The organism is Rhodococcus mengyinensis (assembly GCF_048381435.1).
Taxonomy (GTDB): Bacteria; Actinomycetota; Actinomycetes; order Mycobacteriales; family Mycobacteriaceae; genus Rhodococcus_F; species Rhodococcus_F opacus_D.
The window spans coordinates 1-56,286 of the sequence record NZ_JBLWIT010000109.1 but is presented as its reverse complement, the minus strand read 5'-3'; the positions used below and the strand labels follow the sequence as shown (position 1 = coordinate 56,286).

Here is a 56,286-nt window from a genome sequence, read left to right as displayed (position 1 = left end):
GCCACCGGCGCCGCAGCACACGACGATCCGTGTGGTCCTGTTCGCCAGAATCCCCGCGACATCGAGAGCGGAGGCGGTGCGGCGACGCTCGTGTTCAGTTGTCTGGGTCATCGGACACCCTGTTCCGTCAGATATTCGGCGAGTTCGTACAGTCCGCCCAGGTCGACACCGTCGGCGAGGGACGGCAGATGCAACCGCGCCCCGTCCACTTCGCTGAGTGCTCCGGCACTCTCCTCCTGCGCTTCGAGGACGGACGCGTGCTCGATCGTCTCGGTGAGCAACCCGGCGAAATCGTCTTCGTCGAGGGTGATCCCGCTCTTCTGCAGTCCGGCCCGGATGGCCTCGGCGTCGATGCGGCCCTTCGCGGCGTCGGCCAGCGTCTCGGCGGGCAGGAACTGCGGGCTGGTGCGGTTGACCACGATGGTGCCCAGTCGCAGATCTGCGCGGGCCAGTTCCTCTGCGGCGTCGGTGGTCTCCTGCACCGGAAGCGCCTCGAGCAGCGTCACGAGGTGGACGACGGTCTCGTCGGAATGCAGCAGGCGCACCACGCCCTCACTCTGCGAACGCACCGGCCCGCCCTTCGCGAGGTCCGCCATCGCCTTCGTCACGTCGAGGAAGTTGCCGATCCGCCCGGTCGGTGGGGCGTCGACGACGACGGCGTCGTACACCCGCTTGCCGGACTTGTCGGTGCGGACGACACATTCCTTGATCTTGCCGGTCAGCAGCACGTCCCGAAGCCCGGGTGCGATGGTGGTGGCGAACTCGATGGCGCCGAACTTGCGCATCGCGCGGCCGGCGAAACCGAGGTTGTAGAACATCTCGAGGTATTCGAGGAACGCGGTCTCGATGTCGATGGCCAGCGCCATGACCTCCCCGCCACCCTCGGCGGCCGCGACTTTCGTCTCCTGCGGCGGCAGCGGGGGCACGTCGAAGAGCTGGGCGATCCCCTGCCGGCCCTCGACTTCCACCAGCAGCACGCGACGCCCACCCTCGGCCAGCGCGAGAGCCAACGCGGCGGCCACCGTGGACTTTCCGGTGCCGCCCTTTCCGGAGACGAAGTGCAGCCGGGCCTGCGCGGCCTTCTCGGGCCACGTCGGGGTGAGCTGGTCTGGGGATGCAACCACGGGTCGAGCCTATAAGTCTGGGAGCCGGGATGTGCGGGGGATAGGCTCACCGGCATGAGTGAATTGACTTCCTGGGAGTACGCCACCGTTCCGCTGCTCACACATGCGACCAAGCAGATCCTCGACCAGTGGGGCACCGACGGCTGGGAACTGGTGACGGTTCTGCCCGGGCCTACCGGTGAGCAGCACGTCGCGTACCTGAAGCGTCCGAAGGGCTGACGGCCGTGGCAGAGACACAGAACTGGTCCGCGCGCCTCGCCGAACTCGGCATCACGCTGCCGTCCGTCGTTCCGCCGGTGGCCGCCTACGTGCCCGCCGTGCGCACCGGCAACTACGTCTACACGTCGGGGCAGCTGCCGATCGTCGAGGGCAAGCTGACGATCGCGGGCAAGCTCGGCGCCGGCGTGTCGGACGAAGACGCCAAGGCCGCGGCCCGGGCCTGCGCACTCAACGCGCTGGCGGCGGTCGACGCGCTCGTCGGCATCGACTCGGTGGTGCGGATCGTGAAGGTCGTCGGATTCGTCGCGTCCGCCGAGGGATTCACCGGTCAGCCCGGTGTGGTGAACGGCGCTTCGGAATTCCTCGGCGAGGTGTTCGGGGACGCGGGTGCCCACGCGCGTTCGGCCGTCGGCGTCGCGGAACTGCCGCTCGGCGCCCCCGTCGAGGTGGAACTGATCGCCGAAGTGCAGCCGGAGTCGTAGTGCCATGACTCTTGCCCATCCGGCCTACGCCCAGGTGCGGGAGGTCACCCCGATCGTCTCGGTGATGCTCGAGAACAATCCCGGCATGATGACGCTCGACGGAACCAACACGTGGATTCTGCGTGCGCCGGGCCGGGACGAGTGTGTGGTGGTCGACCCGGGTGACGCCGACGAGGAGCATCTCGCCCGCGTCGCGGCACTCGGACCGGTCGCACTGACGCTGATCACGCACCGTCATTTCGACCACACCGGGGGAGTGCAGCGGTTCTTCGAACTCACCGGCGCGCCCGTGCGTTCGGTGGACCCCGAATTTCTCCGCGGCGGCGGCGAAACCCTCGTGGACGGCGAGACCATCGACGTCGCGGGGCTCACCCTCACGGTGATCGCCACGCCCGGGCACACGAAGGATTCGGTGTCCTTCACCGTGGAAGGCGAGGGCACCGTCCTCACCGGCGACACGATCCTCGGCCGCGGCACCACGGTGCTCGACGACACGGACGGCGACCTCGGCGACTATCTGTCGTCGCTGCGCCGCCTGCTGGACCTCGGAACCGGACACCGGGTCATGCCCGGCCACGGACCCGAACTGCCCGAACTGAACGTCGTCGCGCAGCAGTACCTCGATCATCGCGAGGAGCGGCTCGACCAGGTGCGGGCCGCGATCGAGGCACTCGGGGGCACACCCACCGTTCGCGAGGTGGTCGAGCACGTCTACTCCGACGTCGACCCCAAGTTGTGGCCGGTGGCGGAGAAGTCCGTCAACGTGCAGCTCGCGTACCTGCGCAGCCACGACTAACCACTGAAACGACTGCGGCCACCCCGTCGATGTGAGGGGGTGGCCGCAGTCGTAGGTGCAGGAACTACCGCGCGCGACGTGCCAGGCGCTCGGAGTCGGAGATCAGCACGCTCTTGCCTTCGAGGCGCAGCCACCCGCGGTGCGCGAAGTCGGCGAGCGCCTTGTTGACGGTCTCACGGGAAGCGCCGACGAGCTGGGCGATCTCTTCCTGCGTGAGGTCGTGCGTGACGCGGAGCGAGCCCGCCTCCTGGGTGCCGAACCGCTGCGCGAGCTGCAGCAACGCCTTGGCGACACGACCGGGGACGTCCGTGAAGATGAGGTCGGCCAGGTTGTTGTTGGTACGACGCAGACGGCGCGCGAGCACCCGCAGGAGCTGTTCGGCGATCTCGGGGCGGTGGTCGATCCACGCCTTGAGCGCTTCGCGGTCCATGCTGACGGCGCGGACCTCGGTGACCGTCGTGGCGGTGGACGTACGCGGGCCCGGGTCGAAGATGGACAGCTCACCGAACATGTCGGACGGGCCCATGATCGTCAGCAGGTTCTCACGGCCGTCCGGCGAGCGGCGACCGATCTTCACCTTGCCCGAAACGATGATGTACAGGCGGTCACCGGGCTCACCTTCGTTGAAGATGACATGTCCGCGGGGGAAGTCGACAGGCTGCAGCTGCTTGGTCAGCGCCGCTACCGCTGAGGGCTCGACTCCTTGGAAGATGCCGGCTCTTGCCAGGACGTCGTCCACGTGCGCTCCTTGGGAATATTGTTCGTCTGTATGCATATTGTGCGCGATTTGCTGCATGTCGACGATGCCCCGGTGATCCGCGGCGTGTCGCTGTGCAACAGGTACGGCTCTGAAGTCTACGTTGAGACGGCTCGGTCTGAGTGACCGATACCACGGAAGTCGCAAAAGTTAACCGGGGGATGCGTCCTGCGGTGTGCTGTTTCGGGGGCTTCCCAGCGCTCAGCTGGCGCGCCGCGAGCCCACTTCGGTGACGGCGGCGTCGTCGGATTCGAAGCCCGACCGACCCTTGCGCCGTCGATGGAAGCGTGCCAATGCGTGGGGAAAACCTTCGTGGGCCAGGGTGGCCACTTCGTCGTGACTTGCCTGGTCGAGGAACTCTTCCACCTCTTGCTGACGAACCGTGAGCCGGCGGAGTCGGAACTCCACCCGCTCCATTGCCAGCGCAAACAGCATCAGCAGCACTGGGAAGAGGACCACAGCGAGACCTTGCATACCGGGAAGTAAACACTGCAAATGTCTCAGAAGCGACACAGCGGCGATTCGGATCGGTCGGGTATCCGTAGAGTTGATCCCGTGCATGCGACCCCCAGCGACGGCTCCGAAGTGCGTGGACGCACCCGTTCGCGGGCCGCGAAGCAGGACGAAACCCGGCTCGGACTCGTCCGGCGCGCCCGGAGAATGAACCGGCGGCTCGCCGAGGCCTTCCCGCACGTCTACTGCGAGCTCGACTTCACCACCCCACTCGACCTCGCCGTCGCGACCATCCTCTCCGCGCAGTGCACTGACGTGCGGGTGAACATGGTGACCCCGGCGCTGTTCGCCCGCTATCCCGACGCCAAGGCGTACGCGGAGGCCGAACGCACCGAACTCGAGGAGTACATCCGGTCCACGGGTTTCTACCGAAACAAGACGAATTCTCTGATCGGGCTCGGGCAGGCTCTGCTCGAACGGTTCGACGGCGAGGTCCCCGGCAACCTGAAGGACCTCGTGACGCTCCCCGGGATCGGCCGGAAGACGGCCAACGTGATCCTCGGCAACGCGTTCGATGTGCCCGGAATCACCGTCGACACCCACTTCGGGAGGCTCGTCCGACGCTGGAAGTGGACCGAGGAGGAAGACCCGGTCAAGGTCGAGCACGCGATCGGCGCCCTGATCGAGCGCAAGGAGTGGACGCTGCTCTCGCACCGGGTGATCTTCCACGGCAGGCGTGTCTGCCATGCCCGCAAGCCCGCCTGCGGGGTGTGTGTACTCGCCAAGGACTGTCCGTCGTACGGGCTCGGTCCGATCGACCCGGACGTCGCCGCAGAACTGGTTCGTGGACCGGAGACGGAGCATCTGCTGCGTCTGGCCGGCAGGTGAGGGTAGATACGAGTGTCTAGCGCAGCGCGGTGGAGTCTGGCCGCCCTCGTGGTCGTGGTGGCTCTCGTCGTCGCGATCTGGCCGCGGGGCGACGACGCGGAGATGCCGTCGTACCAGGATCGGTTCGGTTCGGGTGGTAGCACCCCGACGGCGGTGAGCGCCGATCCCGACGCGCTCGCGGCACTGAGGACGCAGGCGGGGTTGGCATCGTGCCCCGCCGCGACGGCCACGTCCGAGCCGTCGCCGGGTGCGGTCCTGTCCGGCATCACACTGGAATGCGTGGGCGACGGCAGCCAGGTGGATCTGGCCGCCGCGCTCGGTGGTAAACCGGCGCTGCTGAATCTGTGGGCCTATTGGTGCGGCCCCTGCGCCGAGGAGCTGCCCTTTATGCAGCAGTTTTCGGATCGTGCGGGTGACGCGGTTACCGTGCTTACGGTGCACACCGATCCCAACGAGTCCAGCGCGCTGTCTCGGCTCGTCGATTACTCCGTCACCCTGCCCGGTGTGCAGGACGCCGACGGGCGTGTCCGCGCCGCGGTCGGAGCCCCGCCCGTCCTGCCCGTCTCGGTGCTGATCCGGCCGGACGGCACGGTGGCCAAGGTCCTGCCGCAGCCGTTCCGCAGCGTCGACGAGATCGCGGACGCCGTCGAACAGAACCTGGGGGTGGCGGCATGACGAACTCCGTGGACGGTGTCGCCGTTCCGCCCTGGCTGCGCCGCGTCGTGCACCGGACCCCGGCCGACCCGCACAAGATCAACCCCGTCCTCGATCGGCGCGCACCCCGCGGCGCGACCACCCGTGAGGCGGCGGTGCTCGTGCTGTTCGGCGGCCCCGTCGAGGCGGACCCGCTGATGTCGGGAGGCCTGCCCGCCGACGCCGACGTCCTGCTCACCCAGCGTGCGTCCACGATGCGTCAGCACAGCGGCCAGGTGGCATTCCCCGGCGGCGCCAGCGATCCCGGCGACGAGGGCCCCATCGCCACCGCGCTGCGGGAGGCGCAGGAGGAGACGGGACTCGACCCGTCCGGTGTCCGCCCGCTCGCCGTGCTCGAGGAGATCTTCATCCCGCCGTCCGGTTTCGACGTCACCCCCGTCCTCGCGTACTGGGAGAAGCCCAGCGAGGTCGGGGTGGTCGATCCCGCGGAGGCGGAACGTGTCGCCCGGGTGCCCGTGCACACCCTGATCGATCCGCGGAACCGGTTCCAGGTGCGGCACCCGGCCGGCTACCAGGGGCCCGCGTTCGCCGTCGACGGCATGCTCGTGTGGGGTTTCACGGCCGGCATCCTGGCCGCCCTGTTCGCGGTCTCCGGCTGGGAACAGGAGTGGGACCGCCACGACATCCGCGACCTCGACATCGTCCTCGCCGAACTCGACAACGATCTGGACGACGACCATCTGACCCACGGTCACGGCCGGCCGGCGGCCGAGCGATGACGGGCTCGCGCTGGATCGACCTGGCGATCGTGCTGATCGCCTTCGTCGCCGCGACATCCGGCTGGCGGCAGGGCGCGGTGGCGTCGGTGCTCGCGTTCATCGGGGTCGTGCTCGGTGCGGTGGCAGGCATCCTGATCGCCCCGCACGTGCTGGTGCACGTGGACGAGGGCCGCGGTCGCGTGCTGGTCGGTATCGCCCTGATCGTGGTGCTGGTCATTGTCGGCGAAGTCGCGGGCATGGTCCTGGGCCGGGCCGCGCGGGGAAGCATGCACAGTCCGGTCGCGCGGTCCGTCGACAGCGTGATCGGCGCCTGCGTGCAGGCCGTCGCGGTGTTCGTCGCGGCGTGGCTGCTGGCGATCCCGCTCACGTCCTCGTCCCAGCCTCAGCTGGCGGCGGCGGTGCGCGGGTCGAGTGTCCTCGAAACGGTCGACAACATCGCGCCCGCCTGGATGCGGCAACTGCCCACCGAGTTCACCGCCCTGCTCGACACGTCCGGGCTTCCCGACGTCATCGGGCCGTTCGGGCGCACCCCCATCACGACCGTCGACCCGCCGGACGCCAGCGTCCTGCAGAGCCCCGTCGCGTCCTCGCTGCAGTCGAGCGTGCTGCGGATCCGGGGTGTGGCCCCGAGTTGTCAGCGCGCGCTCGAGGGATCCGGTTTCGTCGTTGCCCCCGACCGGGTGATGACCAACGCCCACGTGGTCGCGGGGACGGCGGGCATCGTCGTCGACACCGCGAACGGGCCGATGGACGCGGAGGTCGTGCTGTTCGACCCGTCCGCCGACGTCGCGGTGCTCGAGGTGCCCGGACTGGACGCCCCCGTTCTGAACTTCGCGCCCGAGCCTGCGCAGACCGGCGACAACGCCCTGGTGCTCGGCTACCCGGGCGGCGGGCCGTACACGGCCAGCGCCGCGCGTGTCCGGGAGATCCTGGACCTCAGTGGTCCCGACATCTACCGGGCGGGAACGGTCCAGCGTGAGGTGTACACGGTCCGCGGTTCCATTCGGCAGGGCAACTCGGGCGGGCCGCTCGTCGACAGCGACGGCCGGGTGCTCGGGGTGGTGTTCGGCGCCGCCGTCGACAACAGCGACACCGGGTTCGTGCTCACCGCCGTCGAGGTGTCGCGTCAGCTGCAGGCGGCGTCCGGGGCGTCCGTCGCCGTGGACACCGGGGCGTGCATCCTCTGACGGTCGGTCAGACCGTGCGGGGTGCGACGAGATCCAGCAGGGCGGCGTTGACGCGTTCGGGGGCTTCCCAGTGCGCGTAGTGGCCGACACCGGGGACCGTCTGCATCTGCTGGGTGGGCGCGAAGCGGTGGCTGCGGCGCACGGTGTCCGCGAGCACGTACGGGTCGAGGTCGCCGTGGAGGTGCAGGACCGGGATCCGCAGTTTCTGATCCATCGACGCCATGAACCGGCTGCCGTCCGGCCGGAACTGGCTGCGGAACGCCCACCGCTGATACTCCAGGGTGCAGTGCGCGGTCCCGGGAATCTGGATCGCCGAGCGCATTCGTGACATCACGACGTCGAACTCCGGGTTCTCCGTCCAGGCCGGGCCGGAGCGTTCGCGGATCAACCGTTCGACCTCCGACCCGTTGTCCCGGGTGAGGTGACGTTCGGGACGCCACGGCACCTGGCAGGAGACGAACGAGGGCAGCAGGGCCTTGCGCTGGTAGCGGTCGTGGAGGACGGCCTGCTTGAGCGCGACGGGATGCGGCGAGCTGACCAGTGCGATCGACCGGACGAGGCGAGCGTGGAGCACGGCCGTGGCCCAGCAGACGAGGCCGCCGTCGGCGTGCCCGACGAGGGTTGCCTCGCCGTAGCCCATCGCCCGGATGAGGCCGGCGATGTCGCCGGCCAGCGTCCACCCGTCGTAGCCGCGCGGCGGTTTGTCGGAATCGCCGTAGCCGCGGAGGTCGACGGCGACGGCCCGGTATCCCTCCGCGGCCAGCGCGGTCAGCTGATGGCGCCACGACCACCAGAAGTCCGCGAATCCGTGCAGCAGGACGACGAGGGGCGCATCCGGTGCGGATGCGCCGACCTCGACGATGTGGAAGCGGATTCCGTTGGCATGGATGTCGCGATGAATCCAGGGGCCGTCGAAACGGACGGTAGACGGATCGGGTGGTGCCACAGGAGCGAGTTACCGCGCGTGACGTCCGCTGGACGACGCGAGATGGGCTTCCGCGTCCGAGTACGACGTCGGAAGGACCGTCTTGGCCTGCTTCAGCGAGTCGATGGTCTTCTCGGGTGCGCGGAGTTTGCGTACCCGCAGATAACCGAGCAGCGCTAGGACCGCCGTCACCACGACCATGATCAGGAAGACGATCAGGAACGCCAGCCAGCGCGCGATCCACACGTCGAGGAGTTCGGCGAGGAAGAAGAAGAAGAAAAACGAGCTGAACAGCAGCACGGTGAACGCGAGGATGAAGAACAGGCTGCCCTGCAGGCCCTTCTTGACCTCACCGGTGACCTCGGCCTTGGCGAGCTCGACCTCGGCCCGGAACAGGGTGGACACCTGTGCGGTCGCATGCTTGACCAGCGTGCCGAGGCTCGCCTCGCCGGGTGTCTGAGCGTCTACGTCCGTGAGCGGGATCGACGACACCGTGTTCGGCACCCCGTCTCCCGTGTATCGCGGGCTGTCTCCCTTGCCGTGAGTGATGCTCACTTGTCGACCCCTCCAGGTAGCTCTTGCACTTCCGAGTCATCCTTCCGGGCCGCATGGGCCCGACCGCGTCGCCACAGTAACGCTGATCCGATCAGCGACGCTGTCAACGATGTCACGAGCACCGCGACCTTAGCTATTTCGGCCTCGCTGCCGTCACCGATTCCCGCAAGCGCGAGATCCGCTACGAGAAGGCTAACGGTGAACCCGATCGCACCGAGCACTGAGAGGGCAAACATGTCCCGGAACCCCAGTGCTCGCGGCTTCTTCGCGATACCCAGGCGGATCGCGAGCCAGGAGATGCCGAAGATGCCGACGGTCTTGCCGACGAGGAGCCCCGCGATCACGGACTGCGAGATGGGGTTGGTGAACAGCTGCCCGAGGAGCTCGCTGCTCAGGGCCACGCCGGACGCGAACAGGGCGAACACCGGGACGCAGACGCCCGCCGACAGCGGCTGGATGCGGTGCTCGAGGCGGGAGGCCGGGGATTCACGCTCGCCGGGGTCGCGCCGGACCCGGGTGAGGAGGCCGAGAGCGACACCGGCGAGGGTGGCGTGGATTCCGGCGTCGTGCATGCAGTACCAGGTGAGCAGTGCGAGTGGAACGTAGAGCAGCGGGGTGGTGATGCGCCGGTGCTGGGCAAACGCGTAGACGGCCAGGCACACGACGGCGCCCAGCAGCCACAGCAGGGCGATCGAGCTGGTGAACAGGACCGCGATGAGCACGATCGCGAGGAGGTCGTCGACGACGGCCAGGCTGAGCAGGAACACCCGGGCGCTCGCGGGGATGCGAGACCCGGTCAGCGCCAGCACTCCCAGTGCGAACGCGATGTCGGTGGCGACCGGGATGGCCCAGCCCCGGTCCATGCCGGGAGTGCCGGCGCCGATGGTCGCGGCGATGATCGCGGGCACCACCACACCGCCGCAGGCCGCGATGATCGGGAGGAGGGCGCGTTTGCGGTCGGCGAGTTCGCCCACCACCAGTTCCCTCTTCAGTTCGAGGCCGGCGACGAAGAAGAAGACCGCCAGCAGCCCGTCCTGTGCCCACGTCCCGACCGTCAGGTTCAGGTGGAGCGCCTGCGGGCCGATCTGCCAGTCGCGCAGTGCGAAGTACGAATCGGAGACGGGGGAGTTCGCCCACACGAGGGCGACCGCCGCGGCGACGAGCAGGATCGAACCGCCGACCGTCTCGGTGCGGAGGTAGCGGGAGAGTTCGGAGCGGAGGGGCTGGGTCACCGGGGGCGCTCGCTTTCGATGTGGTCGGGGTACGGCAAATGCTCTGCCGACCAGACTTCCCGGCGCACCGAGAAGAGCTTATCCAATTTGCCAAGCGAAAGACACGAGGTGTTCAATTCCTAAGAAATGGACTCCCGTCCCAATAGTTGAAATAGCATCGTGCAGGAGTAAGTCGAGTGAGCAGTGCCGTCGATACGTCGAAGCCAGAACCGGACGGCGGGGCCACCGTCGCCGGCGTACCCAGAAGCCGGATCGTCGTCGCGAGCATGGTGGGAACATCCATCGAGTTCTACGACTTCTACATCTATGCCACCGCGGCCGTGTCGGTGTTCCCACACCTGTTCTTCCCCAAGGGAAACGGCACCACCGCCCTGCTGGCATCGCTTGCCACGTTCGGTCTCGCCTTCGTCGCCCGGCCACTCGGCTCGATCCTGTTCGGCCACTTCGGCGACCGCATCGGACGCAAGACGACGCTCGTCGGCTCCCTCCTCACCATGGGCATCGCCACCTTCGTGATCGGATTGCTGCCGACGTACCACCAGATCGGCCTCGTCGCGCCCGCCCTGCTGGCGTTGATGCGCTTCTGTCAGGGTCTGGGGCTGGGCGGCGAGTGGAGTGGCGCGGCGTTGCTCGCGACCGAGACCGCACAGAAGGGCAAGCGGGCCTGGGCAGCCATGTGGCCGCAGCTCGGCGCACCCATCGGGTTCTTCCTCGCCAACGGTCTGTTCCTGATCATCACGCTGTTCCTGGACCACGACAACAGCACCCCCGACCTGGACGGCGCATTCCTGACCTGGGGCTGGCGTATCCCATTCCTGCTCAGCGCGATCATGGTGATGATCGGCCTGTACGTGCGGCTGAAGCTCGAGGAGACACCCGTGTTCGCCCGCGCGGTCGCGCGGGGCGAGAAGGTGAAGACCCCGCTGGCCGAGGTGTTCAAGACCAGCTGGCGTCAGCTGATCATCGGCACGTTCGTCATGCTCGCCACGTACACGCTCTTCTACATCATGACCACCTGGGTGCTCAGCTACGGCACCGGCAAGACCCCCGCCCAGGGCGGCACCGGAGCCGGCTTCCACTACACCGACTTCCTCGTCCTCCAGCTGATCGCGGTCCTGTTCTTCGCGGCCGCCGTCCCCGTCTCGGGGTGGCTGGCCGACCGCTTCGGTCGCCGCATCACGCTGCTCACGATCACCGGGTTCATCATGGTCTTCGGGCTCACGTTCGGCGTGATGCTGAACCAGGAGGGCATGGGCAACGCCCGCATGCTCGTATTCCTGGCCATCGGAATGTTGTTGATGGGCATGACCTTCGGACCGATGAGCGCCGTTCTGCCGGAGTTGTTCCCGACCAACGTGCGCTACACGGGTTCGGGGATCGCCTACAACACCGCCAGCATCCTCGGTGCCGCCGTCGCGCCGTTCATCGCCACCTGGCTCGCCACGTCGTACGGCGTCGGCTGGGTTGGCATCTACCTGCTGATCGCCGCCGCACTCACGTTCGTCGCGCTGCTCGTCATGCGTGAGACGCGCGACCAGTCGCTCGACGACGTAGGGGCGTAGTCCCCGTGCGCCTTTCTGGTTGTTCCAACTACCAGAAAGGCGCACGGGCTACGCCTATAGTTCTTGCATGGCGAAAGCCGTGCTGCTGTCCAGGACGGCCCGGATCCGGCTGCCGAAGCAGGATCTGTGGTCGTTCCTCGCCGATACCGATCGGCTCAACCGCAACATCGATCTGTCACCGGTGCACTTCGCTCCGATGCTGGACCGGCGGCGCAAGGGACACTATTCGGCGGTGACCCGTTCGTACGGGCGGCGGGTGCGGTACGAGGAGTTCCCGTTCGAGTGGATCGAGGGCCGCTTCTACCAGGTCCTTCGCCGCTTCTCCCGCGGCCCGCTCGCGGAGGTCTCCACGGGTGTCCGGCTTCACCCGTCCGCCGACGGCACCGAGGTCGAGGTGTTCGCCCGGATCGTCCCGCGGACCTGGTTCGGGTCCGTCGTCGCGCGAACCCTGCTGGCGCGCACGGGCATCCGGAAGACGGTGGCGCTCGCGCGGGCGTTGGAACTCCACATCCGCGACCCGCAGACGCATGCCGTGCCCGCGCTGCCGCCGCCGGAGCAACTCGACGCCGGTCGGCTGGAACTCCGCACGGCACAGCTGTCCCGATCGCACGATGCCCCGAACCTGATCGGGCGCTTGGAATCCCACCTGCGGACCGCGTCCGACCTGGAGGTGACGGGCATGCGACCGTTCGAGCTGGCGGACCGCTGGGCTGTCGATCGGATGCAACTGCTGTACGTCTTCCTCCACGCCGCGGACTGCGGCCTGCTGGACCTGAGCTGGAGCGTGCTGTGCCCGGTCTGCCGGACGGTCCGCGAGGACGCCGGCCGGATTCGACAACTGGCGAGCCGCGTCCACTGCGACACCTGCGACATTGCCTTCGACACCGACCTGGCACGGTCGGTGGAGATCCGCTTCGACGTCAACCCGGCCGTCCGCCGGGCGGAGCGGGCCCGGTACTGCATCGGTGGTCCGGCGAATTCCCCGTCGGCGGTGGCGCAGTTGCGGCTCGAGCCGGGCGAGCAGCGTTCCGAGCGGCTCGAAGTCGACCCGGGATGGTTGCGGCTCCGGTGCTATCAGGTGGGTGCCCCGGTGGCTTGCGAGGTCGGCTCTGCCGGTGGAACGCTGCGGGTCGAGTGCGGGCCCGGCGAACTCCGGGTGCTTGGTTCGCCCGACATCGGCGGGGCGATCCGGCTGGAGGTCGACAACCGGCTCCCCGGCGAGGCGCTGGTGGTGGTCGAGCGGGAGCGGTGGAAGGACGCCGCGGCGACCGGCGCGCTCGTCACGTCGCTCGACGGTTTCCAGGACCTGTTCCCGGATCAGGGGGTGGCGCCCGGCGACGAGATCGGGATAGCGAACCTGGCGGTGCTGTTCACGGATCTGAGCGGTTCGACCGCCCTGTACGAGCGCATCGGGGACGTCCGGGCGTTCGCGTTCGTGCAGAGCCATTTCCGCTACCTGCGTGACGCCGTGGTGCGCGAGAACGGCGGGGTGGTGAAGCAGATGGGCGACGCGGTGATGGCGACGTTCGCCGATGCGAGGGAGGCCTGGTCGGCGGCGGCGTCGATGCAGTCCGGCTGGGACGATTTCCGTCGCGGGCACCTCGGTGACGACGACTCGGTGGCGTTGAAGGTCGGGCTGCATCAGGGGCCCGCCGTGATGATCGACAACGACGGCCGGATCGACTACTTCGGCGCGACCGTCAACTTGGCGGCGCGGGTGCAGGGATGTGCGGCGGGCGGCGACATCGTCCTGTCCCGGGCCGTTCACGACGACCCGGAGGTGGCGCCGTTGCTGGCGGAATCGGACTACCGGTGCGACGTCTTCACGACCGGTCTGAAGGGTATCGGCGAGGAGCAGACGCTGTGGCGGCTTCGCCGCCCGTGAGTGGTTGAGGAGTGCAGGGACTCGTCAACCACTCACGGGGCGCGGAGCGCCCTACTTGCCGCGGATCGCGTCGAAGACCTTGGGGTCGACGAGCGTGGAGGTGTCGCCGAGGTCGCGGCCTTCGGCGATGTCCTTGAGCAGGCGTCGCATGATCTTGCCCGACCTCGTCTTGGGGAGTTCGGGGACGATCGTGATCTGGCGGGGCTTGGCGATCGGGCTGATCTCCCGGGACACTTCGGCCTTGAGTTCGGCGATGAGGGTGTCGCCGGTGTTCTCGACACCCTCGCGGAGGATGACGAACGCGACGATGCCCTGGCCGGTGGTCTCGTCCGCGGCGCCGACGACGGCGGCTTCGGCGACACCGTGGTGCCCGACGAGGGCGGATTCGACCTCGGAGGTGGAGATGCGGTGTCCGGAGACGTTCATGACGTCGTCCACGCGGCCGAGGACCCACAGTGCGCCGTCCTCGTCGTACTTGGCGCCGTCGCCGGCGAAGTACCAGCCCTGTTCGGGGTAGCGGGACCAGTAGGTTTCGCGGTAGCGGTCCATGTCGCCCCAGATGCCGCGGAGCATCGCCGGCCACGGCTTGTCGAGCACGAGGTAGCCGGAGCCGCCGGCGCCGAGTTCGTTGGCGTCGTCGTCGACGATCTTCGCGGAGATGCCGGGCAGCGGTGCCATCGCGGATCCGGGTTTGGTGGCGGTGATTCCGGGGAGCGGGGAGATCATGATCGCGCCGGTCTCGGTCTGCCACCAGGTGTCGACGATCGGGGCCGTGTTTCCGCCGATCACCTCGCGGAACCACTTCCAGGCCTCGGGGTTGATCGGTTCGCCGACCGAGCCGAGGAGCCGGATCGAGGACAGGTCGTGGGCGTCGGGAATGTCGCGGCCCCACTTCATGAAGGTGCGCACCAGGGTGGGTGCGGTGTAGTAGATGCTGACGCGGTATTTCTCGATGATCTGGAAGTGGCGGTGTTCGTCGGGGGAGTTCGGGGTGCCCTCGTAGACCACCTGGGTGACGCCGTTCGAGAGTGGCCCGTAGACGATGTAGCTGTGGCCGGTGACCCAGCCGATGTCGGCGGTGCACCAGTACACGTCCTGCCCGGCCTTGTGGTCGAACACGTTGTGGTGGGTGTACGACGCCTGGGTGAGGTAGCCGCCGGAGGTGTGGATGATGCCCTTGGGCTTTCCGGTGGTGCCGGAGGTGTACAGGATGAACAGCGGGTGCTCGGAGTCGAACGGCTGTGCCTGATGGGTGCCCTCCGCCTTCTCGACGGTCTCGTGCCACCACAGGTCACGACCCTCGGTGGTGTCGACGTCGATGCCGGTGCGCTTGACGACGAGCACGTGCTTGACGGACTCGGCGCCGTCCACCGCTTCGTCGACGGCGGGCTTGAGGGGTGCGGCCTGGCCGCGGCGCCACTGTCCGTCGACGGTGACGACGAGCTTGGCTTCGGCGTCGTCGATGCGCGAGCGCAGGGCGCTGGCGGAGAAGCCGGCGAACACCACCGAATGGGTCAGGCCGAGACGGGCGCAGGCGAGCATGGTGACGATGGCCTCGGGGATCATCGGCATGTAGATCGCGACGCGGTCGCCGGCGACGAGTCCGAGGTCGCTGAAGGTGTTGGCGGCCTTGCTGACTTCGGCGAGCAGGTCGTTGTAGGTCAGGTCGCGGGTGTCGCCCGGTTCGCCCTCGAAGTGGATGGCGACGCGGTCGCCGTTGCCGGCGAGGACGTGGCGGTCGACGCAGTTGTAGGCGACGTTGAGCCGTCCGTTCACGAACCACTTCGCGACGGGCGCGTCGGACCAGTCGAGGACCTCGGAGAAGGGGGCGTGCCAGTGCAGGCGCTCGGCCTGCTTCGCCCAGAATGCGAGACGGTCTTCGTCGGCGGCAGCCTGAAGCTCGGGGCCGGCGTTCGCCGTTGCGGTGAACTCGGGGCTCGGCGGATACACCTGCGGGACGGAATCAGAATGTTCCGACTTCTCCGTCGCTCCGCTCGCCTGTGCTGCACTGGTCATTATGGCCCGGCCTTCTTTCCAGTCTCGAATTCGGCACTTCTAGCACGTGTGAGGGTAGTCACATGGTCTCCCGAGCGCACCGTTGCAGAGGGTTGCATGCCCATATTCTGCGACGATCGGTCGACTGGACGCGACGGACGGCGATCGGGTGCGACGAGTGGAGACCCCTGCGCCCACGATGTTTCGATCAGGTGCCGATTGCACGAGTTTCGCCCGTCGTGGCTACACAGATTGAAACCTTGACTTATCGTCATCCCATCATTCGGGCTGCGCCCGGAGCCGCTGCCCGGAACCACGCAGATCTGGGAGGAACGCTTTGCGCATCACACGTGTGGCAACCGCCGTTGTGGCGGTCGGCCTGGCAGCAGGGATGCTGTCCGCCTGCTCGTCCGGTGATTCGACGAGCGGGGGTGGTAGCGGAATCGTCAACGCCTGGGCAAGTGAACCGCAGAATCCGTTGATTCCCACCAATACGAGCGAGAATCAGGGCGGCCGCGTCGTCGACTCGCTGTTCGCGGGCCTCGTTTCCTACGACTCCGACGGCGGGGTGAACAACGAGGTCGCCGAGTCGATCGAGACGACGGACGGCAAGAACTTCACCGTGAAGCTGAAGGACGGCTGGACGTTCACGGACGGCACGCCGGTCACGGCGGCCTCGTTCGTCGACGCCTGGAATTACGGCGCGCTGTCCACGAATGCGCAGATTCAGGCGTCCTTCTTCGACCCGATCCAGGGCTACGACGAGGTGGCCGCCGAGAACCCGACGGTGCAGACCATGTCGGGACTGAAGGTGGTCGACGACTCCACGTTCACGATCGAACTGAAGCAACCCGAGTCGGCCTTCCCGGACCGCCTCGGGTTCGCCGCGTACTACCCGTTGCCTGCGGTGGCGTACCAGGACATGGCGGCGTTCGGTGAGAATCCCATCGGCAACGGCCCGTACATGATGTCCGGCCCCGGAGCGTGGCAGCACAACGTTCGGATCGACACCGTCGTGAACCCCGACTACAACGGCAACCGTAAGCCGAAGAATGCCGGCGTCGACTTCGTCATGTACAACAGCCTCGACACGGCGTACACGGATCTGCTCGCGGGCAACGTCGACGTCCTCGACCAGGTGCCGCCGAGCGCGGTGACCACGTTCGAGACCGACCTGCCGGGCCGCACCGTGAACCAGCCGTCCGCGACCATCGAGACGTTCACGATCCCGGGCCGGCTGCCGCATTTCAGCGGTGAGGAGGGCACGCTGCGCCGCCAGGCCATCTCGATGGCGATCAACCGCGACCAGATCACCCAGCAGATCTACAACAAGACCCGCACCCCCGCGCTCGACTTCACCAGCCCCGCCATCGAGGGCTGGTCGGATTCGCTCGTCGGCAACGGCAACCTGAAGTACGACCCGGAGGCGGCGAAGCGGCTGTGGGCCCAGGCCGACGCCATCGCCCCGTGGTCGGGCAGTTTCGAGATCGCGTACAACGGCGACGGCGGCCACAAGGAATGGGTCGACGCCACCGCCAACAACATCCGCAACACCCTCGGCATCGACGCGAAGGGCAAGGAGTACCCCACGTTCGCGCAGATCCGCACCGAGGCCACCAACCGCACCATCCCCAGCGCGTTCCGTTCGGGGTGGCAGGGCGACTACCCGCAGCAGTACGGCTTCCTCGCACAGAACTACCAGACCGGCGGCAGCTCCAACGACGGCGACTACTCGAACCCCGAGTTCGACCGGCTGCTGCGTGCCTCCGCGGGTGAGGTCGATCCCGACAAGGCCCAGGAACTGCTGAACCAGGCGCAGGAAGTGCTCCTACGCGACCTGCCTGCCGTCCCGACGTGGTACCGCAACGCCGCCAGCGGCTGGTCGGAGAACGTGTCGAACGTGGTCATCGACTGGAAGGGCATCCCGATGTACTCCGACATCGAGAAGAACTGACGCACCGGAGATTCTTCGAGACGGGTGGGCCGCGAGCTGTCAGTTCGCGGCCCCACCCGGGAGTACGAGCCGAGGCTACGGATTCCTGACGTCACTGCTCCCGACGAATAGGAGGTGATCCGATGCTCTGGTACGTCGGTCGCCGTTTGCTCCAGATGATCCCCGTGTTCCTCGGGGCCACGTTCCTGATCTACGCGATGGTATTCCTGCTGCCCGGAGACCCGATCGCCGCGCTGGCCGGCGACAAGGCACTCAGCCCCGCGGTGGCGGCCCAACTCCGTGAGCGATACCACCTCGACGAGCCGTTCCTGACGCAGTACCTCCTGTATCTGAAGGGCATTTTCACCCTCGACTTCGGTACGTCCTTCTCCGGCCGCCCCGTCAGTGAGGTTCTGGCGCAGGCATTCCCGATCACAATCAAGTTGTCCCTGATGGCACTCGCCATCGAGGGGATCTTCGGAGTCGGCTTCGGCCTGTGGGCCGGACTCCGCAAGGGCGGCATCTTCGACAGTTCCGTCCTCCTCGTGAGCCTGGTGATCATCGCGATCCCGATCTTCGTCATCGGTTTCCTGGCCCAGTTCTTCGTCGGCGTGAAATGGGGGCTGGTGCCGCCGACGGTCGGGGGCAACACCAGTTTCAAGAATCTGCTGCTGCCCGCGTTCGTCCTCGGGTCGGTGTCGTTCGCGTACGTGCTCCGGCTCACCCGGACGTCGGTCGCCGAGAACCTCACCGCCGACTACGTGAGAACCGCGACGGCCAAGGGTCTTTCGCGGCGCCGTGTGGTGCAGGTGCACGTGCTGCGGAACTCGCTGATCCCGGTGGTCACGTTCCTCGGCGCCGACCTCGCCACCCTAATGGGCGGTGCGATCGTCACGGAGGGCATCTTCAACATCAACGGTGTCGGCGGCACGATCTATCAGGCGGTCACCCGCGGTGAGGCGCCGACGGTGGTGTCCTTCGTGACGGTGCTGATCGTCATCTATCTGCTCGCCAACCTGCTCATCGACCTCCTGTACGCCGCGCTCGACCCGAGGATTCGCTATGTCTGAGAAAGTGGAGAACGAGTCGCCCCGGACGGGCGACCGGAAGACCCGGCAGGCGCATTTCGTGGCACCCGAAGAAGTGGCGGCGCCGGGAGAGACTGACGCCGTCCACATCGACCAGCCGCCGACGAGCATGTGGTCGGATGCGTGGCGGGACCTCCGCAAACGTCCGCTGTTCCTGGTCGCCACGGTGATCATCGTGGTGGTGATCGCCGTTGCGGCTTTCCCCGGTCTGTTCACCGGCACCGATCCCAGGTTCTGCGATCTGGCGTTCAGCATGCAGGGGCCGTCGTCGGGGCACTGGTTCGGATTCGACAAGCAGGGCTGCGACATCTATTCCCGCACGATCTACGGGGCGCGGGCGTCGGTGCTGGTGGGTGTCGGGGTCACGTCGATCGTGCTCGTCGTGGGCGTGGTGTTCGGTGCGGTCGCCGGGTACTACGGCGGCTGGGCCGACTCGCTGCTGTCCCGGGTCGCCGATATCTTCTTCGGCATCCCGCTCATCCTCGCCGCGATCGTCCTGATGCAGCTGTTCGCCAACCGCACCATCTGGACGCTGATCGTCGTCCTCGCCCTGTTCGGCTGGCCTCAGATGGCGAGAATCGCTCGCGGCTCGGTTATCTCGGCGAAGAACAACGACTACGTGATGGCGTCGCGGGCGCTCGGGGTGTCGAACATGCGCACCCTCGTCCGGCACGTGCTGCCCAACTCCCTCGCCCCGATCATCGTGATCGCGACCATCTCGCTCGGCATCTACATCGTGGCCGAGGCGACGCTGTCGTTCCTCGGTATCGGTCTGCCGTCCACCGAGATCTCGTGGGGCGGAGACATCAGCACCGCCCAGGTCACGCTGCGTCAGGGGTCGCCGATCCTGTTCTATCCGGCGACCGCGCTGGCGATCACGGTGCTCGGGTTCATCATGATGGGCGACGCTCTGCGGGACGCGCTCGATCCCAAGGCCAGGAAGAGGTGAGCGGGGTGTCCACGAACGAACCAGCCGGACCACAGAATTCGGCCGACGAGGTGCCGCTGCTCGAGATCCGGGACCTGGAAGTGTCGTTCCAGTCGCATTCCGGGCTCGTGCCCGCAGTGCGCGGTGTCAGCCTCACGGTGTATCCGGGGCAGACGGTGGCGATCGTCGGCGAGTCCGGTTCGGGCAAGTCCACGACCGCGCACGCGATCATCAACCTGCTGCCCGGGACGGGAAAGGTGACCGGCGGCCGGATCCTGTTCGAGGGGCAGGACCTCGCGGAGGCGTCCGAGCGCGAGTTCGTCGCGCTGCGCGGTCAGAAGATCGGCCTCGTCCCGCAGGACCCGATGTCCAACCTCAACCCGGTGTGGAAGGTCGGCTTCCAGATCGAGGAGGCGTTGGAAGCCAACGGGATCGCGAAGGGCAAGGCCGCGAAGGCGCGTGCCGCCGAGCTGCTCGAGGAGGCCGGACTCGCCGACGCGGAGGACCGCCTGGGCCAGTATCCGCACGAGTTCTCCGGCGGCATGCGGCAGCGCGCCCTCATCGCCATCGGACTGTCGGCCCGCCCGCAACTGCTGATCGCGGACGAGCCCACGTCGGCACTCGACGTCACGGTCCAACGCCAGATCCTCGACCATCTGGACGGTCTCACCAACGAGCTGGGCACCGCGGTGCTCCTCATCACCCACGACCTCGGCCTGGCCGCCGAGCGGGCCGAGCACCTGATCGTCATGAGCAAGGGGCGGGTGGTCGAGGCAGGGCCGGCGCTGGAGATCCTGCAGCGGCCGCGCCACCCGTACACCCGGAAGCTGGTGGCCGCGGCGCCGTCGCTGGCGTCGCAACGCCGGAGTTCTTCGCTGGCCCGGGCGGACATCCGGGAGCACGCCCTCGAGGTGGTCGGCGAGGCCGAACAGCACGGCGAGATCGGCGTCGAGTTCGGCAAGGCCACCGACGACGTGGTCGTCGCCACCGGGCTGACCAAGGTGTTCAAGATCCGGCACGGGCTACGGAAGTCCACCGACTTCACCGCGGTCGACGACGTCTCGTTCGCGGTCCGACGTGGAACGACCACGGCCATCGTCGGCGAGTCGGGGTCGGGCAAGTCGACGGTCGCGCAGATGGTCCTCGGACTTCTCACGCCGACGTCGGGGAATGTCGTGTTCGACGGCAAGGACGTCGCGACGCTGGACCGCCGGGAGACGCTTGCGTTCCGCCGCCGGGTGCAGCCGATCTTCCAGAATCCGTACGGCACGCTCGACCCGATGTACTCGATCTTCCGCACCGTCGAGGAGCCCCTCCGCACCCACAAGGTGGGGACGAAGGCGGAGCGGGAAGCGCGGGTACGCGACCTGCTGGACAAGGTGGCCCTGCCGGCTTCGGTGATGCGGAGGTTCCCGAACGAGCTGTCCGGTGGCCAGCGGCAGCGGGTGGCGATCGCCCGGGCGCTGGCGCTGCAGCCGGAGATGGTGGTGTGCGACGAGGCGGTGTCGGCGCTCGACGTGCTGGTCCAGGACCAGATCCTGACCCTGCTGAACGACCTGCAGGCGGAGCTGGGGCTGACGTACCTGTTCATCACCCACGACCTGGCGGTGGTGCGGCAGATCGCCGACGACGTGCTCGTCATGTCCACCGGCGCGATCGTGGAGAAAGCGACCACGGACGAGGTCTTCACATCACCGAAGGAGGAGTACACACGGAAGCTGCTGGACGCGATTCCCGGCGGATCGATCCGGCTCGGCGCCTGACCCGGGACGGCGCCGGGTAGCGTTCCGGTACGTGAGCGACCCGTTGCAGCCCCTCGTCGACCTTCCCGGCGTCCGCGAAGCCGCGGACCGTGCGCGCGACGCGCTCGGTGCGGTTCACCGCCACAAGACCAACCGGCGCGGCTGGCCGACTACGGCGGCCGAGGCGGCGGTCCGGGCGGCCCGCGCCTCGGCGTCGCTGGACGGCGGCAGCACCGAGTTGCCCGCGCCCGGCGAGGCAGGCGACCCGATTCTGTCGGGGGCGCTGCGGGTCGGGCAGGCCCTCGACGGTGACGCCCTCACACTTCTGCAGTCCACCTGGCAGCGGGCACCGCTGCAGGCCCTCGCGCGGCTTCATCTGCTGGCCGCGGCCGACCTCGTGGAGGATCAGGAATTGCTCGGCAGGCCGCGTGCCGGGTCCGGCGTCGCGGAGCGGCTCGACGGTCTCGCCCAGCTCGTGACGGGGGGAACGGCTGCGCCCGCGCCGGTTCTGGCGGCCGTGGTGCACGGGGAATTGTTGACGCTGAAGCCGTTCGGGGTCGGCGACGGTATCGTCGCGCGCGCCGCGTCACGCCTGGTTTCCGTGGCGAGCGGGCTCGATCCCCACAATCTCGGGGTCCCGGAGGTCAGCTGGTTGCGCCGGCAGCAGGCGTACCGCAACGGGGCGGCCGCGTTCGCGTCGGGCGAGCCGGAGGGTGTCGGCAGCTGGGTCGTCCTCTGCTGTGGCGCTCTGGAGGCCGGAGCCCGGGAGGCCACGTCGATCGCGGAGGCCGCGACGAATTAGTCGAAATACCCTGCGCTGCAACAAGTTCCCGAACATGTGAAACGGGCGGCGCTGCCGACTGGTGTCGACTTCGCCGCCCGTTAGCACGGACAACCGGTTACCAAGCGTGCAAGGTGGGTTGTGTGGGTGGCCTCGGCGAGAGTCCGAATATCGTCGGGTCGTCCTTGCAACCTGTGCAGGGTCCTTGCCGGTGAAGACTCGAGTCTCGCAGGCCCACAACGCTTCTGCCCTTATAGTGGCTTATGCTTCGCGTGGGTACCTAGTGCCCGTGCTGGGAATCCTGGTCGGGAGATCGATCCTTCTCTTCTGGGTCGACCTTGGCCTTCCGTTCTTCCGTAACTCCTTTGTACCCCGTGACCCCCCTCACAGCAAGTATCAAATTCGGTTTGTGACCGTGTCGCGGGTTGCGGCGGTCAGCGCTTGCGGCGCAACACTCCATACGTGAATGCGCCCGCGACCAGGGCCCCGACGCTCACCGCCGCCGTGGTCACGACGGTGGTCGCGGACGGCGCCTGGAGTCGTGCCCGGAGGGAGACCGGATTGGAGAAAGTCAATATGGGCCAACCGTTTCCGGCCGCAGCCTTCCGCAAAGCCCGGTCCGGGTTGACCGCCGTCGGGTGGCCGACGGCGGTCAGCATCGGGAGATCGGTCACGGAGTCGGAGTAGGCGTAGCATGCCGACAGGTCGTAGTGGTATTCGTCGGCCAGTTGCCGCATCGCGTCCACTTTGCCTTCGCCGTAGCAGTAGAACTCCACCTCGCCGGTGTAGAGCCCGTCCGCGACCGCCATGCGGGTGGCGGTGCTGCGCGTGGCCCCGAGAGCTTCGGCGATCGGCGCCACCACCTCCTCGCCCGACGCCGACACCACGATGACGTCGTGGCCCCGCAACTTGTGGTCCGCGATGAGGTCGGCGGCCTCCGCGAACACCAGAGGGTCCACGATGTCGTGGAGGGTTTCGGCGACCACCGACCGGACCTGGTCCACGTTCCAGCCCGCGCACATGCTCGTGAGGTAGGCGCGCATCCGCTCCATCTGATCGTGGTCCGCGCCCGACAGCAGGAACAGAAACTGCGCGTAACTGCTCTTGAGAACCGATCGGCGGTTGATCAGGCCCTGGTCGAAGAACGGTCTGCTGAACGCGAGGGTGCTGGATTTCGCGATGATCGTCTTGTCGAGGTCGAAGAATGCGGCAACCCGACCTGTCTCGGTGTGTCGACCTGTCTTGGCACTTCTCTGTGGCTTCGCGGTCACAATTTCCAAGGATATGCGGACTTCGAGTGGGGTGGGGGCTCGTACGAAGGGGCGGAGGAAGGGTCTTTCGGCACTATCGACACGACGGAACGTTCAACAGTTGAACTTGCAAATACTGATCGGGGGAGGTGTAGTATTGCTGATGTCCGGATTTGATCCGGACGATGTTCAGCCCGACCCCCCGGGGCTGAACACTGACGACCCTCGCCTCCTCCCCCCCTGGCGAGGGTCGTCCTCTGTCTGCGGCGGGTCTGCCGCACTCCTCGGCTCGAACCCTTGAAATTGGTGCGCTGGTACCAGTTTCTATCCACAGGGCCGAAGTTGTCCACAGTTCGAGCCGAGCCCCTTCCGGCAGTGTCCGGCAGCGGGCACGCTCGCTGCATGGACGCAGAAGGCGGGGGTGAAGTGCTGGTTCTGGTCGACGACCCGGCATTGCTGCACAGCATCAGGCGCGTGGCGGCAGCGGCCGACCGGGCGCTGAACGAGGTCGACGTCGCCGACGCCCGGCACGTCTGGGGAAGCGCCCCGATCGTCGTGCTCGACGCGCGCGCAGCCGCCGCGTGCCGCAACCGGCTCCCACGCCGGCGCCGGGTGGTGCTGCTGTGCGACGGGCCGCCGGGCATCGACGAGTGGCGGATCGCCACCGCGGTCGGGGCGGAACACGTGCTCGCGGTACCCGAGGACGAGTCCGCGCTGGTCGCCGTGCTCGGCGAGCAACCCCAGCGTCCCGACGCGGACGGCACCGTCGTCGCCGTCGTCGGCGGATGCGGCGGTGCGGGCGCCTCCACGCTGGCGGCGGCCACAGCCCTCACCGCTGCGTCGCGGCCGCAGCCGGCCCTTCTGCTCGACACCGACTCGTGGGGGTCCGGCCTCGACGTACTGCTGGGCATCGAGGACGTGCCCGGACTGCGATGGTCGGGTCTGTCGATCGAGGGCGGCCGGATCTCCTCGGGCGCGCTCCGGGACGCCCTCCCCGCCCGCGGCGAGCGGCTGCGGGTGCTCGCCTGCAGCAGGACGGGGCACGGCGCCGGACCGACAGCGGCCGCGGTCCGTGCGGTCACCGATGCCGGGCGCCATGCCGGCGATCTGGTCGTGTGCGACGTGTCGCGGTTCCCCGGCCCGGTCACGGAAACCGTCCTCGAACTCGCCGATCTGGTGGTTCTCGTCGTGCCCGCGACCGTCCGGGCCTGCATCGCCGCGGGGAAGGTGTCGCAGTGGATCACCGAGAGGAATCCCAACCAGGGACTCGTGGTTCGCGGCCCGGCACCCGGTGGGCTCCGCGGCGCGGACGTCGCGGAGGTTCTCGACCTGCCGCTGATCGCGTCGATGCGCGCCGAGCGGGCGCTCACCGGAATGCTCGAACACGGCGGACTGAGGCCGGGCAGGCGCTCCCCGCTGGGCGCCGCGGCCGAGGCGGTCCTCGACACGGTCGGCAGCAGACCGCGGTCGCGGGAGTGGGCGGCATGAGTTCCCTCGTCACACAAGATCTCCTCGACCGGGTGCGCGAACGTCTCGCGCACACGTCCGGCGAGCCGACGCCGGCGACGGTCGCCGCCGCCATCCGCACCGAGTCCGGTGGCGTGCTCGGCGACACCGATCTGCTCGGGGCGCTGCGGGTGCTCATGACCGAACTCACCGGCGCCGGCCCACTCGAGTCGTTGCTGACGGAACCGGGAGTCGCGGACGTGCTCGTCACCGCGCCCGACCGTGTGTGGGTAGATCGAGGGCGTGGGCTCGAACGCGCAGCCGTCCGGTTCACGGACGAGGCGGCGGTGCGCCGGCTCGCGCAGCGGCTCGCGCTGTCCGCCGGACGCCGCCTCGACGACGCTCAGCCGTGGGTCGACGGAAGGTTGAGGGACGTCGGGAACGGTTCGTTCGGTGTGCGGCTGCATGCCGTCCTCGCTCCCGTGGCCCAGGGCGGTACCTGCCTGTCGCTGCGGGTGCTGCGCCCGGCCACCCAGGGGCTCGGCGCGCTCGTCGCGGGCGGTACCGTGGCCGCGGCGGCCCACGACCTGCTGATGACGATCGTGCAGGCACGGCTCGCCTTCCTGGTCACCGGCGGCACCGGCGCAGGCAAGACCACGCTACTGGCCGCATTGCTGGGGGCGGTGGACCCGGCGGAACGGATCGTGTGCGTGGAGGATGCCGCGGAGTTGGCGCCGACGCACCCGCACGTGGTCCGGCTCGTGGCCAGGGCACCCAACGTCGAGGGCGTGGGTGAGGTCACCGTCCGGGACCTCGTCCGGCAATCACTGCGTATGCGACCCGACCGGATCGTCGTCGGCGAGGTTCGCGGCGCCGAGGTCGTCGACCTGCTGACGGCGCTCAACACAGGTCACGACGGCGGTGCCGGAACGGTGCACGCCAACTCGCCCGAGGAGGTTCCGGCACGGCTCGAAGCGCTTGCGGCACTGGGCGGAATGGACCGCGCCGCGCTGCACAGTCAACTGGCCGCCGCCGTGCAGGTGGTCCTGCACGTCCACCGGTCGTCGAGCGGGGCGCGGCGGCTGACGCAGATCGGTGTCGTCACTCGCGACGAACACGGGCGCGTCACGATCGTGCCCGCCTGGAGCCACGACACCGGTGAGGGTCCGGCGGTGGACCGGCTCCGCCACTTGTGTTCTCGGCGTGGACCGGTGGACTCGGGGACGGTGGTGCCGTCGTGATCGCCGGTCTGGTGGTCCTCGCCTGCGCAGTGCTGGCGGTGCCGTCCGCGAGATCGCGGCCCCGGTTGCTCGCGGTGACGGGCAGGGAAGGTCCCCGTCGCCGGTTGCGTCTGCCCTGGGTGGTTCCGGCGGCACTCGCCGGCATTCCGATCGTGTACGAAGTGGGCGGGCTCTACGCGGTCCTCGCCGCGACGACCGTCTGTGCAACTGTGCGTTTCAGGTCGGCGCGACGCAGGGCGGCGAAAGCGAAGGATGCCGATCTACGTGTCGTACTGTCGAGTCTCGAGGTGGTGACGGCGGAACTTCGGGTGGGTGCCCATCCGGCTGCCGCATGCCAGACGGCGGCCGACGAGTCGGCAGGCAGTGTGGCGGCGGCATTCCGGGCCGCGTCGGCGCGCTCGCGGCTCGGAGGATCGGCCGCGGACGGGTTCCGGATCGCGGACTCCCGTGTCGGACCGAGTTGGGGCGGATCGCCGATATCTGGGCGGTGGCCGACGCGCACGGTCTCGCACTGGCGGAACTGCTCGAGGCGGCACGGACGGACCTGTTGGGACGCAGCCGCTTCCGTCAGCGAACGGAGGCCTCGCTGGCCGGCGCGAGGGCGACGGCGACCGTACTCGCCGGGCTGCCGCTGCTGGGTGTCGGTCTCGGCCAGATGATGGAGGCGGCCCCTCTGACGGTGCTGTTCGGCGGTGGTGTGGGCGGAATCCTGTTGCTGCTCGGTGCGGGGCTGGTGTGCGCGGGCCTGTTGTGGACCGACCGGATCACCGGACGTGTGACGGGATGATCTGGTGCGCGGTACTTCTCCTCGCCGGCGCCGTGCTGGTGCTGCCCGCACCCAGAGCGCCGGTACAGCGACTGCGCGGCAACGGCGGTCGCGGCCCGGGTGATGCGGCGTCCGCGGTCGACGACACCACGCGCCGCGAGGACCCGCTCGCGACCGCCGCGACCTTCGACCTCCTGGCAGCGTGTCTGCGCGCCGGACTGCCCGTCGCGACCGCGGCGCAGGCCGTGTCGCGGACGGCGCCGGCGCCGCTGGCGGAATCGCTGCGCCGCGCCGCGGACCTGCTGTCGCTGGGGGCGGATGCGGCGACCGCGTGGGAGGCGGCCGCGTCGGACCCGGCCACCGAATCCCTTGCCCGCATGGCGCGCCGGTCGGCCGCATCGGGATCGTCGCTCGCCGGTTCCATGACGGAACTCGCCGCCGACGGCCGGATCCAGGTCGAGCATCTGGCGGCGGCGTCGGCCGAACGCGCAGGCGTGCTCATCAGTGGCCCACTCGGGCTGTGCTTCCTGCCGGCATTCATCTGCCTCGGCATCATCCCGGTCGTCGTCGGGCTTGCCTCGCGGGTGCTGGACGGCGGGCTGTTGTGACACATCGACACTTCCGGCGCAGAACCGCTGCGCCGGACACTCTGAAGGGGGAACACCATGGGACACGGAATCCGGGGCTTGGCGGAAGTTCGAGCATTGACCGCTCGCTTGACGCTGCTCGCGACGGACGAGGACGGCATGTCGACGGCGGAGTACGCCATCGGCACCATCGCGGCCGCGGCCTTCGGCGCCGTGCTGTATTCGGTCGTCACGGTATGTCAACTGGTACTGTCAATTCATGGAATGTGTGGTCTACTGCCGAATCTCTCAGGACCGGGAAGGCGCAGGTCTTGGCGTTCAGCGTCAGGAATCCGACTGTAGGGCACTCGCGGATTCTCTGGGCTGGAACGTCGCACGGGTCTTCGTCGATAACGACGTGAGCGCCTACTCGGGGCGAGTCAGGCCCGCGTACGAGGAGATGCTGGACCACATCGAACGGGGCAGCGTTGACGGAATCGTGGCCTGGCATTCCGACCGCCTGCACCGTAGCCCGGTAGAACTCGAGCGGTTCATCGACACCATTTCAGCGCACTCGGTTGAAGTTCGTCTCGTGAAGAGCGGGCATATCGACCTGGCCACACCTAGCGGACGCATGACTGCGCGCCTGTTGGGTGTGGTCGCCCGCCACGAGGTTGAACACAGCGCGGAACGACAGAAGCGCGCCAAGAACCAAATGGCACTGGACGGAAAGTTCCGGGGTGGACCCCGGCCGTTTGGGTACAAGGCCGGCGGCATGGAACTCGAGCCTGTGGAGGCTGACGCACTCCGTGACGCCGCCGACCGGATGCTGCGTGGGGTGTCCCTGATGTCGATCACCCGGCAGTGGATGGATGCCGGCATAAAGACGGCGCGGGGCAGGGATACGTGGACTGTGACCGGCTTGCGGAAGGTGCTGACGCGTGCTCGCAATGCAGGGCTGGTGGAGCAGGGCGGGAAGATCATCGGTCCGGCCCTCTGGCCTGCCATCTTTGACGCCGATACTCTCCATGCCGTTCGTGCTGTCATCGCGGACCCGTCTAGGCGCGTGAGCACATCCTATGAGCGGGTACACCAGGGCGCGGGGATCTACCGGTGCGGAAAATGTGGGGGGGCGATGAAGGTGTTCACGATGCGCGGAGGGCGGGCCGAGTCCTACAAGTCGTATCGGTGCGCGGCCTCGCCTCACCTTTCGCAGCGCAAGGAACCGCTGGATGAGTTCATAGATCAGGTCGTGGTCGCCCGGCTGTCCCGCGAGGACGCCGCCGCGTTGATCTTGGATCGCGGCAAGGGGGTTGATGTAGTGGCATTGCAGACGGAGCGCGACGGGTTGCAGGCTCGGAAGAAGGAGTTGGCGACGCTCTTCGCGAGTGGCGCGATTGACGGTATCCAATTGAAGGCCGGAAGTGCGGATCTGCAAGCGAAGATCGACGGCATTGATGGGAAGTTGTCCGCGGCAAGGCAGTCGTCCCCCCTGGCCGATCTCGTGCTAGCGGGGGATGACCTGCGGGCGGTGTGGGGTGGTCTGTCGCCTGATGTGCGGGGCAAGGTGATCAGCCAGTTGATGAGCGTCGTAGTCCTGCCTATCGGGAGCGGTCAGCGGCCGAAGGGCGGGGGCCTGGACGTAGGTCGAGTCCAGATTGAATGGAAGCTGTAAGTTTCTCGATCGCTACTGGCCCCGATTCGGTGATCGGGGCCAGTTTTTTTTCGGCCAATTCTTCCGTCATCCTCCGCGTGTCCCCGAGTGTCACGGGATGCCCTTGAGTGAACTAGGGATGACATCGCCGCAAGGTTTGAGAACACGAAACATGTTGTAATGTGCGAGATTTCGTCTCGAGTAGTGGCTTGGGTGCTACCCACAAGGTGTAAGGTCCTAAACATGAATCACAGAGATTCGGATCTGTCAACCCCCTCGCCACAAGGATACCGATGAGCATCAACTCCACCAGTGTGGAAATGCGTAAGGCCGCCGGAGAGTACGGAATGGCGAAGCGCCACAACCATGCCCCCGAGGTCATCCTCGAGAAGGAACAGAACCTCGTTGCCCACCGGATCGCACTCCGTGTCGAGGAGATTGTGGAAAAGGCGCCGCCCCTACGTCCAGAACAGATAGCCCGCATCACTGCGCTACTGCGTACTGCAGCGTAAACCGCCGCGTTACGGCTACATACCAGAAACGGCCACCGATTCGCCTTGCCCGCGAATGAGTGACCGTTCCGAAACTGCTATCAGAGAGGCCGGAGCATGGCCCCTAATGACGATGTACCCGACCCTACGGCACATGAGCGACGTGTGCAAGCGCGACAACGCATTCAGGCATCGCGCCGCCTTCCCCCATACGATGAATGCGGGTGCTCCGATCCTTGGATCTGCCGGCACAAAGCCGCCGCATCCGATCCCCGTTTCACGACCTCATGGCGATACCCTGCGAACCGCAAGCCCATGCCAAAGCCCAGCGGGGCAGAGCTTGACCTGATGGCACGGGCGGCGAAGGCGCTACTCGACCGCGGCGAGTTCCCCGGACTGTGGAAGATCGACGACGTTCGGGCCTTGTGGAAGCGGAACCGGCCAGGCGAGCGTGAACTCGCGGAGCGGATCAAGGCTGCCGGGGGAGCCATTGAGGACTTCCCCGACTCGGCCGCAGCGTGACCGTGGACGCAGCACCAGAACTGGTGCACCGCGGACAGGTTCGAATGGCCTACCGACTGGCCGAGCAGCACGCTTCGAGGCTGATGTTCGTCTCGCAGGTCGGCTGGTACCGCTACGACGGCACTCGATGGACGCCCGACACGAAGGGTTACGCGAAGCGTGCAGTCCTCCGGGAACTGCGCCGAGCGTTGGCGGAGTCGCTGACCGATGCTACCCTCCGCAAGGACGTAGCACGGTGCGAGTCGGCAACGGGAATTGCTGGTGTCCTCGAAATCGCTTCCGCCCTAGAGGAATTCGCCTTTGAGGTGGGTGACCTCGACCCCGACCCGTACCTGTTGAACTGCGCAAACGGCACCCTCAATCTGCATTCGATGACGCTGTGGCCGCACGATCCGGCCGACCGCATCACGAAGGTGACCAGGGCTGCGTACCAGCCAAGGGCGCGGTCCGAGACCTGGACGAACTTCCTGGAAACGTCGTTGCCGAAGGTGGAGGTGCGCACGTTCCTGCAGGGGTATGTCGGCTCAGCCCTCGCGGGCCGAGTCCTCGAGCACAAGCTTTGCATCATGACCGGCGCCGGCCGCAACGGGAAAGGCGTCGCATACGGCGCCCTGGGACACGCGCTCGGCGACTACGCGACGGTTGCCGAACCTGACCTGCTGATGCACCGCGAGGGCGCTCACCCAACAGGACAGATGGATCTCATGGGAGTTCGCTGGGTAGTGATCTCCGAGTCCGACAAGGGCCGAAAGCTCGCGGAGGCGACGGTAAAGCGCCTGACCGGCGGAGACAAGATCCGTGCCCGGCGCATGAGACAGGACTTCGTCGAGTTCGACCCGAGCCACACGGCGGCGTTGGTGACCAACTTCCTGCCGAAGATCTCTGGTGACGACCCGGCGTTGTGGGCGCGCCTGCTGGTTGTGCCGTTCGACGTCGTGATCCCGCCGGAGAAGCGCGACCCACTGCTACCGCAGAAGCTCGAAGCGGACGTAGATGCAATCCTCACCTGGGCTGTTGAAGGGTGGGTTCAGTACAAGCGTGATGGGCTCAACCCTCCCGAGGCTGTCACTGCGGCGACCTCGGAGTATCGAGCGGACAGCGACGCGGTGGGCAGGTTCATCACCGAGTGCTGTCATCGGGCAGCGAAGTTCAAATACGGCAAGATCTACGAGGCGTTTTCCTCCTGGGCAGCATCGCAGGGGCTCCCGCCGATCGCCAAGCCTGACTTCCGGTCCGAACTCGAATCGAAGGGCTTCACCGTAGCCAACGGCGCCGGAAATCAGGTGTACGTCCATGGCCTGGTACTCGCCGCAGCCGACGACGACTGAGCCCGAAAAGTTAATGGGGTTAATTCCGAAAGTGTTCCCCCCATGCGAGAAAACAATCTGTGCTCATACCTTTCGCCGTTAACTCCGTTAACTCTCCGCAGGTCAGAGCAGTTAATCCCCTCCTCAGGAGTATTTCCCAATGACACGTAAACCCCCGAACGTCCGCGAGTTCATGCCCCCCGAAGCGGTCGATCTGTTCCTCGACTTGGTTCAGCTCATCTCCGCCAGCATGGTCGACGACGGCGACGAGGTCGAAACCCGCATCGAAGCACTCGACACCGACGAACGTGCCGCACTCCTCACCCTCGCGGTCGGCGCACTGGGCGGCGGAATCAAGGCCGTAGGAATGGATCTCGACACCATCATGCAGGCGGTCTCCTGATGTCCACCAAGGTCGGCGAGATCTTCGCCGAACTCTCCCTCGACACCGACCGCTTCGAGGCCAAGGTTCGTGAGAGCGAGCGCAGGTTCACGAGCCTCCGTCAGACCGCCGACCAGGCCATGCGCGGTGTCCGCCAGGGTGCCACGCAGGCATCAACAGGGCTGGACTCCGTCGGCGACTCCGCTGAGAGCGCGCGACGTGCGGCCCAGAACATCCAACTGAACAGGACCCTGGACCGTGATGCCCAGCAGGCGGCGACACGGATGAGCGCCCTGCAGCGTGAGGCCCGCCAGGCATCCACGGCCACCAACAACATCGGCATGAACAACAGCCTGGTGCGTGAACTGCAGCGGGCTCAGCAGGAACTCGGCAACCTGCAGCGCGAATCACGCGGCGCAGGAGAGGGCATCGGCTCCGGGCTAGGTTCCGGTATCACCGACCGCATGAGCGGCGCTCTGGAGCGCGCTGGGGGCCTGGCGGAGGGTGCGGGGCACAGCGCGGGTGGCGGGTTCCTCGGTTCCTTCGGCGGTCGGGTCTCCTCGCTCGGCACGAAGGCCGGTCCGATTGGCATGGCCCTCGCCGGCATTGCGGTGGTTGGCATCGCCGCGGGTGCAGTCCTGGCCGACGCCATTGCAGATGGCATGGAGCAAGAGGCGAACCTCGACCTCATCCAGGCGAAGTTGGGCATCGACGAGGAGACCACCCGCCGCATCGGTGAGGCGTCCGGGATGTCGTTCTCCAACGGCTGGGGCGAGTCCGTTGCCGCGAACATGGACGGCGTCCGCGCAGCCATCCAGTCGGGTCTCCTCACCGGCGAAGAAGACACGTCGGTCATGAAGGAAACGATCGACCAACTGAACATCGTCTCCAGCATCATGGGCGAAGAGGTTCCGGCTGTGGCGAGGGCCGCCGGCCAGTCCATTAAGAATGGGATCGCCAAGGACGGCACTGAAGCGTTCGACCTCCTCACGAAGTCGGCGCAGGGCAGCCTCAACGTTTCCGAGGACCTTCTCGATTCCCAGGTTGAGTACTCCACCCAGTTGCGCGCTCTTGGGCTCGAGGGCACCGAGGGGTGGGCACTGGTCTCGCAGGGCGTCAAGGCCGGTGCACGCGACACCGACGTCGTCATCGACGCGTTGAAGGAATTCAAACTCCGCGCAACGGACGGCACTGCCGCCGCCGCGGTCGGGTTCGACAAGCTCAACCTGAACGCTGAGGCGTGGGGCGCCGCAATGAACGAGGGCGGCGTTGCCTCCCGCAATGCAATGGCTGACGCATTGCGCGGACTGCAGGCAATCACCAACCCGACCGAGAAGAACGCCGCAGCCCTTGCCCTGTTCGGCACAAAATTTGAGGACATCCAGGGTGCAGCATTTGCGCTGAATCTCGACACCGCTGTTCAGCAGTTTGGCAACGTCGAAGGCGCAACAAAGAAGGCCGGCGACACGATGTCGTCGAACACTGCGGCGGCGTTCACCGAGGCGAAGAACTCCATCATCGTCTCTGCCGATTCGATCAAGCTGGCATTGGCGGAAGCGTTCGGTCCGAAACTCCAGGAGGGTGCGGACTGGATCGCGGCCCATAAGCCGGAAATCATCGGGTTCTTCACCGATCTCGCCACCGGTGCGCTCACATGCCTTGACGGCATGATGGCGTTCTCCTCTGGCACTCTGCGGGCCCTCGCATTCATGCAGGAGGGAATCGGAAACACCGTCGGCAAGGCACTCCAGGCGCTCGGCTCACTGGCGTCGACCGTGGGCGGATTCCTGCAGAACATCCCCGGCTTCGAAGACGCTGGCAAGGCGATGGAAGCGGTCGGAAACGGTGCGAAGTTCTACGGCACTGAGATGGATAACGCCGCTGATCAGGCCAGGAGCCTAGCGGACACCATCGACGCCGGCCGCCCAGTGATTCAGGGGATGCGGGACGATGTGGCCGCCGCAGGGCAGGCCGCACAGAACACCGAACTGATGATGCGCGCCCTCGGTGAGGGTGTGAACGCCGTCCCGGATGGCAAGAACATTCACATCACGGACACGAGCCCGGAAGCCATCGCACGCCTCGAGGGATTGAACCTGAAGACCCGCACCCTGGAAGACGGCACCGTTGAGGTGTACGCCGACACGGCAGCCGGGCAACAGATCATTGATGACTGGATTCATCAGCCCCGCAACACGAACGTGACGGTGACCCCGGTCATTGACCAGCAGGCCTGGGCGAACGCCCAGAGAGCGTTCAACAGGTCGGGTCAGCAAGGCCCAGTGGCGCCGGTGTTCACCAACGCCGACGGCGCCGTGTACGAGGATCACACCGCGCATATCGCCCCGGCTGGTGCGTGGCGTGTGTTCGCCGAACCGGAAACGGGTGGTGAGGCGTACATCCCTCTCGCACCCAGCAAGCGCGGCCGGTCCGTGAGCATTCTGTCGGACGTCGCCGAGCGGTTCGGGATGAACCTGATCGCAATGGCTGACGGTGGAATCACCGGTGGTGGCTTCGACGGGCAGGCCGCGGCGGAGTTCTTCCAGGCGCACGATGGGGAACCGTACGTGTACGGCGCCCTCGACTGCTCCGGGTTGCTGTCAGCGGGATTCAACGCCGCCACAGGGCAGAACGTCCGTTTCGTCACCGGTTCCGACTTCGCGTCGATGGGGTGGAAGCCCGGATATGACCCGAACGGGTTCTCGATCGGCACGAACGGTGGGGTGGGAGAGAACGGCCACATGGCCGGCACCCTCTACGGCACCAACGTTGAATCCGACGGCAGCAACGGCATCCAGTGGGGCGGCACAGCAGACGGCGCCCTCGACTTCCCCGAGGTCTGGCACTGGCCCGGTGCGTCCGGCGGCAATGATCCCTCGACGGAACGCGTGCTTCGTGCTGATGCGCCACCGGTCGAGAGTGGTTCGTCTGTCCCGGTTCCCTCGCAGTCGTCCGGAACGACGGATGGGCAGCGGGTGTTTGTCACCAACTGGCCTGGCGGTTCGTCACCGGCAGCACCGAAGTCCTCGACGCCTGCGCCGACGCCACAGCCCGAAGCCAACACGGCAACGCATGACATCAGCACTGGTGCGGGACGTGGCAGCCTTGCCGCGGCTATCGGCGCGAAGTTCTTCGCCAACGGTGGCATTGAGAACCATGCCGCGCAGATCGCCAACGCTGGCGACATGCGGGTGTGGGCGGAACCTGAGACCGGGGGAGAGGCGTACATCCCACTGGGGGCGAACAAGCGGGACCGCTCCGTTGCCCTGCTCAAGCGGGTTGCCGACCAGTTCGGATATGCCCTCACGGCGTACGTCGATGGTGGTTTCGGTGGCGTCAGCGGCGCGAATGATCACACCGCCGAGTCGTGGAAGGCGATCACAGCGAAGGGCAACGCCCCATCGTCGCTGGCTACCCCGTTGCGGGACACCCGCCTGTTGAAGGCGCGGGACCAGGCGCAACAGTTGGCCGGCTTCACCGCAGGTGCAGCCCTCGCAGTCGCATCCGGGTTCGACGAGAACGGCTTCACCGGCAACTTCAACACCTCCAACACGAGTATTCCCGGCTTGGACAAAGTCCTCGAGGAACTGGCGAAGAAGATCCAGCCCCAGCCCGCGGTGAACATCGAGCACGCCGAGATCACCGCCGACGACCCCAAGAGCCTGGTCGACGAAGCGATGGACCCGTCCCGCCTCCCCTTCATGCAGACAGGAATCTAGAAGTGACCCGAAGGACCTACCCCGGCAACGTCCGTGACCTGCCCTGGTTCGGCCAGAAAATCATCCGTGACCTGCGCGAAGAGAACGCCAGCCTCCGCGTCACTATCCGCCAACGACTCCAGAAGGAAGTGCCGTACATGTCACATGCGTCCCGTGTAGCGGTCCGCGACCAGCTCGAAGACCTCCAGCCGGACATCGCCGGGGCTCGCAAGGCCGCCGAAACCGGTGACCTCGAGGCAATCCGCGGGTGGCTCGACCTCATTGACGGAGTCGTCCAGGCCCGCCTCCGCGACCTCAACCACGACCAGGAGAAATCGTGACCCTCACCCCCGAAGGACCCGACAGGTTCCGCCGGCGCAACGACCAGCCGGACGAGAACGCCACCGGCGTCGACGGCTACCGCCACGCCTACCGACACCGGCACTTCCCGCCGGCCACTGGCCGCGTCATTGAAGCCCGTGGCATCTTTGCCGAAAACAACGAAAACACCACCACTGCAAAGGAATCCGAATGAACACCACTGCCTCCCAGAAGCTGTCCGCACTCGAAGCCAAGGCTGTCGCCGGCGAGAAGGTCACCGCCGCAGATCTCGCCGCCGCCCAGGCCGCAGTCCGCATCGAAGAACTCGCCGCCGAAGGTGCACGCATCCGCGAAGCCGAAGAGGCAGCGAAGACTGCAGCCGAACGCCGCGAAGCAGCCAAGGCTGAAGCCGCAGCACTCCTCGAAGGTCGCAGCGAAAGTGAAATCGTCACGCTCTGGCTGAAGGCGGATCGTGCGCTGGAGAATCTCGTCAGAGGGATTGCCGACTACAACGAGGCAATCACCTCCGCGGGTCGCACCCTCGACCGCGGAGGTGTTCGGCCCCAGCTCGACCGGAACTCTGAGCCTCTCGAGCACTTCGACGCCGACAACACCTTCGGCATCGTGCACGGTCAGATCAAGTCCGTTCGTGTCGCAGGGGAGTCCCACAACACCCTTGAGGGTGCCGAAGGTGTCCTCGTCGGTCACGCAGTGCAGGACGTTGCCCGTCGCCACAAGGGCCTGCCCATGCCGTACTCCAAGTCGCTCGAGAACCGCTTGAATCTCGGCAGCTTCGGTGCCGGCGACAGCATTCTCACCGCTGCGCGGACGCTGCTGGCGACCTGGCCGGGTGGCGACCCGTACAAGAAGGGGTCTTGGACCGAAGATGCGGACGGCAACGTGATCGCTGGAGAGCGCCCCGCAGCCTGACCCCAGCACGTCGCAACCGGGCGCCATCAAGACGGTGGCGCCCGGTACAGCCCCAGGAGGGCGCATGACAAACGAACCCCAGACCCTCACCCGCAAAGACGGAACCGTCGCCACCACCCACGGTGCGGCCCGCGGGTACTCCTATGAGCCGTTCAAGGCCGGTAACACCGTCGGGCAACGGCACGGCGCACACTCCGAACGCGTCATCGCACCACTCGCAGCCGAAATCGCCAACGCCCAACTCGAAGAACTGCCCTACCTGCGCGATCCCAGCTACCGCGAAACACTGCTCGACTGGGCTCGCACCACCGCCAAGATCGAGCGGATTGAGGCATGGCTCGACGAGAACGGCGGCGACATCGCCGATGACGGCAGCGTCCGGGGTGCGGCCAACCACCTCCTCCGCCTGCAAGCGCACGCCTCCAAGGTCTCCGCCCGACTCGGGTTCGACCCCCTCAGCCGCGCCAAGCTCGGCAAGGACCTCACCGCCACCAAGCTCGACGCCGCCCAAATCCTCACCGCAGAACGCGAAGCCGCCGAGAAAGGCGATGCATGACCACCGCAGCCTCCACCACCGTCACCGACTTCGCCGCCCGCCTCCTCGAAGAACCCCTGTGGCCCCACCAGATCGAGTTCGCCGAGTCCCCAGCCCGCTACCGCTCGACGGCATCCGGGAGGCAGGTGGGCAAGAGCCGTCTGCTCGCGGTATGCGCACTGCATGAGGCGTACACCAAGCGCAACGCACTCGTCCTGGTCGTCTCAGCCGGCGAGGAGGCGTCCAAGAGGCTCCTCGCAGACTGTGCCGCGATGGCCAACGCCGCCCCGCTGCTCAAGGGCTCCGTCATGAGCGACACCACCAACTCCATCGTGCTCAGCAACGGCAGCCGCATCCTCTCCGTCCCCGCCTCCGACAAACAGATTCGCGGCTGGTCCGTTGACCTCCTCATCGTCGACGAAGCGGGCTTCATCTCCCCCGAAATCTGGGAAGCCGCCGAACCCGCCATCGTCGCCCGCCCCGGCAGCCGTGTCATCCTCTCCTCGAGCCCCTGGGGCAGCAAGGACCACTTCTTCAGGCAGATGTGGCAGCGCGGCATGACCGGCGCAGACCCCGACGTTGCAGCCTGGCACTGGCCGTCATCCGTGTCGCCGCTCGCAGACAAAGCCCTCATCGAACGGTGGCGCGAAACGTGGCCGGCGCACAAGTTCGCCCGCGAAATCATGGCCGAATGGACCGACGAAAGCGGCGCCTACTTCACCAGCGACGAACTCGACAACGCCAAAGCCGCATACACCTACACCTCAGACGACTCCGACCTCACCAAGCTCCGCCCCCGCCACCAACTCACCGCCGGCGGCATCGACTGGGGATTCAAGCACGACGCCAACTGCCTCGTCCTCCTCGGTGTTCTCGACGATGCATCAGAAAACCGGCACCACGACGCCAACCCCGTGTTCTACGTTCCCCACCTCGAAGCCCACTACAACACCAACTCCGACGTGTTCATCGGCCGCATCGTCGACGTCGCCACCGAATACGACATCCTCCAACTGGTCTCCGAAGAGAACGGCATCGGCCAGTTCGCCACCGAATCCCTCAGACAGGCCATTCGCCGCGAGCGCCACCGCATGCAGCACAACACCCGCGTATCAGGGGTGGCCACAACACAACAACGCAAAATGAACGGGTTCGGTGCCATCAAGGTATTGCTCCAACAAGGCCGACTCGTCCTCCCCGAACACCCCGACCTCCTCCGCCAGCTTAACGCCCTCGAGTACGAGAACACCGACAGCGGACTCATGAGCATCGCCGTCCCCGACAACCTTGGACACGACGACTACGCAATGTCGCTCATGCAAGCCGTCTCGACAGTCAACATCCACGCACGCGCCCACCGCCAAGAGCAATGGCTCGGCAATCGCAGCGATCAAGGGGAACTGCTCACCACCGGAAACGGCACCACTATCCGGCAGAACCCCAGAACCTGGAACCTCCCCGCAGCGCTGCGAAGCAAGCGCCAATCCAAAGACACCGAACAGTGGTGACCCGCACCCCGCGCCCGACCCACCCAAGCCGCAAGGAACTTTCACATGACTGACGTTGACCAGTTCTACAACTCCCCAACGATCTTCCCCCTCTCCGCATTCAACCTGCGCCCGGACAACATGCGGAAGTGGCGCGCAGCCCGCGGCAGGGCAGAGGTCGCAAAGGCGTCCGCCGGCACATGCAACGCACACATCACGTGCATCGGCGATTCGATCACCTACGGCGCCAACGCCACGGGCGTGTCCTCGCCCAAGTCCCCGAACTCATGGCCGGGACGACTGCGCCGCATGATGGACGCCCAATACTCCGCCGGCGGCTCAGGCGTTGCCATGCTGTGGGACACCCTCACCACCTACCCCACGCACGACCCACGGTGGACGAAGGTCGGCACCATCGAAGACCGGGTTGCCGGCGCCTACAACCACGGCAACGTGCGTTGGCTCAGCGGCAGCGGCGACGCCAACTATGTGACGTTCACGGCAGACTGCACCGAGTTCTGGATCTACTCAATGGTCGCCAGCTCCACACCGAGAGTGCAGGTTGATGGTGGCACCATCTACACCATCGCTGGAGCACTTGGCCAGAACGCGTTGACCAACCCCGACCCACTCTCGGGATACCAGAACGACGGCAGCTTCGGACAGCTGGTGACAGTCATCCCCGCCGGCGTCCAGGGAACACACACCCTCAAGATCATGGCCCCCTCAAACGGCACCAGCTACATGCAAATGTTCGGGGTACGCGCCCGCACAGGGAAGGGAGTGGAAGTCAGCAACCTCGGATACAACGGCATCAGTACCTCCGAGATGACGCTGGACAACACCACCACCGGCATCTCAGGCATGGCCGTCGGCCTCGACATGATGCGCGCCGACCTGTCAGTGATGCTGCTGTCCATGAACGACTTCCAGACACACACGTCAGTAGCCACCTTCAAGTCCCGGGTCACCACACTCGTCCAACGCCAGAAGTCATCCGACACCTACCGCGCCAACGGTGATGTGCTACTGGTTGCCTGCCCTCGCCCGGACTTCGCAAACATCCCCCTCGACCACGTACAGAGCCCACCCCTCAGCGACTACCACGTTGCCCTGTACGAAGTCGCAGTAGAACAAGACGTGCCGCTGCTCGACCTGGCTCACCGGTGGACCGACTTCAGCACATCCAACCCACTCGGCTACTACGCCGACAGCCTCCATCCAACCGACCTCGGAGCCGAAGACATAGCCCGCGCAGTATGGAACGTCCTGCACGCAGTCTGAGCATGCGTCAGCGGGGTTGTTGGTAACCATTGTCGTTCTGTCAAGACGTTGCGCACGCACGCGAGGAGTGCTCTCGACTCGGTTGCGGCTGTGTTCGTCTCGTGCCAGAAGGCTATCACGGATCGTGTCAGAAACGACCGTATGTGACACGCTTCGGCTGATCCGGTTTCAGCCCAGGTTCTCGCTGGTCGCCTCATGTCACAACTCATGTTCAGAATCATAGTGTCACTATTGCATGGAAGGACCGTTTGTGACATGATCTCTTCCATGACCACCGCAGCGGCACAGCCGATCCGCTTCCCCGCCGGCAATCCTTCCCGAGTTGGATACGCCCGCGTCTCGACTGCAGACCAGTCACTCGACCTCCAGCTCGACGCGTTGCGCGATGCGGGCTGCGGCATCGTCTTCACCGACTACGCCAGCGGTGCCACCAAGACGCGCCCAGGACTCGACGCCGCACTCGCCCACCTCCGACGTGGGGACACCATCACCGTGTGGCGCCTGGACCGACTGGGCCGCAGCACCAGTCACCTCATCAGCACAGTGGAGACGCTGCGTGATGAGGGCGTGGCATTCCGTTCGCTGACGGAGGGTATGGACACCAGCACCTCCGGCGGACAGATGATCTACAGCGTGTTCGCAGCCATGGCCCAGTTCGAGCGTGACGTCATCAGCGAGCGCACGAAGGCAGGGTTGGACGCAGCCAAGGCACGAGGCCGCAAGGGTGGGCGTAGGCCCTCGATGACACCCGCCCAGATCGATGCGGCACGGGAGATGCAGACCAAGGGCAAGACCCTGGAGGACATCGCGGCGGTACTCAAGGTTTCGCGGTCGAGCGTGTATCGGCACCTGAAGGCAGCCGCCGAGGTTCAGCAGTAGCAGGCCAGGACGCAGACATGCCCCGCACCAAGTCATTCGGTGCGGGGCATCTACTGTTGGTGGTTCCTAGCCCTGGCGGGGGCGGCGGCCCTTCATGCCTGGTTCCCAGGCCCTCGACTTCGCCCATTCCTTCGCCTCGATGGGGTCGATGAGGACTCGGTCGACAGGCTTGTAGGCGGGGAGGTGGCCGGCGTCCATCTCCCTGATGAGGGTGCGGGTGGAGAGGCCTAGGCGTTTGGCGGTTTCCGCGAGGGTCCACATGTCATGCGGTCCTGACATCAGTCGGTCGATGTCGACGTACTCGGGGTCTTCGGTCTCGCTCACAAACTTCCTTCCATTGCAGGGGGTGCATGGAGGTTGGTTCCTGGCGGCTGATGGCGGCAACCGATGTCAGGAGGCTACACAATCCCGTCGCAGAGGATGGTGAAGGGGCCTTCGCCGTTCATGTCGAATGATGTTCTGGGGACGTTGGACCCGGCTGCCCACCAGAGTTCCTGCCCCTTCTGCCAGGCGATGTTGTCGTAGCCGAGGAGGATCGTTCCTTCCCCTGCCTCGGTGAACCAGTTGCTGTGGGGGAGGGTGGTGTGTGTTCCGGTTTCGAGAGTGATGCTCATGGTGGTCTCCTGTGTGGTGTGTGGGGTTGCCGCTAGAGCGCGGACTAAAGGCGGGGACTTGCTTGGACCCCCCAAGGCCTGAGCCCCAATTTCCGCTGACCGTTGTCCGCTCCACGACCTCTAGCCCCCCATCGCTGCGAGCGCGGGGAGCTGTTGGTTGACCTCCGGGCCAATGATCAGTCAGCTAAGAGGCTCCCCCGGCCAGGTCACGGGGGATTGTCAGCACTGCAACTGGGGTGGGCTGGTTCGCGTCGGGCTCCACCAGATAACGACGACTTCTGGTGGAGCCCTACGCTGCCCATCCGAGGGCGAGGAGAACACGGGCGAACCCGATTGCGCCGGCGTAGAAGCCGAAGAACGCAAGGGTGCAGATGACACACAGGAGGGTGTCCGAGGGCGCGGTCGGTCTTCTTCTTCTTCTGAAGTTCGATCGTGCAGATATACTGCTAGAACGGCTCATCGGAACTCCTATTCCGGTTGGCTCAGGCCCTAGTCGAGGATTGCCGTCCTCGCTGGGGCCGTTGTCATATTTGACAGTCCAAGTCTTACCCTCGTCGTCACCGGCGACAGCATCGTCACGGCGTTGACGAACATCATCGACAAAGCGCTGAACACCGCGGTGTGATGAGTGCTGCCGAGAACCTGCGCCGGTCCGAGGCCGGCGGCGTGACGGTCGAGGCTGCCATCGCGATCGCGTCGATCGTGGCGGTGGTCGTGCTGTGTGTCGGCGCGATCACCGCGGCGACACTGCACGTCTGGTGCGTCGACTCGGCCCGCGAGGCAGCACGGCTCGCTGCCCGTGGAGATCGCGAGTCGGCGATCTCCACGGCGGCGAAGGTGGCACCCGACGGCGCCGACGTGTCGGTTCGAACCGAGGGGGAGTTCGTCGTCGCGACCGTGCGGGCACGCAGTCCACTCCTTCCGCTCGTGAACATCTCCGCGGAGGCGGTGGCGGTTCTCGAACCCACGGTGCCGGGGTGGAGCGGGGGAGGGCGGTGAGTTCGGGGATCAGCGACGATCGCGGTTCCGTGACCGTGACGGCGTGCTGTGCGCTCGCGGCGCTGGTGGTGCTCACGGCGATGCTGGTGCACGTCGGCTCGGCGGTGTCGGTGCGGCACCGGGCGCAGTCCGCCGCAGATCTGTCCGCCCTCGCCGCGGCCGTCGGGCTGGACCGGGGCACCGACGCGGCGTGTGCCGCGGCCCGGGAGGTCGCGGGGCGAATGCGCACCGAAGTCGTGTCCTGTGAGGTCGACGACTGGGACGTCGAGGTCGCGGTCACCGCACCCGTGCTTCTGTCCTCGCTGGGTGTCCGGGATGCCCGCGCCGTGGCGAGGGCAGGTCCCGCGGAGTGACATCGAAGCGAAGAGACGGGGCGGTGACTCGCATCACGCCAGCGTGTCGGAGGTTTCGGAAATTATGACCAGATTCGGAATAATCCGCCGCTCAGGAAGTATTGGACGGCATGGATCCTGTGATGCGAGTCTCACTGATGCGAGCTGGTTTTCATCCACACCACTCCCTTTGGCGAGAGAGGGCATTACATGACCACGGCACCACCGAAGCGGACCGAGGCAGAGACAAAGGCGCGGAGGGCGGGTATCGCCTCGTTCATCGGCACCACGATCGAGTGGTACGACTTCTACATCTACATCTACGGCACTGCGTCGGCGCTGGTCTTCGGTCAGGTGTTCTTCTCCGACACCCTGCCGGCGGGCATGGGAACGCTCCTCGCGTTCGTCACGCTGTGGGCAGGGTTCCTCGCCCGTCCCATCGGCGGCATCGTCTTCGGCCATCTCGGCGACAAGATCGGTCGAAAGAACACGCTGGTCATCACGCTCATGATGATGGGCACCGCCACCGTCGGAATCGGACTCCTGCCCTCCTACGCGCAGATCGGAATATGGGCGCCCGCTGCCCTGGTGTTCCTCCGGGTCGTCCAGGGTGTGGCAGTGGGCGGTGAATGGGGCGGGGCTGTCCTGATCGCCAGTGAGAACGCACCCAAGGGGAAGGGGATTCTGTACTCGGCGTTCGCCCAGCAGGGGTCGCCCGCCGGAAACCTCCTGGCGACGATGGCGTTCTTCCTGCTCTCCGCCATGCCCACCCCGGCGTTCGTGCTCTACGGCTGGCGCATCCCGTTCCTGATCTCCGCGGCCCTGGTGATCGTCGGCATGATCATCCGTCTCAAGCTCGAAGAGTCGGACGCGATGAAGACCGTGCTGAAGCGCAAGAAGACCGTCGCACTGCCGATCGGTGAGGTGCTGCGCAAGCATTGGGTCCTCGTCCTCCTCGGTGCAGGCGCGCTGCCCCTGGCCCAGGTGACGTACTTCAAGAACACCTTCGCGTTGTCGTGGGCCACCAGCGAACTCGGCTACGACCGGGGCACGTTCCTCGGCGCCATCGCCATCGCCCTCGTGGTCCAGTTCATCGTGCAGCCGTTCGGCGCCGTCCTGGTGTCCCGGATCGACATGCGGAAAGCCATGTGCATCATGGTTATTCCCGAGTTCGTCCTGATGCCGGCAATGTTCTTCGCGATCCGGACCGAGAACTTCGCCATTGCCGTCGTCGCGATGTGCCTCGCGACCATTCCGCACTCGATGTTCTACGGCGCCATCGCCGGAGTGCTCGCGCGTGCCTTCCCCGCCAACATCCGCTACACCGGTCTTTCCGCGGCCTACCAGCTGTGTTCGCTGGTCGTCGGCGGCGGCACCCCGGTGCTGGCGCAGTGGATGCTCAACTCGTCCGGAAACATCGTCGGCGTTGCGTTCGTGTCGGCCGGCTATGCCGCCGTCTCCCTGGTCTGCACGCTGTTGTTGCTGAACCGGACCGGATTCGACGCGCGCCGGTTGTCGACCGCGGAGCAATCCGACGCGGACGAACTGCAGCTCGACATCGATGAGGACGATGCGGTGGACACCGCTCCCAGTGCAGGGCAGGCCCGTGCGACAGCCCACACCTGACCGCGCAGGTCATTCCGGCGTGGGCAATGCCTCCTCGGACAGCCGGAGGACTTCCCGCAAGGCGGCGTTGTCGTCGTCCGCTCGCCACGCGATCCGCAGTTGCAGGGTGCTGGGACCGCCGACCAGCGGGAGGAACACGACATCCGGGTTGTTCACGTTCTCGGCCACGGAGGAGACGGTCAACGCGCAGCCGACCTCCGCGGACACCAACGCCATCAACGCCATCGAGTCCGGGGCGCTCTGCACGATCCGGGGCGTGAAACCGGCGTCGTGGGCCGCCCTCTGCAGGGAGTCGCGCAGCGCCGATCCGGGATCGGCGGGCAGCGTCACCCACGGCTCGGTGGCCAGTTCCTCGATGCGAACGCCGTCCCTGCCCGCGAGCGGGTGGTCGGTGGGCAGGGCCACCACGAATTCCTCGTTGAGGATGACGCGAGACGCGATGCCCGGCGGGGTGAAGATCCACCGGACCAGACCGATGTCGAGGGTTCCGTCGAGGAGCTTGTTCAGTGCTTCGCTCGCGAAAGCGGAACTGTCCAGAACGAATTCGATCCCCGGGTGGGTGTGCCGGACGAGTTTCGCCCACCGCCCGATGAGCAGGTGGGACGAGACTCCGGCGAAGCCGATGCGGACCCGGCCGACCTGTCCGCGCCCGGCGGCGGCGACGGCGATTTCCGCGAGCCGGCAGGCGTCCAGGATCTCGCGTGCCGGGCCGAGCAGTGCCTCACCGGCGGAGGTCAACCGGACGTTCCGCGTGTTTCTTTCGAAAAGAGTTGCCCCGAGCTGCTTTTCCAGTTGCCGAATCGTGCGGCTCAGCGGCGGCTGGGCCGAGTGCAGGCGCTGTGCGGCGCGGCCGAAGTGCAACTCCTCGGCGACCGCGAGAAAGGCAGTGATCTGAGAAATCTCCACGGGAGAACTATTGCAGTTCCGGCAACAGATTTGTCAACACTATTGAGTCACACGGCGGTAATCCGGTGGGGAAGGCCCCGAGGCGACGTCCCGTCGTTCCGGAGAAGGGCATGGCGATGAGCAAAGTGGTCAGCATGGCGGAAGCCATAGGAACGTACGTCGAAGACGGCATGACCGTGTGCCTCGAGGGATTCTCGCATCTCATCTCGTTCGCGGCCGCACACGAGATCATCCGGCAACAGCGGCAGAACCTCACGCTGTGCCGGATGACGCCCGACATCGTGTCGGATCAACTCGTGGCCGCCGGTTGTGTCACCAAGCTCGTGGCCTCGTTCTTCGCGAGCGGATCCGCCGGATCCCTGCACGAGTTGCGACGCCGTATCGAGCACCACGATCCGGTCGCCCTCGAGGTCGAGGAGTACAGCCACTACGGAATGGTCTGCCGCTATCAGGCGGGCGCCGCGCGCCTCCCGTTCTTTCCGCTGCGCTCCTATGCCGGAAGCGACCTTCCGCGGCTCAACCCGCGAATTCGACTCGTCGACGATCCCTACGGGGAGGGCACCGTGTACGTCGTGCCTCCGCTGAACCCGGACGTCACCATCGTTCACGCGCAGCGCGCCGACCGTCACGGCAACGTGCAGATCTGGGGTATCTCCGGGGTTCAGCAGGAAGCGGTGTACGCCGCGGGGAAGGCGATCGTGGTCGTCGAGGAGATCGTCGACGACGAGGTCGTCCGCTCCGACCCCAGCCGCACGCTGATCCCTTCTCACGCGGTCGATGCCGTCGTCGTCTGTCCGCGCGGGGCGCATCCGTCCTACGTGCAGGGCTACTACGACCGGGACTGCGCGTTCTACCGACGCTGGACCGCGATCAGCAAGGACTCCGCACTCCTGCAGGCGTGGCTGAAGGAGTGGATCCATGGCACCGCGAATCACGACGAGTACCTGGACAAACTCGGCGGCGACTACTGGAACGACCTCGCCGTCGAGCCTCGATTCTCCGAACCAGTCGACTACGGGAGCCGGAAATGAGCACAGCACCACTCGGAGAGGTCTCGGCGACGGAGATCATCGTGTCCGTCGCCGCCCGCGAACTCGCCGGGAAGGGGCGCGTCTTCGCCGGTGTCGGCTTGCCGACTCTCGCCGTCGATCTCGCCAAGAGGACAAGTAACCCGGACGTCGAATTGATCTACGAATCGGGAGTGTGCGGCGCCCACCCCGCCGCGATGGCCGAGGGCATCGCCGACTCGGTCGTCGTGTCGGGCGCGGAGTCGGTGGTGTCGATGTCGGCGTTGTTCGGCTACGTGCTGCAGGGCGGCAACGTCGACGTCGGATTCCTCGGCGCGGCCCAGATCGACCGGTACGGCAGCCTCAACACCAGCATCATCGGAGACTGGGACAAGCCGACGGTCCGGTTGCCCGGTGCCGGTGGCGCCGTGGAGATCATGCCCAACGCCGGCGAGATCTTCGTGGTGATGCGCCGACACGACCCCAGCGCTTTCCCCGCGGAACTCGACTTCTGCACGTCGCCGAGTCCCGTCCGGGCCCGGGCCGCAGGTGACGGGATCATGCCTCGTGGCCGAGGGGTGACGAAGGTGTTCACGAACCTCGGGGTGCTGTCGCGGCAGGGCCCGTTCGACGAACTCGAACTGGTCAGCGTGCACGAGGGGGTCACCGTCGACGACGTGCGAGCCCAGACCGGCTGGGAGCTGAAGGTCGCGGACGATCTCACCGTCACCGCCCCGCCGACCCGCGAGGAGATTCACCTGCTCCGCGATGTGATCGACACGGTTCGGCTGTATCTGCGCTGACCCGGTCAGCCGAGCGAGTCCAATACCGCCGTCAGGACCCGGATCGCGCCGTCCTTGTCGAGGGGGTCGTTGCCGTTTCCGCACTTCGGTGAGTACACGCACGACGGGCAGCCTGACGTGCATTCGCACGATTCGATCGCTTCCCTGGTCGCGCCGAGCCAGCGGGTGAGTTCGGCGTGACCCCGGTCGGCGAATCCGGCGCCGCCTGCATGACCGTCGTAGACGAACACAGTCGGAAGTCCGGTGTCGGCGTGCACCGCCGTCGAGACGCCGCCGATGTCGCCTCGATCGCACACCGCGACGAGAGGCAGGAGCCCGATAGCGGCATGTTCGGCGGCGTGGAGCGAACCGGGCACGCGTTCGGCCGGAACACCGGCCCGCACCAGAAGTTCCGGGGTGACGGTGTACATCACCGCGCGGGTGGGGAGGGTCTGCTTCGGCATGTCCAGTTCGACCGCGTCGAGGACCTCGCCCGAAGGCAGCCGTCGCAGGTACCCGATCACCTGATGGGTCACCTCCACCTCGACGAGCGCCACCTCGACGTCGCCGAACTGCTTCTGCTCGAGCACCGAGGTGACGGTGATCTCGGTGGCCTCGCGGGCCGACGTCGTCCAGTCGGGGTCCTCCGCGTGCACCAGCGCGAGTCCCTGGTCGAGGTCGAGTTCGTCGACGACGTACGACTCACCCTGATGGATGTGGACGGCGCCGGGGTGTGCTGTGGCGGGAGCGCGGCCCGTGTCGACAGTTCCGAGCATGCGTCCGGATTCCGACACGACAATTGCCACCTGGGTTCCGATTCCACCCCGGATATCCACTGCGCCATGAGGATTTGTGCCGGCGGTGACGAACCAGCCGTGTGCCCGCCGGCGGATCAGGCCCTGCTCGGCCAGCTTTCCGAGAACGTCGATCGCCCCGAACGCCTCGGCCTCGGCGTCGGACAGTGGTAGTTCCATTGCTGCGCAGAGCAACTGCGGGCCGAGGACGTACGGATTGCTCGGGTCCGTGACGGTCGCCTCGATGGGTTTGTCGAGCAGCGCGGACGGGTGGTGGACGAGGTAGGTGTCGAGAGGGTCGTCACGCGCGACCAGGACTACGAGCGATCCTTCGCCGCGTCGCCCGGACCGGCCTCCCTGTTGCCAGAACGACGCCACCGTGCCGGGGAATCCGGCGACCACGACGGCGTCGAGGCCGGCGATGTCGACGCCGAGTTCCAGCGCATTCGTCGTCGCCGCCCCCAGCAGTGTGCCGTCCGCGAGTGCGGTCTCGAGCTCACGCCGATCCTCGGCGAGGTACCCTGCTCGATACGACGCGACTCGCGACGAGAGTTCGGGATCGATCTCCCCGAGTAGGCGTTTGGTCGCCATCGCGGTCAGCTCCGCGCCCCTGCGGGAGCGCACGAAGGTGAGCGTGCGGGCCCCCTCGACCATCAGGTCGGCCATGATGCGCGCGGCCTCCGAACCGGCGGGCCGTCGAATGGGGCTTCCGTTCTCCCCGGTGACCTCCCGCATGAGCGGGGGTTCCCACAGCGCGACCGTCCGGGGACCGTGTGGTGAACCGTCTTCCACTACCTCGGCGCAGGGCGCTCCGATCAGCCGTGACGCCGCCGCCCCGGGGTCCGCCGTCGTCGCGGACGCGAGGACGAAGACTGGTTCGGCGCCGTACCGTGCCGCGATGCGCCGGAGCCGCCGCAGCACGAGCGCGACATTCGAGCCGAAGACACCACGGTAGGAGTGGCATTCGTCGATCACCACGTAGGCCAGGTTCCGGAAGAAGTGCGCCCATCGCTGATGGGTCCGGAGGAGGGAGATGTGCAGCATGTCGGGGTTCGTGAAGAGCCACCGCGAGTTTTCCCGTGCCCAGTGCCGCACTTCGAGTGGGGTGTCGCCGTCGAACACGCACGGGCACACGCCCCGGAGGTCGTCCCCGGCGTCCAGGACCTCCGAGTCGATGAGCGAGGTCACGGCCCGCAGCTGGTCTGCTCCCAGCGCCTTGGTCGGCGAGAGGTAAAGGGCGGTCGCCCGCGGATCCGTTGCCAGAGTGGTGAGTACCGGAAGCTGGTAGGCCAGGGACTTGCCCGAGGCGGTGCCGGTCGACACCACGACGTTCGTCCCGTGATGTGCCAGGTCGGCGGCGGCGGCCTGGTGGGTCCAGGGACGGGGGATCCCGTTCTCCTGCATGGCCCGGACGACGCTCGGGTGCGCCCACGCGGGCCATTCCGACAGCTGAGAAGTCCGGGCAGGCATTTCGGCGGCGAAAGTGAGCGGGTTTTCGTCTCGGGGAACGCCCTCGAGGACTCGGTTCAGCAGCGCCCGGCCGTATGTTTCGCCCGTATTTCCACTGTCGTCACGTGGTGAAAACGGTGTGCTCACTGATGTCTCCGGGCTGTCGTAGGGGACGGGCGAGTAGCTTCCCCACCGCCACGACCTGCGCATTTGATGATAACGAGTGCCTCTCCGGGGCTGTCGCCCGGGGTGTCGTGCCCCCCGCGTCAATCCACTGTTTCGTGCCTGTTCGCTACAAGATCAACTTTTTGTGTGAATTGTTCGGATTTCGACTGTTGCGTTCGCGGAGTTCATGGTTGACTACAACTGGTCGCAGCTTCTGTGTTCGTAGGCTTGAAAGAGTGAACGTTCGCAGGATCGATGTTGCGAACGCGGTGCTCTGCTTTTCCTGAGGGGGAAATCTAGAAGTACAGCGGTCGGAACCGGCCCGGCGGACTGTATGTGCTGTCCGCCGAATCCGGTGGTTAGAAAGAGAAGGAAAAGCATGGCACAGGGCACTGTGAAGTGGTTCAACGCGGAAAAGGGCTTCGGCTTCATCGCACCCGAAGACGGCTCCGCTGACGTCTTCGTTCACTACTCCGAGATCCAGGGCAGCGGCTTCCGCACCCTCGAGGAGAACCAGCGCGTGGAGTTCGAGGTCGGCCAGGGCACCAAGGGCCCCCAGGCTACCGGCGTTCGCGCAGTCTGATTCTGCCGTTCACATTCGTGAACACGTAAATCAGATAGGCGGGGTCCTCGTGACCGCGTCTGATTCGTCCCCCATCGCCTGAGGCGGTGGGGGACGAGTCGTTTTCACGGCAACGGTGCCGTGGCATAAGGGGGTACTTCAGTGAGCCAGCTCTCCTTCTTCTCCGCGGAGGCGATGCCGCCGGCAGTCACCGATCTGTGCGGTCTTCTCGCCGCGACGGGTCAGGTGGTCACATCGGCCGGGCGTGCGCGGATCTCGGTCGTGGTCGACGCGCAGTGGAGGGCGGAGGCGATTGCGGAGTTGATCGCCCAGGCCGGACTCGAGGTCGAGATCACGCGCAGCGACGAGGGCAGCCCGCTGGTCCGCACCGCATCGGTCGTCGATTTGCGGCCTCTCGCGGACCAGTGGACGAGGGGGGCGGTCAAGGCGGTGCCCTCCGGCTGGGTGCCGTCGGGGCGTCAGCTGAGGGTGTGGGCTCTCGCGTCGGGCAGGTCCGAAGCGGAGGGGGAGCGGTTCGTCCTCGGACTCGATCCGCACGCCCCGGATACCCACGCGCCGTTGGCTCAGGCATTGATGAGAGCGGGCATCGCGCCGACGCTGATCGGCACCCGTGGCTCCGGTCCGGGGCTCCGAATCTCGGGTCGGCGTAGGCTCGGCAGACTCGTCGAGAGCATCGGCGAGGCGCCCGGAAATTTGGACGACCGTACCGGTTGGCCCCACGTGTAGAGCCGCGTAGACGGTACTGATCTGCGAGGATGGGTTCCGGGTATGTCACTCTAGTAATAGGCGAACCGGGTATAAAAGGGTTTGTCTGCACAACTGTCGAGTGGCAGCGATCGACTTCAGGAAGGCTCGGGCTACAGGTGGCTAAAGGGGACAACGGCAGTGCACAGGGTGCGGCGGGAGCGTCCGGCCAGCCTCGCCGCCTCGTGATCGTCGAGTCGCCGACCAAGGCCCGCAAGATCGCCCCGTACCTCGGAAAGAACTATGTCGTCGAGGCGTCGGTCGGCCATATTCGCGACCTTCCGCGCGGAGCCGCAGACGTCCCGGCCAAGTACAAGGGTGAGTCGTGGGCGCGGCTCGGCGTCAACGTCGACCATGATTTCGAACCGCTCTACGTGGTCAGTCCGGAGAAGAAGTCCAAGGTCACGGAGCTGAAGAGTCTCCTCAAGGACGCCGACGAACTCTTCCTGGCCACCGACCCCGACCGCGAGGGCGAAGCGATCGCCTGGCACCTCCTCGAGACGCTCAAGCCGAAGATCCCGGTTCGTCGGATGGTCTTCCACGAGATCACCGAGCCGGCCATCCGCGCCGCGGCCGAGGACACCCGCGAACTCGACACCGACTTGGTCGACGCTCAGGAGACCCGCCGCATCCTCGACCGTCTGTACGGCTACGAGGTCAGCCCCGTGCTGTGGAAGAAGGTCATGCCGAGGCTGTCGGCGGGCCGAGTGCAATCCGTCGCCACCCGCGTCATCGTGCAGCGCGAACGCGAGCGGATGGCCTTCCGTTCGGCGTCCTACTGGGACATCTCCGCCACCCTCGACGCCGGCGCCGAGGCCAGCCCCCGCAGTTTCGGGGCGCGTCTGGTGAGCGTCGACGGCTCCCGGGTGGCCACCGGCCGCGACTTCGGCGCGGACGGCCAGCTGAAGACGAGCACCGTCACGGTTCTGGACGAGGCGCGGGCGCAGCGTCTGGCCGAGTCCCTCGCCGGTGTCGACCTCACCGTCTCCTCCGCCGAGAGCAAGCCGTACACCCGCAAGCCGTACGCGCCGTTCATGACGTCGACGTTGCAGCAGGAGGCGGGCCGCAAGCTCCGCTTCACGTCCGAGCGGACCATGCGCATCGCGCAGCGGCTGTACGAGAACGGCTACATCACTTACATGCGTACCGACTCGACGACCTTGTCGTCGTCGGCGATCGCTGCCGCCCGCGCGCAGGCCACCGAGTTGTACGGCGCCGAGTATGTGCACGACACACCGCGCCAGTACACGCGCAAGGTCAAGAACGCGCAGGAGGCGCACGAGGCCATCCGCCCGGCCGGTGACGTGTTCCAGACCCCTGGTCAGCTGCACTCCCGCCTCGACACCGACGAGTTCCGCCTGTACGAGCTGATCTGGCAGCGGACCGTGGCGTCGCAGATGGCGGACGCGCGGGGCACGACGCTGACCCTGCGGATCACCGGAACCGCGGGCACCGGCGAGGAATGCACCTTCTCCTCCTCGGGCCGCACCATCACGTTCGCCGGATTCCTGAAGGCCTACGTGGAGAGCGTCGACGAGGAGGCCGGCGGCCAGTCCGACGACGCCGAGTCGCGCCTGCCGGTGCTCGTCGAGGGCCAGGCGGTCACCGCCACCAAGCTCGACCCCGACGGCCACACCACCAACCCGCCCGCCCGCTACACCGAGGCGAGCCTGATCAAGACCCTCGAAGAGCTGGGCATCGGCCGCCCGTCCACCTATTCGTCGATCATCAAGACCATTCTCGATCGCGGATACGTCTACAAACGCGGCAGCGCGCTGGTCCCGTCCTGGGTGGCGTTCGCCGTCATCGGTCTCCTCGAGATGCACTTCGGGCGGTTGGTCGACTTCGACTTCACCGCCGGGATGGAAGACGACCTCGACGCGATCGCCGGTGGCCGGGAACAGCGCGGCAACTGGCTGAGCAGTTTCTACTTCGGCGGCGATCACGGCGCCGAGGGTTCGGTTGCCCGTGAGGGCGGCCTGAAGAAGATGGTCGGCGTCAACCTCGAGGAGATCGACGCTCGCGAGGTCAACTCGATCAGGCTCTTCGACGACGCCGAGGGACGGGAAGTGCACGTCCGCGTCGGACGGTTCGGTCCGTACCTCGAGCGGATGGTCCAGAACCCGGACGATCCCGAGGGCGACCTCATCTCCCAGCGGGCCAACCTGCCCGACGACCTTCCGCCGGACGAGCTGACACCGGAGTACGCGGAGAAGCTGTTCTCGACGCCGCAGGAGGGTCGCAAGCTGGGCGTCGACCCGCTCACCGGCCACGAGATCGTCGCGAAGGAGGGCCGCTTCGGCCCCTACGTCACCGAGATCCTTCCCGAGCCGGAACCGGAGCCCGAACCGGCAGTGGTGCCGGTGACGGAGGAAGCCGGCGACGGGACGACCAAGACGAAGACAGCTGCCAAGAAGGCGCCCGCGAAGAAGGCGGCGGCGAAGAAGGCCACCGGTCCGAAGCCACGGACGGGTTCGCTGCTCAAGTCGATGGACCTGGCTACGGTGACCCTCGACGACGCCCTCAAGCTGCTGTCGCTGCCGCGCGTCGTGGGTGTCGATCCGGAGTCCAAGGAAGAGATCACCGCGCAGAACGGTCGCTACGGCCCGTACCTGAAGAAGGGGACGGATTCGCGGTCCCTCGCCACCGAGGACCAGATGTTCACGGTGACCCTCGACGAGGCTCTGAAGATCTACGCGGAGCCCAAGCGCCGCGGTCGTCAGGCCGCGGCCACCCCGCCGCTGCGTGAGCTGGGCGTCGACGCGGTCAGCGAGAAGCCGATGGTGATCAAGGACGGCCGGTTCGGGCCATACGTGACCGATGGTGAAACCAACGCCAGCCTCCGCAAGGGCGACGAGGTGGAGTCCATCACCGACGCCCGCGCTTCGGAACTGCTGGCGGATCGGCGTGCCCGCGGTCCCGTCAAGAAGAAGGCGGCCGCGAAGAAGGCGCCGGCCAAGAAGGCGGCAAAGAAGACCGCCGCCAAGAAGGCGCCGGCCAAGAAGGCGGCCTCGAAGAAGGCAGCGGACAAGAAGGCGTGAGCCGGTACCTCGGGCCGGTCGTGCTGTCGCATGTGCCGGTTAGGCTGGCGCGGTGACGGTATTCGACCGGTTGGTGGGCCAAGAGGACGTCGAGGCCGAGCTGACGACCGCGGCGACCGCGGCCCGTCGCGGAGTCGGTGCGATGGGCTCCTCGATGACGCATTCGTGGCTGTTCACCGGCCCGCCCGGATCGGGTAGGTCGGTGGCCGCGCAGTGTTTCGCCGCAGCACTCCAATGCACCAGCGACGGCGTTCCGGGCTGCGGCGTCTGCCACGCCTGCACCACAGCGATGGCCGGTACCCACGGCGACGTCCGGCAGGTCGTCCCCGAGGGCCTGAGCATCAGCGTCAAGGAGATGCGCGCCATCGTGCAGACCGCCGCCCGACGGCCGAGCACCGGGCGCTGGCAGATCGTGGTCGTCGAGGACGCGGACCGGCTCACCGAGGGGGCGGCCAACGCCCTCCTGAAAGTGGTGGAGGAGCCGCCGGATCGCACCGTGTTCCTGTTGTGTGCGCCCTCCGTCGACCCGCAGGACATCTCCGTGACGCTGCGGTCGCGCTGCCGGCACGTCCATCTCGTGACCCCGTCGGCTGATTCCATCGCCAAGGTCCTGCGCGAGCGGGACGGCCTGGATCCCGCCGATGCGCGACTGGCAGCCTCGATCAGCGGCGGTCACGTCGGGCGCGCCCGACGTCTTGCGACAGATCTCAATGCCAAAGTGCGTCGTAAGGACGCTCTGGATCTCGCTGTCGCGGCACTGCGGCCCGCCACCGCGTTCGCCGCGGCGGAGGAACTGGTGCGTTCGGCCGATGCGGAGGCGAAGGAGATGAGCGCGTCCAGGGACGAGCAGGAGACCGAGGAGTTGCGCACCGCGCTGGGGGCGGGCGGCACCGGCAAGGGTGCTGCCGGAGCTCTGCGAGGCTCGGCCGGCGTGCTGAAGGATCTCGAGAAGCGCCAGAAGTCCAGGGCCACTCGCACGGGCCGTGACGCACTCGACCGTGCATTGATCGATCTGGCCGGTCTCTACCGCGACGCGCTCGCCGTCGCATGGAAATCGAACGCGGCCGCGAACCACCCGGACATGGCGGATCGGGCGGCCGACCTCGCCGCGCGAACAACGCCGGAAGGCCTTCTGAAGTGCATCGAAGCCGTCCTCGAGTGCCGCGAGGCGATCACCGTCAACGTCAAACCGCAGTGGGCTGTCGACGCCATGGTGGCCACTCTCGGCGATGCGTTCAGGGAGCCGTTTTCGCATACTCGGGGTTGAGGCGCTAGACTCGCCACCGCCGAAAGGCACCGCTGCCTTAGCTCAGTCGGTAGAGCATTTCACTCGTAATGAAAAGGTCGAGAGTTCGATTCTCTCAGGCAGCTCAGCGGTCCTCTGGCCCTTCCCGATCAGTCGGGAAGGGCCAGAGTCGTCTCCGGGACAGGACACGTCCGCCGTGACGGATGTGTATGTCCGGAAGAATCGTGAAGACTGGTCACGTGGACACCCACAGCGAAAATCCGACGACGCCGGCGGCCGGTCTGCGCGCACTCGGTGCACCCGCCGCTGTGGTTGCCGGCGCCGTTGTCGCCGCCGCGATCCTCCACTTCCGCGATCCGCATCAGCCGGGTTCGTACGGTTTCTGTCCGGTCTATGCCCTGACCGGGTGGTGGTGCCCGGCCTGTGGGGGGTTGAGGGCGGTGCACGACCTCACCAACCTCGACATCGGCGCCGCTGTGGCCGGCAATGTTCTGATCGTCCCGTTCATGGCGGTGATGGTCTTCGCCTGGATCGGATGGGTACGTCGCCGATGGCGAGGACAACGCGATCGCACCATCGTGTTCGGTCCGCGAGTGATGGTCGGTGTGCTCATTTTTGTTGCGGCGTTTACCGTCACCAGGAACACATCTTGGGGAAGCTGGCTCGCGCCGGCCTGACACCTGGTCGCCGCGGGCACGAAACAGAGAGTCGGTTCACAGATGGCAATGCAGGTCTTTTCGTTGATCGCGATCCTGGGCGCGCTGATCGTCCTCATTCCGACCGCGCTGCGAGTCTTCGGCAAGAGCGACAACGTGAAGGCGCCGGACGAGACCGAGGAGTGAGTTCGGTGCACTCTCGACAACCCACCGTCGCGCGGTCATGATTTCGATATGAGCGATTCGCTGAAGAACCGGGTGCGCGAGAAGCTGTTGCGCCAGCTGGCCGAGGACGGGGGCCACCCGGTCCAGGAGGCGGAGGGGGACGATCCACGATTGGTTTCCATCGATTCCGACCTCGCGGCTTTGGAGCAGGCGTCGGACGGTGATGTGGTGATCGAGGAGCTGGCCGCCAAGTACTGGGTGCCCTGAACCAGCGTTTCGCGGCGTTGACCTGGCGATTTGGTGTTCTTGTTTCCCTTCGCGTAACTTATTCCAGGTCAGAGCGACACGGACACCGACCCCGGCCGGAAGGCGGGGGACACGAGGTTGGACGAAGGCGCCTGGTACATCGGAGGTTCATCGTCGTGTACGGTGGTGCTTCCATCCCGGTTAGAT

56 protein-coding genes, 1 tRNA gene and 2 pseudogenes (1 of these 59 only partly in view) are annotated in these 56,286 nt (G+C 66.7%); 46 read left to right on the top strand and 13 right to left on the bottom strand.

The genetic code is table 11. The features are described 5' to 3' along the window. Both bagB and bagA read right to left on the bottom strand, forming a co-directional pair. A protein-coding gene (gene bagB, locus ACNJ7E_RS22830; protein WP_105421794.1) for an ATPase BagB crosses the window boundary here: on the bottom strand, nt 1–111 show its start. 1,029 nt of this gene lie to the left of the window's left edge; 111 of the gene's 1,140 nt are visible here — the first part of the coding sequence; the start codon lies at nt 109–111; the stop codon falls past the left edge of the window. Next, nucleotides 108–1,124: an ATPase BagA gene (gene bagA / locus ACNJ7E_RS22825; protein WP_283332826.1), complete on the bottom strand. Its 1,017-nt coding sequence runs from the start codon at nt 1,122–1,124 to the stop codon at nt 108–110. The genes bagB and bagA overlap by 4 nt, the downstream gene beginning before the upstream one ends. Nucleotides 1,125–1,178: 54 nt before the next feature. Between bagA and sp36 the strand changes: the two genes are divergently transcribed. Genes sp36 through ACNJ7E_RS22810 form a run of 3 tightly spaced genes read left to right on the top strand, consistent with a single transcriptional unit; the run spans nt 1,179 to nt 2,621 of the window. Next, nucleotides 1,179–1,343, top strand: coding sequence for a Sp36 family protein (gene sp36 / locus ACNJ7E_RS22820; RefSeq protein WP_005248493.1), 165 nt, complete (start codon nt 1,179–1,181; stop codon nt 1,341–1,343). Between the two features lie 5 nt (nt 1,344–1,348). After that, nucleotides 1,349–1,825, top strand: a complete 477-nt coding sequence (locus ACNJ7E_RS22815) for a RidA family protein (RefSeq protein WP_009477371.1) — start codon at nt 1,349–1,351, stop codon at nt 1,823–1,825. 4 nt (nt 1,826–1,829) lie between these two features. Beyond that, nucleotides 1,830–2,621: an MBL fold metallo-hydrolase gene (locus ACNJ7E_RS22810; protein WP_011596760.1), complete on the top strand. Its 792-nt coding sequence runs from the start codon at nt 1,830–1,832 to the stop codon at nt 2,619–2,621. 64 nt (nt 2,622–2,685) lie between these two features. Here ACNJ7E_RS22810 and ACNJ7E_RS22805 read toward each other — a convergent pair whose 3' ends face one another. Then, complete coding sequence (locus ACNJ7E_RS22805) at nt 2,686–3,360, bottom strand: Crp/Fnr family transcriptional regulator (protein WP_005256089.1); 675 nt, start codon at nt 3,358–3,360, stop codon at nt 2,686–2,688. 219 nt (nt 3,361–3,579) lie between these two features. Then, entirely contained in the window at nt 3,580–3,852 is a 273-nt protein-coding gene (locus ACNJ7E_RS22800; protein ID WP_005248489.1) for a hypothetical protein, read from the bottom strand. A gap of 21 nt (nt 3,853–3,873) precedes the next feature. Between ACNJ7E_RS22800 and nth the strand changes: the two genes are divergently transcribed. Genes nth through marP form a run of 4 tightly spaced genes read left to right on the top strand, consistent with a single transcriptional unit; the run spans nt 3,874 to nt 7,339 of the window. After that, entirely contained in the window at nt 3,874–4,719 is an 846-nt protein-coding gene (gene nth / locus ACNJ7E_RS22795; protein ID WP_011596762.1) for an endonuclease III, read from the top strand. A 12-nt stretch (nt 4,720–4,731) separates the two neighbouring features. After that, nucleotides 4,732–5,394 carry a TlpA family protein disulfide reductase gene (locus ACNJ7E_RS22790; RefSeq protein ID WP_280782908.1) on the top strand — a complete coding sequence of 221 codons (663 nt, stop codon included), beginning with the start codon at nt 4,732–4,734 and terminating at the stop codon, nt 5,392–5,394. Further along, complete coding sequence (locus ACNJ7E_RS22785; RefSeq protein ID WP_418341042.1) at nt 5,391–6,152, top strand: NUDIX hydrolase; 762 nt, start codon at nt 5,391–5,393, stop codon at nt 6,150–6,152. Before ACNJ7E_RS22790 ends, ACNJ7E_RS22785 begins: the two co-directional genes overlap by 4 nt. Next, nucleotides 6,149–7,339 carry an acid resistance serine protease MarP gene (marP, locus tag ACNJ7E_RS22780; RefSeq protein ID WP_280782906.1) on the top strand — a complete coding sequence of 397 codons (1,191 nt, stop codon included), beginning with the start codon at nt 6,149–6,151 and terminating at the stop codon, nt 7,337–7,339. Before ACNJ7E_RS22785 ends, marP begins: the two co-directional genes overlap by 4 nt. Before the next feature lie 7 nt (nt 7,340–7,346). Here marP and ACNJ7E_RS22775 read toward each other — a convergent pair whose 3' ends face one another. Genes ACNJ7E_RS22775 through nhaA form a run of 3 tightly spaced genes read right to left on the bottom strand, consistent with a single transcriptional unit; the run spans nt 7,347 to nt 10,051 of the window. Continuing rightward, nucleotides 7,347–8,285 (bottom strand): alpha/beta fold hydrolase, encoded by a 939-nt coding sequence (locus tag ACNJ7E_RS22775; protein ID WP_280782905.1) that lies wholly within the window; start codon nt 8,283–8,285, stop codon nt 7,347–7,349. 9 nt (nt 8,286–8,294) lie between these two features. Next, nucleotides 8,295–8,819: a phage holin family protein gene (locus ACNJ7E_RS22770; protein ID WP_280782904.1), complete on the bottom strand. Its 525-nt coding sequence runs from the start codon at nt 8,817–8,819 to the stop codon at nt 8,295–8,297. Beyond that, nucleotides 8,816–10,051: a Na+/H+ antiporter NhaA gene (nhaA, locus tag ACNJ7E_RS22765; RefSeq protein ID WP_280782903.1), complete on the bottom strand. Its 1,236-nt coding sequence runs from the start codon at nt 10,049–10,051 to the stop codon at nt 8,816–8,818. The genes ACNJ7E_RS22770 and nhaA overlap by 4 nt, the downstream gene beginning before the upstream one ends. A gap of 176 nt (nt 10,052–10,227) precedes the next feature. Between nhaA and ACNJ7E_RS22760 the strand changes: the two genes are divergently transcribed. Next, complete coding sequence (locus ACNJ7E_RS22760; RefSeq protein WP_280782902.1) at nt 10,228–11,613, top strand: MFS transporter; 1,386 nt, start codon at nt 10,228–10,230, stop codon at nt 11,611–11,613. 67 nt (nt 11,614–11,680) lie between these two features. Continuing rightward, nucleotides 11,681–13,498 carry an adenylate/guanylate cyclase domain-containing protein gene (locus tag ACNJ7E_RS22755; RefSeq protein WP_418341041.1) on the top strand — a complete coding sequence of 606 codons (1,818 nt, stop codon included), beginning with the start codon at nt 11,681–11,683 and terminating at the stop codon, nt 13,496–13,498. Nucleotides 13,499–13,549: 51 nt separating this feature from the next. Here the strand turns inward: ACNJ7E_RS22755 and acs are convergent, their stop codons facing one another. After that, nucleotides 13,550–15,514: an acetate--CoA ligase gene (gene acs / locus ACNJ7E_RS22750; protein ID WP_283332835.1), complete on the bottom strand. Its 1,965-nt coding sequence runs from the start codon at nt 15,512–15,514 to the stop codon at nt 13,550–13,552. 316 nt (nt 15,515–15,830) lie between these two features. Here acs and ACNJ7E_RS22745 point away from each other — a divergent pair, with 316 nt between their 5' ends. The 5 genes from ACNJ7E_RS22745 (at nt 15,831) to ACNJ7E_RS22725 (ending at nt 21,986) form a co-directional block, all read left to right on the top strand. Next, nucleotides 15,831–17,447: a peptide ABC transporter substrate-binding protein gene (locus ACNJ7E_RS22745; protein ID WP_418341040.1), complete on the top strand. Its 1,617-nt coding sequence runs from the start codon at nt 15,831–15,833 to the stop codon at nt 17,445–17,447. Between the two features lie 122 nt (nt 17,448–17,569). Next, nucleotides 17,570–18,496, top strand: coding sequence for an ABC transporter permease (locus ACNJ7E_RS22740; protein WP_418341039.1), 927 nt, complete (start codon nt 17,570–17,572; stop codon nt 18,494–18,496). Next, complete coding sequence (locus ACNJ7E_RS22735) at nt 18,489–19,463, top strand: ABC transporter permease (RefSeq protein ID WP_280782897.1); 975 nt, start codon at nt 18,489–18,491, stop codon at nt 19,461–19,463. The genes ACNJ7E_RS22740 and ACNJ7E_RS22735 overlap by 8 nt, the downstream gene beginning before the upstream one ends. Beyond that, a complete protein-coding gene (locus ACNJ7E_RS22730; RefSeq protein ID WP_418341038.1) occupies nt 19,460–21,205 on the top strand; it encodes a dipeptide ABC transporter ATP-binding protein in 1,746 nt (581 codons plus the stop codon). The genes ACNJ7E_RS22735 and ACNJ7E_RS22730 overlap by 4 nt, the downstream gene beginning before the upstream one ends. A gap of 31 nt (nt 21,206–21,236) precedes the next feature. Continuing rightward, nucleotides 21,237–21,986: an oxidoreductase gene (locus tag ACNJ7E_RS22725; RefSeq protein WP_280782895.1), complete on the top strand. Its 750-nt coding sequence runs from the start codon at nt 21,237–21,239 to the stop codon at nt 21,984–21,986. A 413-nt stretch (nt 21,987–22,399) separates the two neighbouring features. On the opposite strand, the gene ACNJ7E_RS22720 is transcribed toward ACNJ7E_RS22725, so the two are convergent. Continuing rightward, complete coding sequence (locus tag ACNJ7E_RS22720) at nt 22,400–23,236, bottom strand: HAD-IB family hydrolase (RefSeq protein ID WP_009477389.1); 837 nt, start codon at nt 23,234–23,236, stop codon at nt 22,400–22,402. A 381-nt stretch (nt 23,237–23,617) separates the two neighbouring features. Here ACNJ7E_RS22720 and ssd point away from each other — a divergent pair, with 381 nt between their 5' ends. The 18 genes and pseudogenes from ssd (at nt 23,618) to ACNJ7E_RS22630 (ending at nt 40,724) form a co-directional block, all read left to right on the top strand. Continuing rightward, complete coding sequence (gene ssd / locus ACNJ7E_RS22715; protein WP_280782894.1) at nt 23,618–24,703, top strand: septum site-determining protein Ssd; 1,086 nt, start codon at nt 23,618–23,620, stop codon at nt 24,701–24,703. Beyond that, the gene (locus ACNJ7E_RS22710; RefSeq protein WP_418341037.1) at nt 24,700–25,902 is read left to right on the top strand and encodes a TadA family conjugal transfer-associated ATPase; all 1,203 of its coding nucleotides are present in this window, start codon (nt 24,700–24,702) and stop codon (nt 25,900–25,902) included. Before ssd ends, ACNJ7E_RS22710 begins: the two co-directional genes overlap by 4 nt. After that, nucleotides 25,899–26,689, top strand: a pseudogene (locus ACNJ7E_RS22705) (type II secretion system F family protein). Before ACNJ7E_RS22710 ends, ACNJ7E_RS22705 begins: the two are co-directional and overlap by 4 nt. Further along, entirely contained in the window at nt 26,686–27,276 is a 591-nt protein-coding gene (locus tag ACNJ7E_RS22700; RefSeq protein ID WP_418341036.1) for a type II secretion system F family protein, read from the top strand. Before ACNJ7E_RS22705 ends, ACNJ7E_RS22700 begins: the two are co-directional and overlap by 4 nt. Before the next feature lie 57 nt (nt 27,277–27,333). Further along, nucleotides 27,334–27,597 (top strand): DUF4244 domain-containing protein, encoded by a 264-nt coding sequence (locus tag ACNJ7E_RS22695; RefSeq protein WP_418341035.1) that lies wholly within the window; start codon nt 27,334–27,336, stop codon nt 27,595–27,597. Continuing rightward, nucleotides 27,515–28,909, top strand: coding sequence for a recombinase family protein (locus tag ACNJ7E_RS22690; protein WP_418341034.1), 1,395 nt, complete (start codon nt 27,515–27,517; stop codon nt 28,907–28,909). Before ACNJ7E_RS22695 ends, ACNJ7E_RS22690 begins: the two co-directional genes overlap by 83 nt. Nucleotides 28,910–29,181: 272 nt before the next feature. After that, nucleotides 29,182–29,400, top strand: coding sequence for a hypothetical protein (locus tag ACNJ7E_RS22685; protein WP_418341033.1), 219 nt, complete (start codon nt 29,182–29,184; stop codon nt 29,398–29,400). Between the two features lie 294 nt (nt 29,401–29,694). Then, nucleotides 29,695–29,901, top strand: coding sequence for a hypothetical protein (locus tag ACNJ7E_RS22680; protein WP_418341032.1), 207 nt, complete (start codon nt 29,695–29,697; stop codon nt 29,899–29,901). Between the two features lie 44 nt (nt 29,902–29,945). Beyond that, nucleotides 29,946–31,229, top strand: a complete 1,284-nt coding sequence (locus ACNJ7E_RS22675; protein ID WP_418341031.1) for a DNA primase family protein — start codon at nt 29,946–29,948, stop codon at nt 31,227–31,229. 139 nt (nt 31,230–31,368) lie between these two features. Next, nucleotides 31,369–31,611, top strand: a complete 243-nt coding sequence (locus tag ACNJ7E_RS22670; protein WP_418341030.1) for a hypothetical protein — start codon at nt 31,369–31,371, stop codon at nt 31,609–31,611. Then, on the top strand, nt 31,611–35,309 hold the full coding sequence (locus ACNJ7E_RS22665; RefSeq protein ID WP_418341029.1) for a phage tail tape measure protein: 3,699 nt from the start codon (nt 31,611–31,613) through the stop codon (nt 35,307–35,309). The genes ACNJ7E_RS22670 and ACNJ7E_RS22665 overlap by 1 nt, the downstream gene beginning before the upstream one ends. Nucleotides 35,310–35,311: 2 nt before the next feature. Continuing rightward, a complete protein-coding gene (locus ACNJ7E_RS22660) occupies nt 35,312–35,629 on the top strand; it encodes a hypothetical protein (RefSeq protein ID WP_418341028.1) in 318 nt (105 codons plus the stop codon). After that, nucleotides 35,626–35,823: a hypothetical protein gene (locus ACNJ7E_RS22655; RefSeq protein ID WP_418341027.1), complete on the top strand. Its 198-nt coding sequence runs from the start codon at nt 35,626–35,628 to the stop codon at nt 35,821–35,823. Before ACNJ7E_RS22660 ends, ACNJ7E_RS22655 begins: the two co-directional genes overlap by 4 nt. After that, a complete protein-coding gene (locus ACNJ7E_RS22650; protein WP_418341026.1) occupies nt 35,820–36,539 on the top strand; it encodes a hypothetical protein in 720 nt (239 codons plus the stop codon). Before ACNJ7E_RS22655 ends, ACNJ7E_RS22650 begins: the two co-directional genes overlap by 4 nt. A gap of 64 nt (nt 36,540–36,603) precedes the next feature. Beyond that, the gene (locus ACNJ7E_RS22645) at nt 36,604–37,095 is read left to right on the top strand and encodes a hypothetical protein (protein WP_418341025.1); all 492 of its coding nucleotides are present in this window, start codon (nt 36,604–36,606) and stop codon (nt 37,093–37,095) included. Further along, nucleotides 37,092–38,582, top strand: a complete 1,491-nt coding sequence (locus tag ACNJ7E_RS22640) for a terminase large subunit domain-containing protein (RefSeq protein ID WP_418341024.1) — start codon at nt 37,092–37,094, stop codon at nt 38,580–38,582. The genes ACNJ7E_RS22645 and ACNJ7E_RS22640 overlap by 4 nt, the downstream gene beginning before the upstream one ends. Nucleotides 38,583–38,627: 45 nt before the next feature. Then, nucleotides 38,628–39,845, top strand: a complete 1,218-nt coding sequence (locus ACNJ7E_RS22635; RefSeq protein ID WP_418341023.1) for an SGNH/GDSL hydrolase family protein — start codon at nt 38,628–38,630, stop codon at nt 39,843–39,845. 267 nt (nt 39,846–40,112) lie between these two features. Continuing rightward, on the top strand, nt 40,113–40,724 hold the full coding sequence (locus ACNJ7E_RS22630) for a recombinase family protein (RefSeq protein ID WP_418341022.1): 612 nt from the start codon (nt 40,113–40,115) through the stop codon (nt 40,722–40,724). 66 nt (nt 40,725–40,790) lie between these two features. Here ACNJ7E_RS22630 and ACNJ7E_RS22625 read toward each other — a convergent pair whose 3' ends face one another. Further along, entirely contained in the window at nt 40,791–41,048 is a 258-nt protein-coding gene (locus ACNJ7E_RS22625) for a helix-turn-helix domain-containing protein (RefSeq protein ID WP_418341021.1), read from the bottom strand. Between the two features lie 74 nt (nt 41,049–41,122). Then, nucleotides 41,123–41,338 carry a hypothetical protein gene (locus ACNJ7E_RS22620; RefSeq protein ID WP_418341020.1) on the bottom strand — a complete coding sequence of 72 codons (216 nt, stop codon included), beginning with the start codon at nt 41,336–41,338 and terminating at the stop codon, nt 41,123–41,125. Between the two features lie 553 nt (nt 41,339–41,891). On the opposite strand from ACNJ7E_RS22620, the pseudogene ACNJ7E_RS22615 reads away from it, so the two are divergent. From ACNJ7E_RS22615 to ACNJ7E_RS22600, 4 genes and pseudogenes are all read left to right on the top strand, one after another. Continuing rightward, nucleotides 41,892–41,963: pseudogene (locus tag ACNJ7E_RS22615) on the top strand (DUF4244 domain-containing protein); the annotation flags it as partial. After that, nucleotides 41,963–42,337 carry a TadE family type IV pilus minor pilin gene (locus ACNJ7E_RS22610; RefSeq protein WP_418341019.1) on the top strand — a complete coding sequence of 125 codons (375 nt, stop codon included), beginning with the start codon at nt 41,963–41,965 and terminating at the stop codon, nt 42,335–42,337. The pseudogene ACNJ7E_RS22615 and the gene ACNJ7E_RS22610, both read left to right, overlap by 1 nt. Continuing rightward, nucleotides 42,334–42,690, top strand: a complete 357-nt coding sequence (locus ACNJ7E_RS22605; RefSeq protein WP_280782889.1) for an Rv3654c family TadE-like protein — start codon at nt 42,334–42,336, stop codon at nt 42,688–42,690. Before ACNJ7E_RS22610 ends, ACNJ7E_RS22605 begins: the two co-directional genes overlap by 4 nt. A 189-nt stretch (nt 42,691–42,879) precedes the next feature. Next, nucleotides 42,880–44,295 (top strand): MFS transporter, encoded by a 1,416-nt coding sequence (locus ACNJ7E_RS22600; RefSeq protein WP_418341018.1) that lies wholly within the window; start codon nt 42,880–42,882, stop codon nt 44,293–44,295. Nucleotides 44,296–44,304: 9 nt separating this feature from the next. Here the strand turns inward: ACNJ7E_RS22600 and ACNJ7E_RS22595 are convergent, their stop codons facing one another. Further along, nucleotides 44,305–45,201 carry a LysR family transcriptional regulator gene (locus tag ACNJ7E_RS22595; RefSeq protein WP_280782888.1) on the bottom strand — a complete coding sequence of 299 codons (897 nt, stop codon included), beginning with the start codon at nt 45,199–45,201 and terminating at the stop codon, nt 44,305–44,307. 110 nt (nt 45,202–45,311) lie between these two features. On the opposite strand from ACNJ7E_RS22595, the gene ACNJ7E_RS22590 reads away from it, so the two are divergent. After that, entirely contained in the window at nt 45,312–46,232 is a 921-nt protein-coding gene (locus ACNJ7E_RS22590; RefSeq protein WP_005248463.1) for a CoA transferase subunit A, read from the top strand. After that, on the top strand, nt 46,229–47,011 hold the full coding sequence (locus ACNJ7E_RS22585; RefSeq protein ID WP_280782887.1) for a CoA-transferase subunit beta: 783 nt from the start codon (nt 46,229–46,231) through the stop codon (nt 47,009–47,011). Before ACNJ7E_RS22590 ends, ACNJ7E_RS22585 begins: the two co-directional genes overlap by 4 nt. A 5-nt stretch (nt 47,012–47,016) precedes the next feature. Here the strand turns inward: ACNJ7E_RS22585 and ACNJ7E_RS22580 are convergent, their stop codons facing one another. Next, entirely contained in the window at nt 47,017–49,380 is a 2,364-nt protein-coding gene (locus tag ACNJ7E_RS22580) for a DEAD/DEAH box helicase (protein WP_418341017.1), read from the bottom strand. A 397-nt stretch (nt 49,381–49,777) separates the two neighbouring features. Here ACNJ7E_RS22580 and ACNJ7E_RS22575 point away from each other — a divergent pair, with 397 nt between their 5' ends. The 8 genes from ACNJ7E_RS22575 (at nt 49,778) to ACNJ7E_RS22540 (ending at nt 56,100) form a co-directional block, all read left to right on the top strand. Then, nucleotides 49,778–49,981 (top strand): cold-shock protein, encoded by a 204-nt coding sequence (locus tag ACNJ7E_RS22575; protein WP_005248460.1) that lies wholly within the window; start codon nt 49,778–49,780, stop codon nt 49,979–49,981. A 141-nt stretch (nt 49,982–50,122) separates the two neighbouring features. After that, a complete protein-coding gene (locus tag ACNJ7E_RS22570; RefSeq protein ID WP_418341016.1) occupies nt 50,123–50,707 on the top strand; it encodes a hypothetical protein in 585 nt (194 codons plus the stop codon). Nucleotides 50,708–50,844: 137 nt separating this feature from the next. Continuing rightward, a complete protein-coding gene (gene topA, locus ACNJ7E_RS22565) occupies nt 50,845–53,766 on the top strand; it encodes a type I DNA topoisomerase (RefSeq protein WP_418341015.1) in 2,922 nt (973 codons plus the stop codon). A gap of 52 nt (nt 53,767–53,818) precedes the next feature. Further along, complete coding sequence (locus ACNJ7E_RS22560; RefSeq protein ID WP_418341014.1) at nt 53,819–55,033, top strand: DNA polymerase III subunit delta'; 1,215 nt, start codon at nt 53,819–53,821, stop codon at nt 55,031–55,033. A 31-nt stretch (nt 55,034–55,064) separates the two neighbouring features. Further along, nucleotides 55,065–55,137, top strand: a tRNA-Thr gene (locus ACNJ7E_RS22555). A gap of 114 nt (nt 55,138–55,251) precedes the next feature. Continuing rightward, nucleotides 55,252–55,689 (top strand): DUF2752 domain-containing protein, encoded by a 438-nt coding sequence (locus ACNJ7E_RS22550; protein WP_280782882.1) that lies wholly within the window; start codon nt 55,252–55,254, stop codon nt 55,687–55,689. Nucleotides 55,690–55,731: 42 nt separating this feature from the next. Beyond that, nucleotides 55,732–55,854 (top strand): hypothetical protein, encoded by a 123-nt coding sequence (locus ACNJ7E_RS22545; RefSeq protein WP_005248443.1) that lies wholly within the window; start codon nt 55,732–55,734, stop codon nt 55,852–55,854. A 48-nt stretch (nt 55,855–55,902) separates the two neighbouring features. Further along, on the top strand, nt 55,903–56,100 hold the full coding sequence (locus ACNJ7E_RS22540) for a hypothetical protein (RefSeq protein WP_418341013.1): 198 nt from the start codon (nt 55,903–55,905) through the stop codon (nt 56,098–56,100). The last annotated feature ends 186 nt before the right edge of the window (nt 56,101–56,286 follow it).

Excerpts from the sequence above, each read along its gene's own strand:
- sp36 (WP_005248493.1), top strand. The coding sequence starts at position 1,179 with ATGAGTGAATTGACTTCCTGGGAGTACGCCACCGTTCCGCTGCTCACA.
- ACNJ7E_RS22810 (WP_011596760.1), top strand. The coding sequence starts at position 1,830 with ATGACTCTTGCCCATCCGGCCTACGCCCAGGTGCGGGAGGTCACCCCG.
- ACNJ7E_RS22800 (WP_005248489.1), bottom strand. The coding sequence starts at position 3,852 with ATGCAAGGTCTCGCTGTGGTCCTCTTCCCAGTGCTGCTGATGCTGTTT.
- nth (WP_011596762.1), top strand. The coding sequence starts at position 3,874 with ATGTCTCAGAAGCGACACAGCGGCGATTCGGATCGGTCGGGTATCCGT.
- ACNJ7E_RS22785 (WP_418341042.1), top strand. The coding sequence starts at position 5,391 with ATGACGAACTCCGTGGACGGTGTCGCCGTTCCGCCCTGGCTGCGCCGC.
- marP (WP_280782906.1), top strand. The coding sequence starts at position 6,149 with ATGACGGGCTCGCGCTGGATCGACCTGGCGATCGTGCTGATCGCCTTC.
- ACNJ7E_RS22755 (WP_418341041.1), top strand. The coding sequence starts at position 11,681 with ATGGCGAAAGCCGTGCTGCTGTCCAGGACGGCCCGGATCCGGCTGCCG.
- acs (WP_283332835.1), bottom strand. The coding sequence starts at position 15,514 with ATGACCAGTGCAGCACAGGCGAGCGGAGCGACGGAGAAGTCGGAACAT.
- ACNJ7E_RS22740 (WP_418341039.1), top strand. The coding sequence starts at position 17,570 with ATGCTCTGGTACGTCGGTCGCCGTTTGCTCCAGATGATCCCCGTGTTC.
- ACNJ7E_RS22735 (WP_280782897.1), top strand. The coding sequence starts at position 18,489 with ATGTCTGAGAAAGTGGAGAACGAGTCGCCCCGGACGGGCGACCGGAAG.
- ssd (WP_280782894.1), top strand. The coding sequence starts at position 23,618 with ATGGACGCAGAAGGCGGGGGTGAAGTGCTGGTTCTGGTCGACGACCCG.
- ACNJ7E_RS22710 (WP_418341037.1), top strand. The coding sequence starts at position 24,700 with ATGAGTTCCCTCGTCACACAAGATCTCCTCGACCGGGTGCGCGAACGT.
- ACNJ7E_RS22700 (WP_418341036.1), top strand. The coding sequence starts at position 26,686 with ATGATCTGGTGCGCGGTACTTCTCCTCGCCGGCGCCGTGCTGGTGCTG.
- ACNJ7E_RS22695 (WP_418341035.1), top strand. The coding sequence starts at position 27,334 with ATGGGACACGGAATCCGGGGCTTGGCGGAAGTTCGAGCATTGACCGCT.
- ACNJ7E_RS22690 (WP_418341034.1), top strand. The coding sequence starts at position 27,515 with ATGGAATGTGTGGTCTACTGCCGAATCTCTCAGGACCGGGAAGGCGCA.
- ACNJ7E_RS22685 (WP_418341033.1), top strand. The coding sequence starts at position 29,182 with ATGAGCATCAACTCCACCAGTGTGGAAATGCGTAAGGCCGCCGGAGAG.
- ACNJ7E_RS22680 (WP_418341032.1), top strand. The coding sequence starts at position 29,695 with ATGCCAAAGCCCAGCGGGGCAGAGCTTGACCTGATGGCACGGGCGGCG.
- ACNJ7E_RS22675 (WP_418341031.1), top strand. The coding sequence starts at position 29,946 with ATGGCCTACCGACTGGCCGAGCAGCACGCTTCGAGGCTGATGTTCGTC.
- ACNJ7E_RS22670 (WP_418341030.1), top strand. The coding sequence starts at position 31,369 with ATGACACGTAAACCCCCGAACGTCCGCGAGTTCATGCCCCCCGAAGCG.
- ACNJ7E_RS22665 (WP_418341029.1), top strand. The coding sequence starts at position 31,611 with ATGTCCACCAAGGTCGGCGAGATCTTCGCCGAACTCTCCCTCGACACC.
- ACNJ7E_RS22650 (WP_418341026.1), top strand. The coding sequence starts at position 35,820 with ATGAACACCACTGCCTCCCAGAAGCTGTCCGCACTCGAAGCCAAGGCT.
- ACNJ7E_RS22645 (WP_418341025.1), top strand. The coding sequence starts at position 36,604 with ATGACAAACGAACCCCAGACCCTCACCCGCAAAGACGGAACCGTCGCC.
- ACNJ7E_RS22640 (WP_418341024.1), top strand. The coding sequence starts at position 37,092 with ATGACCACCGCAGCCTCCACCACCGTCACCGACTTCGCCGCCCGCCTC.
- ACNJ7E_RS22635 (WP_418341023.1), top strand. The coding sequence starts at position 38,628 with ATGACTGACGTTGACCAGTTCTACAACTCCCCAACGATCTTCCCCCTC.
- ACNJ7E_RS22630 (WP_418341022.1), top strand. The coding sequence starts at position 40,113 with ATGACCACCGCAGCGGCACAGCCGATCCGCTTCCCCGCCGGCAATCCT.
- ACNJ7E_RS22620 (WP_418341020.1), bottom strand. The coding sequence starts at position 41,338 with ATGAGCATCACTCTCGAAACCGGAACACACACCACCCTCCCCCACAGC.
- ACNJ7E_RS22610 (WP_418341019.1), top strand. The coding sequence starts at position 41,963 with ATGAGTGCTGCCGAGAACCTGCGCCGGTCCGAGGCCGGCGGCGTGACG.
- ACNJ7E_RS22600 (WP_418341018.1), top strand. The coding sequence starts at position 42,880 with ATGACCACGGCACCACCGAAGCGGACCGAGGCAGAGACAAAGGCGCGG.
- ACNJ7E_RS22590 (WP_005248463.1), top strand. The coding sequence starts at position 45,312 with ATGGCGATGAGCAAAGTGGTCAGCATGGCGGAAGCCATAGGAACGTAC.
- ACNJ7E_RS22585 (WP_280782887.1), top strand. The coding sequence starts at position 46,229 with ATGAGCACAGCACCACTCGGAGAGGTCTCGGCGACGGAGATCATCGTG.
- ACNJ7E_RS22575 (WP_005248460.1), top strand. The coding sequence starts at position 49,778 with ATGGCACAGGGCACTGTGAAGTGGTTCAACGCGGAAAAGGGCTTCGGC.
- ACNJ7E_RS22545 (WP_005248443.1), top strand. The coding sequence starts at position 55,732 with ATGGCAATGCAGGTCTTTTCGTTGATCGCGATCCTGGGCGCGCTGATC.
- ACNJ7E_RS22540 (WP_418341013.1), top strand. The coding sequence starts at position 55,903 with ATGAGCGATTCGCTGAAGAACCGGGTGCGCGAGAAGCTGTTGCGCCAG.